The following is a 57,671-nucleotide window of genomic DNA, read 5'->3' on the forward strand; positions in this document are numbered from 1 at the left end:
AGCATTATAAGCCTCACGATCCACCGGTCGCACATATTCAAAATCCACATTCAGCGCCATATAGCGCTTCTGCTGCATAACGGACAGAACACTCGCAATGACTGCGCTTTGAATCGCGGCATCCGTCAGCACGGCATGGGCGATATCGCTGCTGAAGGTGCCGTTCTCAAAATTGGTTAACACCATCATCGGTGCTACTTTCTCTTGAAAGGCCGCTTCAATAATAGCGCTGTCGTCGATCGGCACCAGCGTACCGTCCAACTGAATACGGTAGCTGAACGGGCTGAGATAAGTAAGGTTCGCCCCAATTTCATGCACGAGCGCTACGCCGCTCGCGTCGAATTTTTCCGTATAGCCGTTCACCTCAATGATAGGCTTCTCCGGCTGGGGTATGATGAGCACTTGGCCAGCCTTAATGAGGGCAGGGTTTTTGAGCTCGTTGGCGCGCATGAGCTGTTCGATTGTCACGCCGTATTTCAGGCCGATCGACCATAGGCTCTCCCCCGGAAGCACCTTGTGATTGCCAGTCTCCGAAGGAATAATGATTGCCTGGCCAATGACGAGTGGAGCATCAGCAGATATGCCATTTGCCAAAGCGATAGCATCTGTGCTGACGCCGAAGCGCTGTCCTAGCTGCCATAGCGTATCGCCTTTTTTAACCGTATGGATATGCATGTCGCGATAATACCTCCCCCAAGCAAAAGTTCTTTATCTACTTATATTCGACCGTTCTATGAAAAAAGACTTCGGCTTCACTTTTCCTTCTTTGTGTGTGGGTTTGCTTCTGTTCTTCAGCTCTTTTGCTCTTCTGCTCTTCACCTGTTTTAAAAAAAGGCCCCCAAATAAAAATGGGGGCCTAGAGCGGCATTGTAGCTTTTATAATTTGGTTTGTTTTAAAAGTGTGGTGAAGGGGGCGGAGTGGAATGAAAAGCTTGAACTGGAGAAGCGTCAGCGTTCGTTTAAAGCTTTCCGTAGGAAAGCAGCTTCGGAAGCATATGCTTTTACCGTTGGATTTCCCCATTAAATAGGGTAGTTATAGAAATTCAAGGGTAATGACGATCGGAAGTCAAGCTTTTCATGCAGCGCAGCCATCTCTCACCATGGCTTTTACTACGATAACCGAATCGAAAAGCGGTTATCGACTGGGGACAATAAATTAACGACCACGCTTTGACAGCCAGCCGGGTGGCTATCGTCGCGAACGGAGGGCATCCAGTGCTCGAATACGCCAGAAGTCAGCTCGATTGCCGAGCCATCCGACATTTCATAGCGGCAGGAGCCCTGCTTCAAGAAATAGTTGCTGCTGCCGGCAATCGCTTCGAGACCTTCACCGCTTAGCTTGCCATCCTTGGCAAAAACGAACGTCAGCTGTGTCATCACATCTTCTTGCAGCTTATCGGAATACAGGTGAATGTCCCAGCCGTCTGCCGTTTGTGTCAGCTCCGCTTCGATGAATTGCTCTTGCAAATGGGTCGCTTTCCGTTCTCCATGTGGAAGGAGATACCAGGGGACGCCAGCAGTGACACCGTCTGCTGCAAGCGGCGGAAGCAGCTCGTTTGGAATCGGGCCGTTGTAGCCTTTATACATGCGTTTGCCGAGCTTATATCGACCGTCTTCTGCTTGTTGAAACTGATCGAAGCTGACCACGCCAGGGGTAAAGGCAGTTGACGCTTTAACTGCAAGCAGGCTCGCCGAGCCATGGCGGAGCGAGAAGAAGGATGGCGCATTCGTCATAACCGTTGCGCTTGTCTGTCCATCGCGGACACGAACGAGCGGCGCGCCGAAGGCGGTATGCGCAGAGCTGTGCGTAATGTGGAGCTGATGCCCCAGCTTCTTCATCTGCTGCAAATCTTCATGAATCGGGTGCTGAGCGTTGATGATTTTTACATATTGATCTGACAGCGCCGCCCGCTTTATATGGCTGATGTCCATTTGCTCCGGATAGAGCAGGTAGCCAATGAGCGGATGGTCGGTCACCGAGTAGAACTGTTTAAAGAAAGGGCCCGCATAATCAGAAAGGGTTGCAAATAGCGGATCACGGTCATGCGATGCCATCAAGCGGTAGGGGAGGAAATAACCGGACATATCCGAAGGCTGTCCATAATCCTGCCTGCCGGAGTAGTCGGTTACAACCTCACCGGAAGGATGGACCAAATATTGCATCATGCGCAGATTGCTGCGTACGCTTTCCAGCAACTCAGGGCGATTAAGCGATATCGCTGCATGGTAGAGGGCAATATCGCTAACGGCATTGTAGATGCCGTTGCTGCGCTCAGTCCATTCGCCATCTGCCGTTATATCAATGCCTTCTGCAAGCCAAGCATTCGCGCGAGCCACAAGCGCCGGATCAGGGAACAACTTGTTCAGCAGACCGAGGGCCGCTGTCAAAATCCAGCGATGGTTGGGCGTATGGCAGCCGCCTTCAAGCATGGCTGGCGTTGCCCGCTTCAGAAACAACGCAAGCAGGGAAACGGTCTTTTCAAAAGCGGGATATTCCACACTTTGCTGCGCCAATAGCTCATAAAGCTGCGCAAAGCCAATGACGACAAAGCCGGTATCTGGCGGTGAGTGGTAGTTAGTTGAGCCAAGCGTAATCGTTCCGTCGTTATGCTGGCGGTTCAGCATATATTGCAGTGCAAGCTCGAGTCTTTCAAGCAGCTGCTCGTCGCGGTAGAAGGCTGATTCAGGGCTGCACAACGAGGCAGTCCACTTTGCAATAACAGCTCCTGTGCCGACATGGCTCGGATGAGGCAGACCGGTAAAGGAGTCGATGATCCCTCCGACATTGCGGCTTTCGGAGTCTTTTATTTGTAGGCCAAGAGATTGGGTGACAAGCTCATCGTTTAATTGCACCAAGCGCTGATAAATAGGGTCCATATGGTTGCTCCTTTTTAGTTTGGTATATGTATCCTTATTACAATCAGAAAACCTTTGTTTCGGATTTTGATAAAGCGCTTTACCTAACACGGCGAATTTATAAATCCTTCGGATTTGCTTCTCGTACAGTTTACCATATTTCTTGCTTGTTAGTCGTAGTCTCTCTGTCCAAAAGCCTGCAACACAGAAACATCTTAATATATGAGCTAATCCTATATTACAGATGGGAATGTAAAAGAGACGTGTTTACACCAAAGTTTTGGAATATGTGGTTTATAACTGATACAGATAGTAAACTCCATGTTACTGGAATGTCGAAATAGAGGGAGAAATATGAATAAAAACATAATTTTAATATTAGGTTAATTTACCCATTTTTAATGATTGTTAGCAGTCATTTGAATCGGGAAGTCGTTAAATAGGACTAATTACTCTCACCCTGAGCTTCCGATTATTTATTCACAAAAATAAATGTCGGTATAACGCCTTAATTAAAGTAATTTAAAGTAAATAAAATTTTCGATTAATTTCTATTTAAAACGAGCGTTTTACAAATTAATTTCATTAGTACAGGTAGTAATTTAATGTATTGAAATTTTCAAAGAATTGGGTGTATAATAATAACGAAAATTATGTTGGAAATTATCGAAAAATGAAATCGTCTAAAAGAGGGTTTAATGAGAATAAGTGTTTTTAATTTTGATTTTAGAAATGATAAATAATCAAGTTATTTCATAAAAAATATTTTATTATCATTAAATAATTTTGATTTATATATTTTCCCTTATTAAAAAATCTGATAAATGGTGGTAAATAATATGGATATAAAAAACGAAAATGACACGCAAATTCAAAGGACACCTAGAATTATGCCTTATTACCCAGAAGGTGAACTAGTACTTCAGGACCCTGCAAAACCACTAGGCAAGCCAACATTTGCTTGGCTTACGATTTTAGTTCCTCCGCTAGCCATGCTTGTTGTTGCTATATTTATGTCAACTCTTACTAAATCACATATTATGTTAATTTCTACAATAGGAATGACGACCGTAACGGTAGTTGTATCTATACTAAATTACAGATCAACCGTTAAGAAGCATGAAGAGCAGACGAAAAAGCAGGAGAAAAAGTACCTCGATTACCTATTCAATATCCGTTATGAATTGTTGGAAGCATCTAATCAGCAACGGGAAGCACTCCGCGTTATATCTCCCTCGATAGATGAATGTATCTCCATTGTTAGACAAAGACAGAAGCAATTGTGGGAACGAACGGCAATGGAGACGGACTTTTTAACGATAAGAATAGGGAATGGCATGCAGCCCTTAGCTCTTAATCCTACATACACCTCCAATACAAAAGCGGTAGATGAAGATAACCCATTAGAAAAAATAGCGAGCACGATCTGTGAAGAATTGGCCTTTGTTCAGGATGTGCCCGTGCAGATTCCTTTACAGTCGATTAACACATTGGGGCTCTTCGGGAAAAGGGCAGAGGTTAGCGAGTTTTTGAATGCTATGCTTGTACACTTGACTACTCATCATGGTTTCGATGATGTGAAAATTGTAGGTCTTTTTGATCAGACCGAGATGGAAATGTGGGGATGGACAAAGTGGCTGCCGCACACTTGGAATAAAGATCGTGATATTCGTTTTTTAGCTAGCAATGAGTATGAAGCATCTATCCTTGCAGACGTTCTATTGCCGGAAATGAAGAGGCGGGAAGAGGACAAGCCCTCCTATGGAACAAAGACGGTCAAGCTTCCACACTACGTTTTTCTCATGCTTGCTCCCGAATTATGGGAAGAGTCCGATCTAATGAAATATATTGTTTCAAACAATGATTCGTTGGGAATAACGAGCATCTTTATTTCGGAGAGAATTGATGTAGCGCTTCCGTTGAATTCCCAGGTCATTCTTGAAGTGAAGAACGGCCAAGGCATGACTAGGAAGGATTTAAATCATTGTATGGGGCAAAGCACCTATCATTTTTTATCTGATAGCGTAAGCAGCAAAAATGCAGAGATTTTTGCGAGAATGCTGGCTCCTTTAACGATTAAAGAGACGAAAAACAATAGCTTTATTCCTCCAATGGTTACTTTCCTAGATAGCTTTAATGTCAAGCTTGTCGAGGAATTGAACGTTACTAATCGGTGGAGCACAAATCAGGCTAATCGAACGCTGTCGGTACCACTTGGACAGGCTAGTGCAGGCAAAACCTTGCTATTTGACATGCATGAGAAAAATTATGGACCCCATGGTCTAGTAGCAGGGACGACGGGCTCGGGGAAAAGTGAGCTGTTGCAATCCTTATTGCTGGCTTTAGCCGTTAATTATCATCCGCATGAGATTGCATTTGTACTCATTGATTATAAAGGCGGTGGAATGGCTAATGCCTTTGCTGGTTTGCCTCATCTAGTTGGGACGATTACGAATTTAGGCGGCAACCAAATAAATAGAGCGCTGGCCTCGATCAAAAGCGAGCTTTTGCGTAGACAGCGTTTGTTTGGGGAAGCGGGAGTAACAAGCATTGACGATTACATTGTGTTGTATCGCGAGCAAAAGGTTCAATTGCCGTTGCCTCATTTAATAATCGTTGTGGACGAATTTGCAGAGCTTAAATCTGATCAGCCAGAGTTTATGAAGGAGCTTGTAAGTGCGGCTAGGGTTGGCCGAAGCTTGGGCATTCATCTTATTTTAGCAACTCAAAAGCCTTCTGGTGTCGTTGATGATCAAATATGGAGTAACTCCAGATTTAAATTATGCTTGAAGGTTCAGACGCCATCAGATAGCCAGGAGATGTTAAAGCGTCCTGATGCCGCTGAGATCAAGGAAAAAGGCAGAGGTTATTTGCAGGTGGGCAATAATGAAGTATTTACCTTGTTCCAATCCTCATGGAGTGGTGCCCCTTATAATAACACGGATAGTGAGCAAGAAATTGAAATTAAAGCCAACGCTCTTGGCTTCAATGGTGAGCGTAAGCGCCTTTTGCCAAAAGTCAGCAATAATAATGAGTCTAAACGCTTAAATCAGCTGGAATCCGTAGTGAAATATATTAATCAAGTATCTGAGGAGAGGAATATTCGGGAGGCCTTCCAATTATGGCTGCCGCCACTGCCGGAATTATTGAGCCTTCAGGAACTATTGGTCGATGAGGAAGGCTGGGATGGGCAGCAATGGACGGACCCGAGTGATTATCTAGTAGCTCCTGTTGGATTAATTGATAACCCATCACAGCAAGCGCAATACCAGCTCAAAATTGATTTTGGAAGAGATGGACATCTGCTTATCTATGGTGCGCCGAGCAGTGGGAAAACAACGATGTTAAAAACCATTTTGATGTCGCTTGCGCTGAAATATAATCCTGACTATGTGCACTTTTATATTTTGGATTTTGGTACGAGAACGTTAGGTGTTTTTAATGATATTCCTCATCTCGGCGACGTTATTTATCCAGAAGATGAGCAGAAGGTAGATAAATTACTGCAACTGCTATTAAACGAATTGGAAGATCGCAAGCGGAAGTTTTCTAAGCTGGGGATAAGCAATCTGGTGGCTTACCGTTCTTATACAAAAGAAGAGATCCCTTCTATCGTTGTAGCACTAGATAACTATACGGGGTTCGCGGAAAGCTATGTGGAACAAGTGCTGGAGTTAGGGAAGCTAGTAAGGGAAGGTGGAAATTATGGTATTTATTTTGTTTTTACAGGCAATGCCATCAATACTTTCCCTTACCGAATTGCTCAAAATATAAAGCAATCCATTGTATTTCAAATGGTGGATTCCTCCGATTACTCAAGTATCGTTGGACGTACAGAGGGGTTGGAGCCCGCTAAGGTTGTTGGACGGGGACTTGTGAAAGATCAAATACCTTTAGAATTCCAAGGAGCTACCCCTGTTGAAGGGGGAAGCGATGACCAGATTGCTGAAGGCATTCGTGTACTATCGGGGCAAATGAAGGATAAGTGGAAAAAGAAACAGGTAAAAACAATTGCTATTATTCCGGAAGAGCTTAGCATTAAGGATTTTATTGCGAATGCCCAAATAAACGACGGTGATCGGGAAGGGAAGGGTTATGCATTTCCAATCGGGCTGGATTGGGACAATACTCTTCCGTTTGTGGTGGATGCAAGCAGCAGCAATAGTCTTCTTATTTCTTATGCTCCAACGGTAAGTGCGGAGCTTCTGTTTGCTACCTTGCTTCATTCCATGAGCGCTTTTCTGGAGGCTGAACGGGTGAAAATCAATGTTTTCGATAGTTCGAGCGTTCTTAAATCAAGTGAAGTTGCCCATATGGAAAATGTTCATTATATGCGAACGGAAAGCGAGTTTTCATTGTTAACCCACTCTGTTATAGAGCAATTGCAAATTCGTAAAAATGATTCCCGTGAATATGTTGCGAATATGGATGATCCTGATCAGTTTAACGAAAGCGACTATATCCTCAGTAAATATCCGCTGTTCATTATTTGCCTTCCAGATCTTAAGGCTTCGATCGAGCTCATGGATGGTGACTCCTTGCAGCATTTGGAGCGGATCGCTCGTTTTGGCGGTGGCTTGGGGGTTCACTTATTAATTGGCGGGCTTGCCGATGATATAGATCAATTGCAGTTGGTGACGTCACTGGTGCCTTTGCTGGCTGAAGGGGAGTCCAAGATGCTGGTTGGAGGCAAGCCGTTCGAGCATACAACGCTTATTGGAGACAGCTATAAAGGAGACTTCCAAGAATTAAATCGCAAGATGCAAGATGGCGAAGCAAGGCTCATATTGAAAAATGAAATTAGAAGATTGAAAATGCCGACCGCATTGTAGAAGCAGAATTGCTGAGTGGGGCCAATTGATTTTATAGGTGGAGAATCATGGATATTATTAGAGAGACTTTTCAATTAAGTGAGTATGAACTTGTTTATCTTACCTCTTTAATCGGGGGAGCGGGCATTCCCGGTGTCAGCCTGAAGCTTGACTTTGCCTCTGATGGAGATATACGCAATGCGATGAACGCCCAACAGCGCTCCTTGGAAAATAAGCAGCTTATCGAAATTGATTTTGATGGCGTTGCTAAAATTAATGCTGCCTTGCATGAATTCATAGAGCTGGCGACCTCTTCAGTGAAATATTACAGCCAGTCTGTCGAGCTTGATAAGCGGACTGAACGAGAAGTGTTATATTTTGCAGCGGAGCCTTCTGTTTTCGGTATGCATTATGATGAGGAAAGCCAAAGTTATATCATTAGAAAGTTTTATAGTTTGCAAGAGATACAAGTGGAAATAACCGAGCGCTTCTCACTGGATGAGGGAGAAGTGCTCACGAATGAAGCGAAGACCTCTGAAGAAATACAGGAGTGGCTTGTCGATGCGATGGAAAAAGATGCGTTTTTAACAAAGCTCTGCTTATTCGAGGTTTCAGGTGAAAAGAGCGAGCTTGTAAGCTGGTTCGCTATTTTAAAAGAGGGAAAACAATTATGGAAAATGGAGAAGGATGAGCTTGGAATTTATAATCGTTCATTATTGAGCTTGCCAGAAGCCATTAATGAAATTTATTCCTGGTTCTAACAGCTTAAAGTTGAAACCGTTAGGTGGTAAAACATATGCAAAGTGCAATCATCACTTTTATTATTAATTCGGGTCAAGCCGAAACCGTGCAAGATTTAGAGGTTTCGCTTGGCATAACGCTAAAGAAATTGCTCGTCATTTTACAATCTGCTTATTTGTTGCCGGATCAGCATCAGTTTAAATGTGAATTTAGCTCTACGGGTGAACAATGGAATAGCCTTGAAGAGGATGAACGACTGTCCAACGTTATTTTCGGAGATGGATCGCTTATTCGTATTATTTTAATTTAAATATATTTTGTAGTGGAAGGAGGGCTTCTTATTAAAAAGATACATTTAGTCTGCGCTCCTGAGCTGACCATGCTGCTCTCACGAACGCTAGAAAATGAAGGGTTCGTTATTTCTGGCAATCATGATAGCTTGAGTCAACTTATTCAGGGGTTGCGCTCAAAGGAAGTAGATTCATCGGCTACCATCATTATTCAGGGAGGAGCAGGGCTGAGAATTCCTGTTAACCCAGATGAGGTTGTAGCCTTAATGCAGGCTGTTCGAAAGCGGCTTAAATACACTAGACTTATTGTTCAATTGGATACTGCCTTGCAAAATGAGGTTGAATTTATACGAGCCATGGTTAACATGGGTGTGCATGATCTTCAATTTACAGTTGAATTTAAAAGTGATGATATTCTTAATTGGATCAAAGAGAAGAAAACAACCAGAGATTATTACAATATATTGGGGAAAAAGAAGTGGCGAATTCCCTTTATTCGTTCAGCTAATCAAGATCAAGCTGGTCAAGGAGGGGGAGGCAGTGCTAATCCGCCCCCAGATAACGGCACTTTACAATCTTTAACAAGGCCGCAGCCTTCAAGTGCGCCTGGAGGGAGAGTGAATCCGTCTCCGTCTCCGTCACCAACTCCGACAGGCGGCATAAGAAATGAACAGAGCAGAGCGAATTCACATATAAGGCCTAGAACAGAAAGCCCTTTGCCACAGCCAGAGGTGGAGCAAGATGAAGATATAGATGCTGCTCCTATATCCTCCGCAGAAAGGATAATGACGGGGAGTCACTTACCTCTCATTATCGGGGTGTGTGGAGTCGGTGGTGAAGAGGATGTTGGTGCGGCGGCCTTTCTAATGGCATCAAGTTTGGCGAAGCTGGGCTGGAAGCCTTTAGTTTGTGGGGATGATCGGCCTGAAATAAGCTCGCTAGAGGAAGTAGCCTTTGATGGTGAGAAGGAGGATTCCTCTTCAAATATGTTTGAGTATGAAGGAGTTACCTTCTATAGAAGAGGCTACATTTGGGATATATCGGAGCTAATGACTAGTGGCTTCACTCATATTATTTTGTGGGTGGATATTCATAAGGAACGTAGAGGCATAAGCGCTCTAGAGTTATGGTGGAATTCCCAAATCCCTATTATGGTGGGAAATGGCGCGATGTGGAAATATGAGCTTCTGAAGGAAAAGCTCAATACGCTGACACCGCATGAACGCAAAAGATGCCGATTGCTTTTGGAAAAGGGGCATCAGGATGTACTGCGAAAGCTGAAGAAGGATTTTGTAGAAATTCAAGCGACGTTGCTTCCCGATCATGACGATCCCCTTTACCCAAGTGAACAAGCAGTGGAATGGGCAAGCGGATTGCTAGGCAGTCAAAAGAAGCTGTTCCGTAAGCCGGTTATTAATTGGATTATTATCGGATCTGTTATTTTTGTAACCTTACTTCTAGTGTTTATGGGAATAGCCATTGTGCCTGAAAGTCAATAAAAGCTGCATTGCATTCATTCATTTATTTCTAAAATAAGAGGGAGGATAATCAATGGTTACTTCGATGCAGGTTAGTGGCTATAGTACCCAATGTACGGAGCTAATAAGAAGCGCTCAAGCATGCAGCAGTGAGATGAGCCAATCTATTAAAGGCATGACCTCCTACTGGAACGAAATGGGCCAGGCTCAATTCGCAGCGGAATGCCAAGGCTGGATTAAAGCTATGAATGAGGTTCAGCGGCAGCTTTCGCAAGTGCAAACAAGCCTTAATCAGTACGCCAGCCAATTAAAGCAAGAGGAGCTTGCTAAAGAACGTGAGGCAGCAAGGCAGCGAGAGCAAGAAGCTGCTGCCAAAAATGCTGCCAAAACGACAACAACGGTAAGGACTAAGTAATTCATCACATTCATGAGTAGTGGACAGATTATATAGATGGAGGTTGTAAATTGGCTGTACGTAGAAATAAGAAGATGATGAAAAATATCATCATTTCCGGAGGGCTAGCTGCTCTATTAACATCAGGCGTGTGGTTTATGAGCTCTCGTTATTACAATGCGAAGCTAATTGATGAAAGGTTTGCTTATGAACAACAGCTTGCTGAGCAAAATGAAGTTTTGGACAGGTATCGCGATCCCTCGAACAAGGCTTTTATTTTAGCTACTATGAAATATGCCGGCGAGGTCATCGAGGAAGATGATTTTATAGAGGATTTTCTTCCCGGGTTTGCTACACCAAGTAATTTAATTGTGAAAAAAGAGGATATTATTGGTAAGCATTTAAAAATAGACGCGGAATATGGGACGGCTGTTACGTCGGAAATGGTAAGAGATGCGGCGGAGCTCGATCCTTCAGAGCGTAAAGAGGAGACTCAATATATTAAGCTTCCTCTAAAGGCGAAGAAACATGATGTTGTGGATATCCGAATTGTGTTTCCGAACGGTGAGGATTATATCATTGTAGCGAAAAAGAGGCTGGAAGAAATTGATTTGAACAAGCAATATGCTTTCTTTAATGACACGGAAGAAGAAGCGGTTATGCTGCAAGCTGCACTTGTTGACGCTTATATTAATGATGCTGAATTATATATGAAGCAATATGTAGAGCCAGAGCTACAACCAAAACCGACTGCTACTTATATTCCGAATATTGACGTAATTCAGTTAATTAGAACGAATCCAATGATAGTAGATCAAGCAAAATGGGATCTAACCGAAAGCATTCGAGTGGCTTTGGAGAAACGACTGGCACTCATCAAGCCGGACGACCGATTTAGAATCGGGGCTAACGCGCCAATCGGAAGTGGTGTGACTTCGCGAATTGTTCAAGAGGGGGCCGTTGAGGCGCAGGTTGATGACTCACAATCCGTTAAGGGCATTGTTGAAAGAGTTGAAACAGGCAATGGACAGACGGAATCGTTCGAAAATGGCAGCTCTATCGATCCAAGTGTCGGGAAACCTAATCTAGATGATCAAACTTCTACAGGGATAGACTCAGATGTATTAGGAGGACAATAAAAAGAATGAACGTTGTTGTGACTGGCGATTGTCTTAAGCATGACTTTATTCTAGCTGCCGCTGTGATGCTAAAGCTGCATACGGAGAAGCAAGTTGCAATCATTACGGATAACTCCAGAAACTATGATTATTTTGAGGGTGAAGTATCTGGAGTAATGATTGGAACGTTGGGGCAGCAGGTGCAGGCGGATATTATTTTATATGATTGGCATATGGATATCCCGTCAGGTGTTTCGGATGCGACGATTATCTTCGCTACTACTTACGAACGGAAGTCTATTGAGCATGTGGAGATGCTTCTGAGTAAGCAAGTAATCCCTAGCGCATTGCTCGTTATAGAAGAGGAAAGCGTCTTAGATGTGAGATTTATTGAAAAGTCCTTTCCGATGATCATGTCCATTATTAGTTATATGGCAAGCTCCAAGCGAAAGATTGATTGGGTGCATGACGGACATATTACGATGAAGGTGGACTCGGATTTTGCGGAGGCTATTAACGAGTTTTTAATTGAATTTTGTAACGTTCCAAAAGAAGACGTGAAGAAGCTTTGGAAGTTTGCACGGAAGTGGGGGAAATAAATGCTTGTAGCTTTCTGGGGGCCTGTCCATGGACAGGTTCGAACGACCTCTAACATGATTGCTGCTGCTACCACTATAGCGCTTGATCATCATTTAAGAATTTTAATGACACATACCCACTTTGAGCGTTCAACCTTGGAGAAGGCGTATAGCAATTTGCGGCAAACGAGCACCTCCTCCATATCCGCTGTAGGAATGGGGGCTATTGAGCGGCTCGTACAGTGTGGGATGCTGACCGCTGAAGGAGTTAGAGACAATTCGGAGTCTATTTTGAAGGACAGGCTGGATTTAATAGCGGGTCCCTCTAATCAGGATGAGGATGCCTTGCGGCAGGTGCTTCCCCATATTTTTGAAACCTATAAACAGTTTTATGAATTGTTGTTTATGGATGTATCCTCGGGCACACGCAATGAAATGTCAACGTTAGTGATGCAGCATGCCGACCTAATTGTTATTAACTTGAGTCAAAATCGCTCCGTGCTGGATTCCTTTTTTGGAAAAGAGGACTGGCCCTCTGTATTGAATGAAAAACCGGTCGTGTATTGTATTGGCTCCTACGAGCGAAGCTCCAAAATGACAATAGACCGCATAGCAAGAGAGTATGGTATTAACAAGAAGCAGATCGGTTACGTGCCACATAATGTGCGTTATATGGATGCACAAAACGATCAAAATATTATTAACTATTTGTTGAAGGCAAGGCTGGCTAAAAAACGGTTTCTTGAGTTTAATGAGGATGCTTATTTCACCAGTTCTATACGTCATGTAGGGAAGCAGATTCTTGGCGCTTTAAATATGTACGCAACTGTGGGGGATGACGGCAATGATTAATTTTATTCTGATTGTCATTGTGGTTATAGCTATTATCGGATTTCTATATTTCTGGATGACGAAGCGGAACTCAAAGGAAGAATCCGCTAACTATTTGAAATACGACATGAATGAAATTGTTGTGTTTATTAGAAAAGCTTTCGAAGAAATTATCGCTTCCTCTTTATATGAGGGCAGTCCAGGCGTGGAAGAATACAATCGTAGGAAGGCGCGCAGGAGGGAATTGCAGAAGGCGCTGCGTTCCTGTATGCACGGTGACCTGTCAGCCAAGAAGTTTGTAAAGCTTTATATGCGAGACTTATTATTGAATACTTATGGATTAAATGAGACTAATGTGAATACCGTTATTAGATTCGATAATATGGATAAGCTCAGCTCTCAGGATTGTTTTGAAATCTTATTGCATGTTTTTCAGAAAGATCATCGCCAAGAGGCTTTTAACAAGCTCATTGATAAATATGATTTAGACCAGCTCGTAAAGCTGGAGGATGGCTCAAAAGGCTATCGTATAACGGAAGAACAAATTCGCAGCATTTATCTGGCGGAAAAGCCGAGGCTTACCTTTCAGGATAAGGTCGACATTATTGTACAAAGAGCCTATCAAATATATAAAGGCTTAGGTGCTATTGATGAGCTCCGTGATCAGAATATAGACGGAATTAATGGCGGAACAAGCGGTATGCCTCCAGATGTCGTGCAAAATATTGATATTAATAACTATGTAAATCAACAAAGATTTATTGCGAGGTCCTATGATGCCATATGGATATTTTATCGGGGAAAATCCTTGCAGCTGGAGTTTCTGAGCTTCGGCTCCGAGCAAGAATTAAAGCGTGTTTGCCAAAATATTTATGGGTTTGGCAATCCGGGACAGCTCAATGAGGCTAGAGGCTACATTATTAACGATATGGCGGATGGCAGCCGGGTCGTTGTCGTCAGACCGAAAATGGCGGAAAGCTGGGCCTTCTTCGTTCGAAAATTTAATGATTCGCTTACTGATTTGGAAGAGCAGATTAAGGATGAAGGATCTGAGCTCGTTATTAATATGCTCATTTATCTTATTTTGGGGCATCAGGTTACAGCTATAACCGGTCGTCAGGGCTCGGGTAAAACAACACTGCTTAAGGCTTTAATCAAATATATTTATGCCAAAAACATACGGATTCAGGAGACGTCGTTTGAAATTTGGGCGCGAAAAATGTATCCTCACAAAAATATTCTCTCCTTTAGAGAAACGCCAACCGTTAGTGGGCAAGACGGGCTGGATGTTCAGAAGAAGACGGACGGTGCGGTTAACATTGTCGGTGAGGCGGCTACGCATTCTGTTGTTAGTTATGTCATTCAGGCAGCGCAGGTTGCTTCGGAGTATACCTTATTCACGCATCATGGCAAAACATTAGCCAATTTGATTAATGCCCTCCGTAACAGCTTGATTGCTTCGGGCGCTTTTTCCAATGAGAAAATAGCCGAAAGTCAGGTTGTTGAGGCATTGGGCTTTAATGTTCATTTGGTTCTTCGCTCGGGGAAACGGTTCGTTGAGCGCATCACGGAAATCATTCCTGTTGATACCCAATATGAATATCCAAAAACGTATAAAGAGGCTGAAAATGTAACCGATAAGCTGGATGCTTTTATGGATACGATGACCGAATATTTTGGCCGCGTAACGGATCGACAGTCCTATCAATATAGAGACGTAATTGTTTGGGAAAATGATAAATACGTGGTGAAGGATAGAATAACAGCGCGTAAAGCGGAAGAAATGCTCAAAAATATGGATCATGATGATGCCGAAAGCTTTAAAGCCTTTTTATTGGCCCATTGGGGGGAAGCGGCATGAGTTTGCAATCCATACTGCTGATTATCATTTTGATTTCAGTTGGTTTGCTTTTAGCCTTATTAGCTGTTTACGTATGGGTTCAAAACAAGCTGAAGGGCTCGCAATATAAGGAACAGAGAAGATTAAAAGCGTTGCTCCCTTCTAAGCCCAAAGAACGCAAATGGCTGGAGCTTGCGCTGACTGCTTATCCTATATTGGATGAAATTCCTTTTGTGCGTAATGTGCTTCATCGCATGAGAGTGAGATTGACCGTTATTCATGCAGGCAATGACACGGTTATACGAAGCCAAGCGGCGGCTCTGACTATAGGCATAATGGCTTGTGTGCTTTTGCTTAGTATTGTTTCTTTCTTATGGACCTCCTCTTGGTTCAGCAGAATGTCGATTGTGCTAGTCTCCGTTTATTTAAGCGGTGTGCTGAGTGATATTTTTATCGGTCGCTTAAGCAAGCAAATTTTATATGATCAGTCATCCATGATTTTGGATATCAGACATCAGTATCATCAAACCCACATGGTGCTGGTTAGTTTGGAAAATGCTGCAGAGCGCTCAAAACCGCTTGTTGCGGAGCATGCGAGGAAAATCGCCAACATATTAGGTGCTGTAGACCCGCAAGACGAGCTGCAAAAATATTATGATACGGCACCAAATCGCTACATGAAGCAACTGGCAGGTGTCAGCTACAAAATTGGTGAGTATGGCGATGTAGATATTCATAAAGGCGAAAAATCCATTTATTTAGCGATGCTCGGCAATATTCGTGAAGAAATTCATCTGGATATTAATCGCAGAGAGCGAATTGATCGCTTATTGGCTGGTATTGTCTTTGTAGCTGTTTCTCCTATTTTTATGCTTGATCCCATCCGCAATTGGGCCGAAAGCATGTTTCCGATTGTATCGGATTATTATAATTCCGCCTGGGGCTTGTATTCGCTAATTCTGCTCTACATTGTTTTTGCAACCTCCTTTATTGCCTTGCGAATTTTGAAAGGGGTAGATGGAGATGCGCAGGCGGTTAAAGATGAGGGGAAATGGCTGAATCGTTTGCTCAAGATTAAAGGGATAAAACAGCTGGTTGGGCGGATTACGCCCGCTGAGCATGATGCTCTCCATTTAAAAGCATTGAATAGACTGAAAGAAGCAAACTCATCGCTTACGATTCACGCCTATTATTTGCAAAAAATAATTGTCTCTGTAGTCGCGTTTTTGGTCATTATCGTATTTCAGGTTTCCATTCATCAGACGATCAAGCATAACGTGCTGGAGCCCAATATAGCGATTACTACGGGAGGAAACCAGCCTGAATCGCAAAGATTGCTAAGCGAGGAACGTTATCGGTTTGAAAATTCACTTGTTGGCGAGCTGGTAGCTAAAGATATTCCTCCAGATGAAGCATCAGCCTATATTTATAAAAATCTTCAAAATAAAAACTACTTGCCGGAGGGCTTGGATGAAGCTAAATACGCCGCTGGCCTTATGGAGCGGGTAGAGGCATACAAGAGTGAATATTATAAATGGTATGAATTAATAATTGCCTTTTGCATAGCGTTGGCCTTTTTCTACTCTCCTGACGTCTACATGGTTATACAGAAGCAAATTAGAAAATGGGAAATGCAAAATGAAGTAGATGGATTTAATACGCTGTCTATGATGTTATCCAACTTTCCGAATATTAGCGTATACGAAATCATTGAGTGGCTTCATCGCTATAGTTACATTTTCGAAAGGCAATTGCTGCGCTGTATGCTGGATTATGAGGCTGGAGCATGGGGAGCGATAGAGCAGTTGAAGGACGATGCGCGCTTTGTGCCGTTGGAACGGCTGGCAGATCGTTTGCAGGTTGCTGCTGACTTGATTCCTGTGAAAGAAGCCTTCGATGATATGGAGGCGGAAAGAGCCTTTGCTATGGATCAGCGCAAGGAACACTATGAGAAGACGATTAGCACGAAGAGCACACTGGGAAAAATGTTTGGCTTTCTGCCTATTCAGGCAACATTTGCTTTATATTTATTGCTTCCTTTTGCTTATATGGCATTCCAACAGCTTAGTGATTTAACGATACTAACAAGCAAGATGTAGAGGAGGGAATTCGATGGAAAATATATCGGTATTCCTGAAAACAACGATATCCATCCTTATTACGCTGGCGATTATTACCTCCGGCATGTTTTTATGGAGCGCTTCGCAGCCGGTGCTGCAGCTTGCCAATGGACAAGCTGCTGCTCAGGCGAGAGAGCTAACGGAGCAGCAATATTCAGCGTATGACAATCAGCTCGTCAGCGGTTCGCAAATTGTAACCGCCTATCGACGTTATGCGACGCATGAGGGATTCGTTCTGTATGTTCAGTTTTATAAAAATGGGACCTACACCAATTTCGGGATGAGGCCAGACGAAATATCGAGTGCTTGCAAAAATTTTAATTATTCGTCCGGGCGTATAGAGGAAGGTATTTCTTATAATTGTTATGCCGATGAGGATGATTTGACGAGCAGTTATAGCTCGTATTATATCGCTCCCCAGTCCCGGTTCCGAGCGACGCTAATTAAGGATGCAAACAACACGATTCAAGCTATTTATTTTCGATCGCAATAGTATGCAAGACCAATATATTTATAAAGGATGAGTAAAATGGAAAATATTTCAACAGGGTTAAAGTGGGTTATTGGGGTTATCGTTACGATTCTCATCATAGCCGCAGCAGTGAGTATTTATCTCGTCATTAATGGATATTTCAACCGGGCGCAAGAGCAGACGCTCGCCCAGACGAAGCTGATTAATCAGGCAGAATTCAGTGGCTATGACAATAAAGACGTCTCGGGGCAGGATGTTATTAATGCGTCCACTCGTTATAGTGGTCGTCCTCAGTTTTCTATTTTTATTAAAACGGGGGAAAACACAACAGGATTTTATGCTAAAAATAACTATAGTATTTGTTATGAGGCTCCATATAGTACGAGCACTACTAATTTCTTTGTAAATGTATCTGAATATGAATGTCAAACGGGGCAACAAATTGATGTTTCTACTATGCAGGATCAAACGAAAAGCACAAATTATATTAATACAACTGCGGTGTTCACCTCACGAACCTTTAAGGACAAAAACGGAGAAGTCAGGCTAATTTATTTTGATCAAAAGAAGTAGGTTAATCCATGAACACAACACGACAATTTTTATTCACCTTGTTCGCATGGTTTCTCTTTATGATGGGCGGCTTTGTCTTTTTGAAAAATGAGAGCAACCAGTTGGAGCAACTGCCTATCCTTGACTCGACAACACCTTATGTATCTACAGCTTTATATAAAGGTACAGGGAACCTGAATCAAATTAACGGAGATCAGGTCATAGGCATGGTACCTTTTGCTCTGAATGGCGAGTACACTTTATCAATTGATGGCATTCGGGTGGATGCTGACACGGATATTGAGGACATCGATCTTCGAGGGGTGTCAGGATTAAGCTATACCTTATCAGTAACGAGAACGAATGGCAAAATTACAGCAGTTCGCGCCAGTCACTGATGGAAAGGAGGGACAAGTGTGGCTGACGCATTAAAGGGAATCGTGGTCGTCATTTTACTTGTATTTGCTTTCATTATATATCCTGCCTATCGTCAGTCGGAAAACGTTGAAGAGGAAATAAAGCAGCGTGCGAATGCGGCAACCATTGAATTTGTGGATACGGTGCGCTCGAAGGGCTATGTGGACTTGTATGATTATAAAATATTTCTCTCTTCACTGGACGCATCCTATGGCGTATTTGAGGTTCAGCTTGAATATTACAAAAAAAATCTACAGCCAAACTACACGGACCCTAATGACTTTTCAACGTTTCAGAACAGCTTTAATGTTCGCTACGACGGATATTACACAAAAGAAATATTGAATCGGTTGTATGGCAACAGCGCTTTGGCAGAGGACGATCCGAATCGCCGCTTTAATATGTTCGTCGGAGATTTATTTAATGTGCGCCTTTCCCTTAAAGGGACGACGCTGGCATCAAATTTTCGAACCTTCTTATTTAAGAGTCAGAATGTACCCATCAACATCAAGTACGGGGGGATGGTAAGAAATGAGGCCCCTTAGCGTGCTGCTTCTATTTCTTGTGCTTGCCATTCCTCTCGTTGTATTAAATGATGCCAAGCAGGATTTAGAGAGCTTTAACAAGGAAATGCATAGGCGATATACGAGCGATTTTCAAGCTGCGGTTGATGATACGGGTGCTTATTTATCTCGTCTGGAATCACAGCAAACGACGGTATCGGTTAGATATCAGCAGGAAAAGCAATTAGATTTGGATCAAGAGATGATCAATGTTTTTTATGAAAATTTGGCATTAAAGTTTGGCATTGAAAATAATGCCGTAGCTATTCAAAACCTAAAGCTGCATATCCCTGCCCTAGTCATGATTCGTTATAACGGATATGTCATGGTGACGCTGGATGATACGGCTAGCTATGAAGGGGGGCAGGAGCTTACTTCGGTTTTCTGGCCTGCACGCTCCTTTCTGTATCAGCTGCGAAATGGCAATACCATTTATTTCACTATGGATAACAACGCGCTAGTCTATGACAAGGGACAAAATCGTTTTTATCAGGGCGACTATGAATCTCTTAGTACGCAGACGAATTTGGCGCCGCTTCTTACCCTTGAACAGTTTAAAGAGATTAGGCAAAGCACGATTACATCCTTGATTGAGCGAGATATGGCAACGGCGATTAACAGGCATATGGAGATTGCTAAGCGGTTAGGGCTTTCTGTGCAGTTTACTTTGCCTAAAGGCATTGATCAGCAGTCGATCAAAGATATGGGTTTTATGGCATTTATTCAGGGTTATCCTTTGCCTGGTGGGGAACGCTTGGATGCCTATTCCTTCGCAGGCAGTGCCGTCGTTCAACGTAAGGCATGGGTGGGCACAATTGCTTCAAGCGGCAGACACAATGCGTATCCTGAGCAATGCGTACCGTCATCTGGAATAACGGTAATTGAAACGATTTACGATACAGAAGAAGCGGTTAGAAAGGGTTATTTTTTGAATGAATGCTAAAACATAAAGAAAATATTTGAATTAAATTAATAAAAGTGTGGATAAAAATTTGTTTATGTATTATAATACAAAAGAAGTAAAATAAGTAATTATATGAAAAGGAAGTGTTTATAATGGCAGAGGTTAGACTGAGTTATGACGGTTTGAAAGGTCAAGGCCAAAAGGTACATGGTCAAAAAGAGCAATTCGATGCTCTTCTGGCAAATGTTATGAGCACGATTGATCAACTGGAATCCGTATGGAGCGATAAAGCGGCTAAAGACTTTATACAACAGGTTCGCGGAATGAAGCCAACGTTTCAAAAGTTTGGTGACGCTCTTGAAGGACTATCGAAGCATATGATTAACGTATCGGCGAAATACGAAGAGCTTTCCAATAACGTTATCAGCTCTCAAAAATTCTAAATACTAGATTTAAAAAATAGTATTTAGACAACTCATGCAGATTATATAAAAATAGCTATGCAAAATTTGCATAGCTATTTTTATACTTAATTTGCTGTAAGGAGGGGGAAGATGGCGGGAAAGCAGGTCGTATTTAAACCGGATGAAGTGAGGCGCCTGCAGCAGCAGATGGTGCGAATCGGAGCGGACACGGATGAGCTGCGACGGCGGGTGAGCGGGAAGATCGCGAGCTGGGACCGCTCTCTGCCGATGCTGAGCAGCCTGGAGCAGATTCAGAGGCAGCTGACGGGCTTGACGCAGGAAGCCGAGCAGATGACGGAGGTGATCAGCAAAGCGCTGAAGGGCATCGAGCGGGTGCAGGCGGAAGCAGCACAGGAAGCGAAGCAGCTGGCGAAGGGGCTGAGCGGACTGGAGCGTTTTGACCTATTGAAGCGGGTAGGGACGACAGGCGGCGGCAGCTATACGCCCGTGCCCGTCACCTTCCGTCCGATGGTGACGAATCTAATCGACCGAATCTTGCCGCAAGCCAGCCGAGACCGCTGGTCAAGCGATCCGTTGGTGAAGGAGCTGCGGCGGGTCGCAGGCCTGCAAGGTGCGACAGCAGCAGAGAAGCTGGATGCGGAAATGAAGCTGGAGGCGATCTTCGCGGAGCGGGATCTGATTGCGAAGGCGCAGACGGCGTATGCGGTGTACAAGCAGTTCGGCAATCATCTGCTGATGGCGGAGATGCACAAGCAGGCGGAGATTAGCCGAGAGAAGCTGAAGGCGCTTGGCGTAGCAGGGAGCTATTTTGCCCCAAATGTGAATATGACGAGCTATTTCAAGCAGGTGCCGCTGCTGGCGTGTGACTATGATCCATCGTTCGCGCTGGAAGGGGATCTGACGACGCGGGTGCCGCTACCGGACAACGATCGCTATTTGTTTATGGTGATGATGGCGCAAACGCAGGGTCCGGCAGGTGAACTGGCGAGGGTGCAGCTCAAGGAAATTCATGCGTTGCAGCAGACGATTCGGGAAGCAGCAGGAGGATTAGTCACGGCTGTACAGCAGGGACAAGTCAAGGGCGGTCTAAAAGACCTGCTGACAATATTGCAAGCGAGCCAAGCTTTGAGTAAATATGGTCCCCAGCCAAAGGAGCCAGAAGTACCGAAGACAGACGGTAAGGAAGAAGGTGCTCTGGAGAAGTTCTGGAGACAAACCGTCGAGCAGACAAAGCAGGGCTTAGCAGACGGATGGAAGCAAATTCAAGCAGAAGGCAAAGAGGTATTAGACGGGTTCCAGGAAAAAACAGCTCAGTTGGAGAAGCTGCTAAGTGAAGGATTAACAAGCGGTAAGCAAATGATAATAGAAGGCTATAATCAAGCTGATGCTTGGTTAAATGATATGTATGCGGATTTGGAACCGACACTGATTCAGGGTAAGCAGGGTTTTTATAATTTCAGTGGGGGATTTATAGCGGCTGTGGATGATGCCATGTTTTTTGGTCTAGCGCAGCATGTAGTAGAGAGCAATAATGAAGGAAGTGGAATGGCTAAGGATACGGTAGGCTATCAGCTCGGGAAAGTAACGGGCGATACCGTGATGCTAGTGGGCGGTCTCATCGCGATGGCAGGAGGTATTGGTGGCGAAATAGGGGGAACGGCTCTGTATGCAACAGGATTCGGTGCTTTGGCTGGAGCTCCCATCCAAGTAGCAAGCTGGGGGCTCTTGGTCGGCGGAGGCACGGTAGTCGTTCAAAGCGGAAAAAACATCCCCGGTGACGTCGGCGATTTGTTCTCTAATATATGGAAGTCGGATAGCGGCCCGAAAAGCAAAGGGGATATTGATGTTCCTAAGGTTGATACTGGGGGGACGGGTAAAGGAAGTAAGCCTAATCTATATGATGAAGCAGGAAACTATACTGGGGGTAGAACTCAAGCAGAGTTGGAGGATTTAGCAAGAGATCCCTCCCATGCTCTAAGAATAGAAGAACAAGGATTGAAAGAAAGAGAGATAGGTCTTAATTTAGAAGATAGAGGCATTCTCGGTAAAATTGTTCGTGACCTACAAGAATCTAAAGGAGCGGAATTTATTGATACAACTACAGGAATCAAGTGGGATATAAAAAGCTTTGAATCATATCCTTTGGGCCATAACGGGATACCTATCACTAAGGTACGCGATGGTGCTTTTAAAGTTGAAAAAGGTATGCAAAAAATATATACAGAATTTGAAAGGGGTCATAATGTAATTATTGATACAAGAAAATTGACACCTGAACATGTTGAACAACTGAAGAAAGCAATTGAGGAAGCGGGAGTATTGGAAAGAATAATATGGTACCCTTAAGGAGGTAAGTGAAAAAATGATGCAAAATATTACTAGGAAATTTGAATTGCATAGAAAATGGGTTGAGACAAGCGGTAAAGAAGGAGATAAATTAAGGCTGCAGGAAGTGGATTTTAGAAATTTTGATTTATCTGATAGATTTTTGGAACAAGCAAATATAATAAATTGTATTTTTAATAATCTTAATTTAAAAAATAAGGATTTTCATGCATCGGTTCTATGCTCATCAACTTATGAAAGTGCTAATATAGATACCTGTGACTTCTATAAAACAGATTTATCATATACTAATTTTTCTAGTGCAACTTTAACTAGCGTTAGGTTTGCTAGAAGTGATTGTTGGGAAGCAACGTTTAAAAATGCCAGTTTAATGGATTGTAATTTGTCGGCTATTAGTTTTACGTTAACAGACTTTAGCAATGCGAGATTAAATAATGTAGATATAAGTGAATCAAGGTTTGAAAATGTGTCATTTAATGGAGTGATATTAGAAAATATTAAAGGAATTGATGAGGCGAATTTTCATAGCATTAATATCGGTACTCCAGAAAATCCAATAATTCTATTAGGTCAAGAAGCTGCAAGATGGGTAAAAGATAACAGTTTGAATAATCAGTAGAATTTAAGGAATACACTTAGATAAGCTAATTCTTTACATCAATAGGGTATAGATCGAACAATACTATTAGCATACATGTAGAATGCTACAATGCGAGATAGCTTGCGTATTGTGGCATTTTTTCATGGTACAGCTAATCAAAAAATTATCGTATTTAAAGGAAGAAGGTGCTCTGGAGAAGTTCTGGAGACAAACCGTCGAGCAGACAAAGCAGGGCTTAGCAGACGGATGGAAGCAAATTCAAGCAGAAGGCAAAGAGGTATTAGACGGGTTCCAGGAAAAAACAGCTCAGTTGGAGAAGCTGCTAAGTGAAGGATTAACAAGCGGTAAGCAAATGATAATAGAAGGCTATAATCAAGCTGATGCTTGGTTAAATGACATGTATGCCGATTTGGGACCGGCACTGAATCAGGGCAAGCAGGGTTTTTATAATTTCAGCGGGGGATTTATAGCGGCGGTGGATGATGCCATGTTTTTTGGTCTAGCGCAGCATGTAGTAGAGAGCAATAATGAAGGAAGCGGGATGGCTAAGGATACGGTAGGCTATCAGCTCGGGAAAGTAACGGGCGATACCGTGATGTTAGTGGGCGGCCTCATCGCGATGGCAGGAGGTATTGGTGGCGAAATAGGGGGAACGGCTCTGTATGCAACAGGAGTAGGTGCTTTGGCTGTAGCTCCCATCCAAGTAGCAAGCTGGGGGCTCTTGATAGGCGGAGGCACGGTAGTCGTTCGAATCGGAAAAAACATCCCCGGTGACGTCAGCGATTTGTTCTCTAATATATGGAAGTCGGATAGCGGCCCGAAAAGCAAAGGGGATATTGATGTTCCTAAGGTTGAGGGGCCCCATGTGAAATCAGAGGGGTTAGGTAACTTTAATTTGAGTAGTGGTAACATTAAGTATTTTTGGAATGGTCATACTTTTGAATCTTTCAGCAAGCAAATCACATATATGCTGAAAGTTAAATCAAGAGAGGCTGTTAAGAAACAATTATTAGATGTAAGCTTTTTAATAAAAATTTAACTAAAGATCAAATTGTTTCTTCAGTTGAAAAAGCGGCAAATGAAGCAATAAGTAAAGGAATAACTCATGGACAATATTCAACAAAAATAGACGGAGAATTAATAACGGTTGCATTTGACAATGGCATTTTTCAAACTGCGTGGGGCTCTCATAAGTATAAGTTATCAGACTTCCGATACTAGGAGGAATAATAATGTTTAGAGTACAATTTAGAATTGTTGAAGATGACATACAAATATTATCGAAAATAAATAGTGAACAATTTGATGAAACATATGGAGATATAACTGGTCAAATTGAATTGACTTTAGGAAAGATGAAGATATATTAACAGTCGGCTTAATAAATAATCCAGGTGTATTAGGTATACATCGATTTATTTCAGAAGAACCATTCTCGATCATTGAAACTAGAGAGTGGAGCAATGTGGTAATAAGTTACGAAGAATTCCAAATGAGAATACATGATAGCACAACGGAATTATTCCAACAAATAGAAGAGTTAAATGTTGGCTTGCTCAATACATTAACATTAACTAGAATAAGAAAATTTCTTGAAAGCTTTGGACAAGAATGACGGTATAGGCTCATTTTTTTGTATTGGTCCATATCATTAGAACCCAAAAGGAGATTACATAACAATGAATAAATACAAATTAAACATAACAGCAGGACTGCTAGCAGTAGGGGTGCTTGTATCAAGTGGAGGCGTCCAAGCTAAAGCACAAGCAAGTAGTGAATCAAGCCAGGTAGGTTTAAGACAAACGTATGCAAGTACGTCTGTCACTCCTGCTTTTACAGATATAAAGGGACATTGGGCAGAAGCGACGATTAAGCAGGCGGTAGCAGATGGCTACTTAAAAGGGTATGCAAATGGAAAGTTCAAGCCTAACGGGCTGATTACAAGAGCAGAACTAGCTAGCGTATTGGTTCGCATAACGAACAATAAAAATGACGGCGGGAAGGTTAATTTTACGGATGTGCCAAGCAGCTACTGGGCAGCAAGTGCGATTAATAGTGCAGTTGGAGCGGGTTTTATTAAGGCCGGCGATGCAACGGGCGGGAAATTTAATCCGAACCAAGCGATGACTAGATATGATATGGCGAAGTGGTTCACGCAAGGTCTAGTTCGCAGTGAGGAAAGCTTTGCAACGGCACTAAAGGAAGTGGAAGGAACGCTTTTGCCATTTACGGAAACGTATAAAGTTGGGATTAGCAAGACTCAAGTGCCTTACATAGCGATAGCACGCGGGACGGGTCTGATGAAAGGAAAACCGGATGATAGCTTTGGGCTAAATGATACGACCACACGTGCAGAAGTCGCTGTAATGATCTATCGTTATTTAAAAATAGAGGGAAGCAAGGCCGAGAGTTATAAAGGTTTAAATGAATTAAGAGAAGTCGGCGTGTACGGGACGAACGCGGTTAGTTTGGGTAAAGCGACAGGCGGGATATCGCTAAGTAAGAAGCCAGCTACCATCTATGATGTAATGGGGAAAGATTTGGCCTTGAAATATAACAGAGGCACGATGGTTATGAACCGTTTTATCGTTGTAGATAACTTGCAACCGCTAGGCAGTGAGGATCGGAGTATTTTTGCAGATATGTTTACGCGTGTTCAAGGAACCTCATTCAGTATTTACACCGAGGTTACGGTAACGGCAAAAGTAGAGTTTGCTGATCCTACCTCCTATTCGAATTCATTTGACTGGATAGCAGGCTCCCGAATTCATAGTAAGGAGGATTTGTTTGATGTGTATGGCTATACAACAGTGCCAAATCGATTCGGACCTTTACAGAAGCATCAAACGTTTGCAGATTTTTTACCAATAGGTGAGCCTGTGAGATTTTGGCAAAAATCGAGATATCCCGACGCAGCTATTGATATTAAGGCGGCAGACGGAACATGGGGCATTGTGGAATTGCACAGGTAGGTGAAGAATGAAAACGATAGTTTTAAAAAAAGGCTTACAGGCTTTAGGCGTAATAAGTCTCCTTGTCACCATGGGGTGGCTTCTGAAGGAGTGGGGTGCCGCTGCTGCAGGAGCCCAAATTACTGCTAGCCCAGCAGTTCCAACAGCAGCACCTCCTACGGTAAGCCCGGCTGGTCCTGCTCGAAAACAAACGAAGACCTACCCTGTCATCAATATTCAAGACGTCCATCCTAAAGTGATATGGTATCAACTAGATAATGGATTTTTTAGGGCAGGATCTATAGAGGCGGGCAATGCTGGTTATGATACCTATGTGGATGCTAGAAATATTGGGACAATCAATAACCCTTATCCTGCTATTACCAGCCGTACAGGTGTAACGGATATGGAGCCTTATGCTCCTACTATCTTTAAGGATGCTAATAATGTACAGCATGCAAAAGATGAATTAGTGGAATGGTATATTTCTACGAATACAAGTGAGCATAGCTTTGTAGATGATGAAATTGATGACGCCTATGAAGGAGAAATGATTGCTCCTAATGGAGACCTGAGCAAGAAGCTAGTATTTAAAGTCAAAACGGGAGGTCCTAATTATACGAGACAGATTCCTTTTTCGGTAACCACGCCAGGCACACCAACTAAATATACCGTCGAATACGAATTTAGAGCAAAAATAACATGGCGAGGCAAGGACAGGCAAACGAAAGAAATACGAATCGTAGGGGATGAAATCACCCAAGTCGGTGAAAGTACCTTGCTGCGAGGAGAAGTGCTGACGCAAGGCTTCGAGGGTTCAGATACATGGTATGCCGTTAATCCCCCTGCGGCGGTGTGGAGTTCAGATCGTTCCGCTGTTGTCAGTGTAACACCGAGCGGAACGATCGAAGCGCATCGGGAGGGCACAGCCAAAATAACCGTACGCTGGCAAAAGGATGGATATGATCTCATTGCCAGTCGCGTCGTTAGAGTGGGCTGTGCTGGAGGTAGCTGCGAGGCCTCCGATATGTGCGTTCCGCAGCCAGGCCTAAGCCGTAGCCAAACCTCCATTACGCCGGATGCCCGAGGCGAGATTCGGGCAGATGCGCGAGGAGCAGAGCAGTTCGACGTGAGCAAGGGAATTCCGAGCAGTGACGCGCTGTATGCGAATGTATTCGGCAAAGCCTATCTCTTTGACTATACATTTGATCAAGAAATAGGTACGTGTACGTTTAAAATTCCGGTGTCCAAAACGTACACGTTAAAGTGGGAAACCGAGGAATCGGATGGTGAGGATGCGGATGGCAACCCGAGAACGAGAACGGTTCGCCATCAGGAAACCGAAACAGTGACGAATATATATGACGTGGAACGACCGTTTGCCTACTGGGAAATCACGACGTTCGATGCGTGGGGACTGAAGCAAGCAACGCTGAATCAATATGCACTGCCTTATGGAGCGATTACGCTGCTGCCAAACGGCTATACCGCACCTGATGTGCAAGGGGGCGTGACGGCTGAGCATATGGAGAAGCCGTCATATAGTGCGAAGGTGTTGGCGGGCGAAACGCTTGATGGCGGCAGCGAGCGTCCGAGTGTACCGTCGGAGGACTGGACCGAAGAAGCGGAAGGACAGGTTGGGCGCATCAAGGTATGGAATGACCGACTGGATTTCGACGGCTCCGTCATTATGGATGACGTGCAGCAGGACGATGAAACGCCAGAGCCGATTGATATCGTAGAAGCCGAGGAGATTGGGGAGGATGTACTTTACGAGAGCGGCTTGATCATACCCGGTACGCGGGCGAACAGCCGGGATGAGCCGAGTGATGGCATCCTGTCGTACGAGAGCCTGCTGAGCATCAATGGCGAGGGGGATGTTCAAACGTTCCCGATTGAAGGGCTCAATACGGTGACCGTCCACACCCCGGTGGTCAATGATTCCGAAGCACCGGATGAAAATCGCGGCTTTGATCAGAGCGTCATCCCGAATATGGCGCGAACGGTGCTTGTGCTGGGACGGGAGTTTTCCGTCGACTTTGATGAGACGGCGCCGCATTTGAATCAGCTCGGATACGGCAACCGGGACTATGCGAGATATACGCGAAACAAACGAATTGTATTCCCGTTTGATGTGTACCACGGAAGTACCTTCTATCCCGCGCAAACGTGGATTGATTATCCTGTCGGAGCAGCGAAGCAAACGTACCGCATTCCGGTCTGGGTACCGGAAGGGAACTACGATGCGGTGACGCAGGCGTGGGCGATTAATACACCGGATGGCTCGTCGGCGTATCAGACGGATTTCAATGGTGATCTCGCGAACTATGGAGCGAGCCGCACGCTGCTCTTTACGGTGCAAGGCCGCATTTCAGATTTCACGATCACGGACATCGGCGATCTGCGCTATGAATCGGTGTTTCGCACGGCGAAAGGCTCGAAGCAGCATTCAGGTTATGTCTATGAATCGGGTGGACGGACGAAGGATCGAGAAGAGACGAATCTAGCGAGCCAGCCTTCACGGCTATTGCCGATTCGGCCAGGCTCGCATCCAAGGGAAGCGGCTACGGTGCCGCATAATGGCTATCCCATCTCGTTCTACTTTGAAACCATCGGGAGCTATAGCGGCAAGGACGCAGGTATTCAAATCCAGCCAAGCTTCTGGTTTGTGAGCAAGCAGGGAGGAAGCGCGCAGGAGGTGGACTTGTACTACGACGTATCCGGTCCACGGAATAAGCTGATTAAAGTGGGCTCAGCGCGGGATCAGGAGCTGTACAGCCGAACGTATCAGCTGGCGGATCTGCTGCGCGGGGTGACGACGACCTCGCTGAGCCAAGCAGCGAGCTATGAATATGATTATCTGTTATCGCCAGCGAATCGGTTTGGCGCTTCGTGGGAGAAGTTCTGGAAGCACTACATTACGCGGAAAACGGTTATTAGTGCAGGCTACAGCCTAGAGGAGCTGTCGTATGCGTCCCGTACACTAGTGGGGCCAAGCGGTGCACAGGTGCCGGCTAGTGTGAATGCGGTGCAAGCGCTGCGGAGCGTGCAGCGATGGTACGGGGAGTATAGCCTGCCAATCGCACCGTATGTGCTGCCGAAGGGCACGAATATTTTAGAGGTGGCCAGGCAAAACGGCGGGGCGCTCAATGGCAGTGAGGGCGCGTTTTTGAAAAATGGCTATCTGATGGTTCATTTTGATCTAAGCGCCTACCAGCAGGAGCGCAAGGCAAATCCGGAAATTCGGTATGACGCGCCGATGGCGAATATGTGGGAAATTGAAGGGCAGCCGCTTGGCAGCGTGAGCTATAGCGGTCAGACGTACTGCTTTCAATATGGAGATATTGCAATGTTTGAATCGAGCTTCTCGGTGCGTAACGACTTCCAAGGCACGGGGAGATAGAACGGGTAAGCGAGGAGGTGTACAATGGCTGGCAAGCAGGTCGTATTTAAACCGGATGAAGTGAGGCGCCTGCAGCAGCTACTGGTGCGAATCGGAGCAGACACGGATGAGCTGCGGCGGCGTGTGACTATGATCCATCATTTGCGCTGGAAGGAGACCTGACGACACGGGTGCCGCTGCCGGACAACGCACGTTATCTCTTTATGGTGATGATGGCGCAAACGCCGGGACCAACGGGCGAACTGGCGAGGGTGCAGCTCAAGGAAATTCATGCGTTGCAGCAAACGATACGAGACGCTGCGGGCGGATTAGTAACGGATGTCCAGCAGGGGCAAGTAAAAAGCGGACTGCTGAACGTGCTGACGATTTTGCAGAGCATGCAGGCATTAAGTAAGTACGATCCCCCACCAAAGGAAGTTATCGTCGAGGAAAAGCCGGGCATGCTGGAGAAGTTTGGGCAGAATGCGATGCGAAGCCTTGAGATCTACGGGAGCGTGATAAAAAACCAAGCGTCAGTGGAATGGGCTGCGATTAAGCAAACCGGAAATAGCATAGCTGAGATTGCAACGGATTTATACAATGCTCACGTTGATCGAGCGAACAAAAGCAACGACCCCGTCTATGATTTTTTTAACAATGCGACGATGGGCTTAATCAGTGTACCAGGTGAGTTTTGGAAGGCACATGAGAATCGAACGGCGAATCGAAATGAGTCGGTGTCTGCCTATTTTGATTATTTGAGCTTGGGTTTAACGGGGTTGGTGCAGGGAGCATTTGCCCCTGAAGATCCGAATTCAAAGGAACATTTGTTAAATATGTTGGGTGTTCTTAGTCTCATAACTCCATTTAAGGGTAAACCAATAGCTGGAATTAAACCAAATGCATCAAAGATTTCTGAGATTTTACCAGAGGTGAAGGTTAAGACTGGTATTGGGGCAACTGGAGAAGGCATTCCGATTGAAAAGGTACATCCAAAAGTACTTAACGACATTTATTCTGATCCTTCAGGTGCATATGGATATTTACCTAAGGAAGGGACAGCTTATTCAAACATTGATTTTACAGATGTTAATAAAGCCAAAAATAATCAGATAATTAGAAAAGAGTATTTAGAGCAAACGAAAAAAATAGAGGCTAAACTAGCCGATATGAAGGCTAGTGGTGCTTCAGCAGAGGAAATAGCAAAAACGGCTGTGGATATGAGAAATCAGGATAAGGTTACAGCTAGATCAGCTATGTCAGCAGAAGAAGTGGTTGAACTTGAAAAGAGAAATATTAAAAAATATGGCAATCCAATTGGTCCTGATGCAGATTGGTTGTTCCAAAACAGTAAGATGAAGATGGAAAAAATAAATCCTGATGTTTCTGATTAAAGCAGTGTGGGAAGCGGTTATTGAAGGTGCGATGAGGAAGGATGAAGTTATTAATACACTGTTAGGAATTGAACATTGATTTTTAAATTACATTAATAGCTAACTCCGTTTAGTGATTTCAAAGCTAAAGTTATTACAGCTAAATTTAAAAGGAGTGGTTCCATGAATAAGATGGTCATTTTACGAAATTATTCGGAGTACAAAAAATACACAATTTGGAATGGAGAGAACTATGAAATTGTAGAAAAAGAAACAGTTAATAGACAAGAGCAGGGAATTTCAGGATTTACGGAAGATGAAACTATGGTGGGTGTGTTTGTGCAAGATAAGGATGCATTTTTTCTGATAAATAATAAAGAATATCAAATTTGTAAAAGTAATTTCGAATGTTCAAATAACTATATTGATAAAAAAACGAGAGTGTTTAAGTTTATAAACCAAAGTGATGTAATTTGTAAAATTACATATGAGCCGTATATTGATCCCGGAATGGTGATGTATGATTCTGATCCGGAGGAGTTTGATTTTCTGCTATTTTTAAGTAACAATATTTTGCAAAGCGAAGAGTCCCTTGCTAATTTCATTACTGCAAGAAACAAATGAAGATTATTTTGATCGAATTGATCTATTATTGTTTGAGGAGAAAACATCAACATACTAAGTGGTTCTTAAGTGGAGATTTAAAATTACGACAACGTGATTTTGGAGATGGAAGAGTAGGTAGTTGGATTTCGATACAAGAATTCAATATTTGTTTTACAATGGTCATGTATGATTTTATCGAATGGTGTCGGGAGTTGGATATAAATTTAGAGGTTGATATGAGTTGGAACAACCATAGGGGTTTTGTGATCGAGAGTAAGGATCAGGTGTTGGTGAGGTCAGAAATAAAAAGATTCATAGACATAAACAATTTAAAGCTTAGTGATGATGATGAGAAATTTTCTGAAGATGAGTGGTATTCATAAGAAGCATTTTCCTTGAGAAGGTTATTTGATGAGGCTGCCCAGTGCCGAAAGAATCTATTTTATAACCAATGTAAATCAAATTGAACTACTATCCCACATGTGAGTTTAACTATGAATAGTGACCCGCAAGAAGGACACCTTGAAAAAGGCTTCTCTTGTGGGTCTTTTGGATTTTATATTTAATGTGATAAATGGACTTTCGCCAATCTAACTATTCAAACTTTCCGTCATACTCCATAGATCTGGCTGTATTTTTGGCTGCCTGAGAGCCTAAAATGCGACCAACCATATGCAGTGACATCTCAATGCCCGCGGAAATGCCAGCCGAGGTAATGACGTCACCTTCATCTACAAACTTCACATTTTCCACGACAGTTATCTGCGGGAACTGCGTCTGCATGCGCTCAATGCTTGCCCAGTGTGTCGTCGCCCGCTTGCTATCGAGTAAGCCAATTTCTGCAAGCAGGAATGCTCCCGTACAGACGGAGGTCATCCACGTTACCTGCTCGCTCTGTTGTTTGATCCATGCAAGCAGCGCCTGATTATGAATTTCGTGCCGTGTGCCCATGCCGCCGGGAATAACGAGCACATCAAAGACAGGAGCATTGGCGAAGCTGTAATCTGGAGTTACCTTAAGGCCATTTTTAGCCGTGATGAGCGCTCCATTTTCAGAAATCGTCGATACTTGAAACGGGTGATAGGCATCCTCCTGTCCCCAGTTCAGCACTGTTACTGCAAATACCTCAAAAGGTCCGGCAAAATCAAGCACCTCCACATCATTAAACAAAAGAATGCCTACTTTGTAGTTTTCCATAGCTCTATTTCCTCCGTTTCCTTGTTCATAAATTAATGAAATTTACATTCGTACTGTGTTATTCTGCGGAGGCCTTGGAAACCCTCTCGACCAATAAGCAGGGCGCTGCGAAAATTTCTCCTATAAATTCACTTCACTTATAGCTGTCTGCGCGTAATCCCGAGTAGATTCCTGTCATATTATGATATTTTACCTGCCAAAAACGAACTTTAATAAAAGCTACTCTTTTTAACGTTCGTATTTTGTTGACAGCCCCGTGGGGATTAGATAAACTGGAAGAGGTCAGTAGCGGAGCAATCCGTTTATTATAGTGTTCGTCTCGTATAATCTCGGGGATTGGCCCGAAAGTTTCTACCCGAAAACCACAATTTTCGGACTACGAGCAAGCTTGAAGCTGGTATGCTTGAGTTGCCTTTTTTGAAGAAGAAGCAATAAGTTTTAAACTTATATTCGGCTTCTGGTTCTCTGCGATACGAAGCTTGCCGTTCAAGGACGGCTTCTTCGGTTTCAGCTTAGGGCAGCCTTGTGCTACTTTGTACCTTGTATTTTGCGAGGTTGCAGAAGCGGCAGCTTACTTCAGGCATAAAGAGCGCCAAGCGGTTCCCGAAGGATGGGAGGCTGCGCTGCGCGTTCGGCTCGGGTCCCGCAGCATACGTATGATTAAGACTCTTACGGTAGCTGTCGGGATTTTTCTGTTGAAATCGGGCAGTTTAGAAGGTAAGGAAAGCACCAAGCTACGGTTTTATATGGTTTACCTATTATATAGATGAAAGAAGGTTTGAACGCATGTCTGCGAAGGTAGGCGTCATCATGGGCAGCAAGTCGGATTGGGATACAATGAAACTGGCTTGCGATGTACTGGAAGAGCTTCAAATTCCTTATGAGAAAAAGGTTGTATCGGCGCACAGAACGCCCGATTTAATGTTTGAATATGCGGAAACGGCAGCGGAGCGCGGACTTAAGGTCATTATCGCGGGGGCTGGCGGAGCTGCACATCTTCCCGGCATGGTCGCCGCCAAAACGGTGCTGCCGGTTATTGGCGTTCCTGTCAAATCGTCAAATCTCAGCGGTCTCGACTCGCTGCTCTCCATCGTGCAAATGCCAGGCGGCATTCCAGTAGCGACTGTTGCAATCGGCAATGCTGGCGGCACGAATGCCGGACTGCTTGCGGCACAAATGCTGGGCGCGTTCGATCCAGATATTCAGGCACGCGTGGTCGCAAGACGCGAGCGCGTCAAGCAGGAAGTGCTGGAAAGCAGTGAAACGCTATGATGGCTGAGGCGGACAAGCAGCGACCGGATAACATCCGCACGCTGCTGCCAGGCAGCACGATCGGCGTGCTCGGCGGCGGACAATTAGGCCGGATGATGGCACTCGCAGGCAGCGCCATGGGCTATAAATTTGTGGCGCTTGATCCAGCCGAGGATTCCCCTTGCGGACAAGTGGCAGATCAAGTGGTCGGCGCTTATGACAATCACGAGGCAGCGCGCGAGTTAGCGCAGCGTTCAGACGTCATTACGTATGAATTCGAGAATGTAAATGCGGAAGTTGCCGCCATGCTGATGAAGGAATCTTACGTGCCGCAAGGCAGCAGGCTGCTTTATACGACGCAGCATCGGCTGCGGGAGAAGCGGGCGATTGAAGCAGCGGGCGTGAAGGTTGCCCCTTACAGCGAAATTCGCAGCAGCGCAGAGCTTCATATAGAAGCCGAACGCTTAGGCCTGCCATGCGTATTAAAAACAGCGACCGGCGGCTACGATGGCAAAGGGCAATGGGTTATTCGCAGCGCGGAGGAGATCGACGAGGCGTACGAAACGCTGAGCCGAGCTGGAACCGAGCTGGTGCTGGAGAAATTCATTTCCTTTGACAAAGAGCTGTCGGTCATTGCGGCGCGCAGCCCGCAGGGTGAGGTCAGAGCATTCCCGGCGGCGGAAAATATCCATATCGACAATATTCTGCATCTGTCGATTGTACCGGCCCGGATCGACGAGGGCATACAGCGCAGAGCAGAGCAGCTAGCGATGCAAATTGCCGAAGGGCTGGGCGCAGTAGGGTTAATCGCCGTTGAGCTGTTTTTGACGGCTGACGGTGAGCTGTATGTGAATGAGCTGGCACCACGGCCGCACAACAGCGGGCATTATACGATGGAAGCGGCGCATACGTCGCAGTTCGAGCAGCATGTGCGGGCGGTGTGCAATTTGCCGCTGGGACGTACGGATTTGCTGACGCCAGTCGTTATGGTGAATGTGCTCGGCCAGCATGTAGAGCCGGTCATTCAGCGCTTTGGTACTCGCGATGAAGCAGCCGCACGCCTTGGCGTAACGCCGAAGCTGCATCTGTATGGCAAGAAGGACGCTGTTCACAAAAGAAAAATGGGCCACATTAACGTGCTTGCTCCCGATGTGGAAGCAGCGCTGCAATGGATAGATGAAACAACAATTTGGAAGGTGGAATAGCTAAATGTTAGAGCGTTACAGCAGACCGGAAATGAGAGCGATTTGGACCGAGGAGAATAAGTTCCAAGCATGGCTGGAGGTTGAGCTTTGCGCATGCGAGGCTTGGTCGGAACTGGGCATTATTCCGAAGGAAGACGTGGAAGAGCTTCGCAAAAACGCCAGCTTCAACATCGATCGCATTTACGAAATCGAGCAAGATACGCGTCATGACGTTATCGCCTTTACACGCGCTGTATCGGAAACGGTTGGTCCTGAGCGCAAATGGGTGCACTATGGTCTGACATCGACGGATGTTGTAGATACGGCAATGGGCTATCTGCTGCTGCAAGCCAATGCCATTTTGCAAAAGGATATTGAACGTTTTATTTCGATTTTGCGCGACAAAGCGATTCAGTACAAAGATACGCCGATGATGGGACGTACGCATGGCGTTCATGCTGAGCCAACGACCTTTGGCCTCAAAATGGCACTGTGGCACGAAGAGATGAAGCGTAACCTGGAGCGTTTCCTGCATGCGGCTGACGGCGTGCAATACGGCAAAATTTCCGGTGCTGTCGGCACATACGCGAACATTGATCCATTCGTAGAAGAATTTGTCTGCAAGAAGCTCGGCACGAAGGCGGCCCCAATCTCTACGCAAACGCTGCAGCGTGACCGCCATGCGGAATACATGGGCACACTGGCACTCGTTGCTTCTTCGCTGGACAAGTTCGCTACGGAAATCCGCGCTTTGCAGAAGAGCGAATTCCGCGAGGTGGAGGAGCCTTTCGCCAAAGGTCAAAAAGGCTCATCGGCTATGCCGCACAAGCGCAACCCAATCGGCTGCGAGAACATTTCCGGTTTGTCCAGAGTCATTCGCGGACATATGCTGACGGCTTACGAGAACATTCCGCTGTGGCATGAGCGTGATATTAGCCATTCGTCCGCAGAGCGCGTTATTTTGCCAGATGCAACCATGCTGCTCAACTACATGCTGAACCGTCTGGGCAACATTATCAACAATCTGCAAGTATTCCCGGAAAATATGAAGCGCAATATGCAGCGTACGTTTGGCGTACCGTTCTCCGGCCGCGTCATGACGAAGCTGATTGATAAAGGCTTTAGCCGCGAGCAGGCTTACGACACCGTTCAGCCGCGCGCAATGCAAGCTTGGGAAGAGCAGCGCCAATTCCGCGACATTATTGAATCGACGAAGGAAATTACCGAGCTGCTGTCGGCGGAAGAGATCGACGATTGCTTTAACCCAACATGGCATCTGAAGCATGTGGACACGATTTTCACCCGTCTTGGATTGAACTAAGGAGGCTTACTGGCGAATGACTGCATCATCTCAAAGCTTGTCTACTGCTGCTCCATATATCAAAGCGCCCCTGCTGTACAAGGGGAAGGTTAGAGAGCTTTATGATCTGGGCGAGCATTTTCTAATCGTTGTAACGGACCGCATTTCGGCGTTCGACTATGTGCTTGATCCGGCTGTGCCGGAGAAGGGCAATGTGCTTAACCGCCTGTCGGCATTCTGGTTTGAGCAGACGGCTTCGATTCAGACGAACCATGTCGTGCATACGGATGTGGATAAGCTGGGCGAGCTCGTTACCGAGCCTGAGCTGCTGCGCAACCGGATTATGGTGACGCGCAAAGCAGAGCGTATCGACATTGAATGCGTCGTGCGCGGCTATATCACAGGCGGCGGCTGGAGACAATATCAGCAAACGTCTGCGATCAATGGCATTGAGCTGCCGGCAGGCCTGCGCAAAAATGAACGTTTTCCACAGCCGATCTTTACGCCAGCTGCGAAAAACGACGTCGGCCACGACGAGGATATTCCGTTCGAGCGGATGCAGGAGCTGGTTGGTGCAGAGCTGTCCGTGGAGCTGCGCGACCGCAGCATCAAGCTTTACGAGTTCGCTCACGCATATTGCGCCGAGCGCGGCATCATTCTTGCCGATTGCAAATTCGAATTTGGACTGATTGACGGCAAGGTTATTCTCATTGATGAGATTTTCACGCCCGATTCCTCACGCTTCTGGGCTGAGAGCAATTTCGCCTATGACATTGAGATCGACAGCATGGACAAGGAGCCGGTAAGAACTTATTTGCTCGGCTCGGATTGGGACAAGAACAGCAAGCCGGACCCGTTGCCGGAAGCGGTTGTCGCAGAGACGACGAAGCGGTACCAGGATATTTACCGCCGCTTGACCGGCTCGGAAAGCTACTAGCATACAAGGTGAAACGGCCGAAAGTCGTCCTTTGGCGGCGCGTTTCAGTCCGAGAAATATAGAGAAAGCATGGCGAAAGCATATACTTTCCTATATTTCAAGCAAAGCGATTTTGCTGGAGGGAGCCTGTGGGGTGCTCGCCTAAAGCAGAAGAAAAGCGAAGCAGCGTTAACGCTACAATATTATTTTCATTATCAGGAGGCCAACAATGAAAGCAACCGTCTACGTAACAATCAAGGAAAATGTACTTGATCCGCAAGGAACAGCTGTACAAGGAGCTTTGCACTCGATGGGCTTTGCCGAAGTGGGAAAAGTTCGGATCGGCAAATATTTGGAGCTTGAGCTGGGCGATATTGACCGCAGCGAGGCAGAGCAGCGCATTAAGGAAATGTGCGAGAAGCTGCTTGCGAACACGGTCGTAGAAGATTACCGTTTTGAGCTGGAGGGATAGGCGATGAAGTTTGCGGTTCTGGTTTTTCCAGGTTCCAACTGTGATATTGATTGTTACAAGGCGGTAGAGGAAGCGATTGGCCAAAAGGTAGAGTATGTATGGCATACCTCGACGGATCTTTCCGGCTATGACGCGATTTTGGTGCCAGGAGGCTTCTCCTACGGCGATTACCTGCGTTGCGGCGCGATATCCCGCTTCGCTCCTGTTATGAACGAAGTGAAGAAAGCGGCGGAGGAAGGCAAGTTTATCCTCGGCATTTGCAACGGGTTCCAAATTCTTACGGAAGCGGGTCTGCTGCCGGGAGCTTTGATCCGCAACAATGGCCTCAAGTTCCGCTGCCATCAAACGCCGCTTGAGGTTGTGAACAACGGCAATCCGTTTACGAATCAATATGCAGAGGGCGATATTATCAACATTCCAATCGCTCACGGCGAAGGCAACTATTATTGCGACGACGCGACGCTGGCACAGCTGGAGGCGAATAAGCAAATTATTTTCCGCTACGCAGGCGATACGAATCCGAATGGTTCGGTATCCAATATCGCGGGCGTGAGCAATGAGCGCGGCAACGTAGTTGGCATGATGCCGCATCCAGAGCGTGCGATCAACCAATTGTTTGGCTCAGAGGACGGCAAAAAAATGTTTACATCGATTTTGAATGCATGGAGGGAACAGCATGGCGCAGCAGTTAACAGCTAAGGAACCGACAGCGGAGCAAATTGCGGATCAGCGGATTTATACGCAGTTCGGCGTAACGGATTATGAATATGAGCTGATTTGCGGATTTCTTGGCCGCCAGCCAAACTATACGGAGATTGGCGTATTCAGCGTCATGTGGTCGGAGCATTGCTCCTACAAAAACTCCAAGCCGATTTTGAAAAAATTCCCGATCACTGGACCTAAAGTTTTGATGGGACCAGGCGAAGGCGCGGGTATCGTGGATATCGGCGACAACCAAGCGGTTGTATTCAAGATCGAATCGCATAACCATCCATCTGCGGTTGAGCCTTATCAAGGCGCAGCTACAGGTGTAGGCGGCATTATCCGCGATATTTTCTCGATGGGCGCACGTCCTGTTGCATTGATGAACAGCTTGCGTTTTGGCCGTCTTGAGAATGATCGCGTTAAATATTTGTTCGAAAATGTTGTCAGCGGCATCGCTGGCTACGGCAACTGCATCGGCATTCCGACTGTCGGCGGTGAAGTGATGTTCGATGAGAGCTACGAGGGCAATCCGCTCGTCAACGCAATGTGCGTAGGTCTCATTGATCATGATAAAATTCAACGCGGCGTCGCTAAAGGTGTAGGCAACCCGGTGTTTTACGTTGGCCCGGCAACTGGCCGCGACGGCATCCACGGCGCTACCTTCGCTTCAGTCGAGCTGTCCGAGGAGTCCGAAGAGAAGCGTACAGCCGTTCAAGTTGGCGATCCATTCATGGAGAAGCTGGTTATGGAAGCGACGCTTGAGCTAATTGATTCCGGCATCGTGCTTGGTATTCAAGATATGGGCGCAGCGGGTCTTACTTGCTCCAGCGCAGAGATGGCTTCGAAAGCCGGCAACGGCCTTGAGCTGTATCTCGATGAAGTGCCGCAGCGTGAAACAGGCATGACGCCTTACGAGATGATGCTGTCTGAATCGCAAGAGCGCATGCTCTTCGTTGTTGAGCCGCAGCATGAAGCGCAGGCGAAGGAGATTTTCGACCGTTGGGGCATCATTTGCGCCAAAGTCGGCAAAGTAACCGATGACGGCCGTCTCCGCTTATTCCACCAAGGCGAGCAGGTGGCGGATATGCCGGTAACAGCGCTCGTTGACGAGTGTCCGGTTTATGACAAGCCTTCGCAGGAGCCTGCTTATTACAGCGCGAATGCGGCGATCGACACAACGGCATATCCGGAAGTAACGGATTTGACGGCTGCACTTGAGAAGGTGCTTGCTTCGCCAACAGTGGCGAGCAAAGAGTGGGTTTACAATCAATATGACTATATGGTGCGTACGTCGACAGCGGTTCAGCCGGGCTCGGACGCAGCAGTTGTGACAATCAACGGCACTCGCAAGGCGCTTGCGATGACTACAGACTGCAATAGCCGTTATGTATATCTTGATCCAGAAGTGGGCGGACGCATTGCCGTAGCTGAAGCAGCGCGCAACATCGTTTGCTCCGGCGCAGAGCCGCTGGCGATTACGGACAACCTGAACTTCGGCAGCCCGGAGAAGCCAGATGTATTCTGGCAGATCGAGAAATCGGCAGACGGCATGTCCGAGGCTTGCCGTGTACTGGAAACACCAGTTATCGGCGGTAATGTCAGCTTGTACAATGAAAATGCAAAAGGCGCGATTTACCCGACTCCAGTTATCGGCATGGTAGGTCTCGTTCATGACATTGATCATATTACGACGCAAGGCTTCAAAAACGAAGGCGACGTCATCATTCTCGTCGGCGAGACGAAAGCTGAAATGGGCGGAAGCGAGCTGCAATACGTGCTGCAAGGCGTGAACGAAGGCCGTCCTCCCGTTATTGATCTAGCCGTTGAGAAGAAGACGCTCGGCGCTGTGCTTAGCGCCATTCAAGGCGGTTTGGTCGCTTCGGCGCATGACTTGTCCGAGGGCGGCATTGCAGCTGCGCTGGCAGAATCCTGCATAAGCGGCAAGCTTGGTGCAGAAGTTAATATCAACACAGAGCTGCGCGCTGACCATGCATTGTTCAGTGAATCGCAATCGCGTATTTTGCTGTCGGCAAAGCCAGAGCAAGCAGCAGCGCTGCAAGCCTTGCTGACTGAGCAAGGCGTTGCCCATGCGGCAATTGGTTCGGTTAAAGGAGCTGCTCTTTCGATCAGCATCAATGGTAAATCCGGCATTCAGGCGTCGGTACAACAACTGGAGAAGGTCTGGAAGGATGCGATTCCATGTCTGATGAAATAAAGCAGCCTAAGCTTTGGTCAGGCGATTATTATAATCAAGGCGGCGGTCGGGAGGATTTCTTCGACAAGCTGCGCGAGGAATGCGGCGTGTTCGGTGTCTTCAATCATGCCGACGCAGCCTCGCTTTCCTACTATGGGCTTCATGCGTTGCAGCATCGCGGCGAGGAATCTGCGGGCATTTGCACCGTCGACACGACGGACCGCAATCGGTTCAGCTATCACCGCGGCATGGGACTCGTCAAGGAGGTGTTCGACAAGGAGCGCCTGACGGGGCTCCCTGGCGACCGCTCGATCGGTCACGTGCGCTATTCGACAGCGGGAGAGAGCAAGCTGGCGAATGCACAGCCGCTCATTTTCCGCTATCGGGATGGGGATCTTGCTGTAGCGACGAACGGCAATATCGTAAATGCGCCCGAAATTCGCAAGGAGCTGGAGAGCATGGGCTCTATTTTCCAGACGACGAGCGATACGGAGGTTATTGCGCATTTGATTGCCCGTTCGCCGAAGGATTTTGTGACGGCAGCGAAAGAAGCGCTTCAGCGTATCGTTGGAGGCTTCGCTTTCCTGATTATGACGAATGACAAGCTGCTGGTCGCTTCTGATCCGAACGGACTGCGTCCGCTCGTCATGGGACGCATCGGCGAGGGGTATGTATTCTCTTCCGAGTCATGTGCGTTCGAATCCATTGGCGCCGAATATTTGCGCGACGTTCAGCCAGGCGAGCTGCTTATTTTTGATCAGGATGGCATGACAGAGGATCGTTATGCGGAAGTAACGCGCCGGGCAACCTGCGCGATGGAATACATTTATTTTGCCCGTCCCGACAGCGACATTCATGAGATCAACATTCATTCCGCACGTAAGCGGATGGGTAAGCAGCTTGCGATGGAATCGTTCGTCGATGCTGATATCGTAACGGGTGTGCCGGATTCCAGTATTTCTGCGGCTATCGGTTATGCGGAGCAGACAGGCATTCCTTATGAGCTTGGACTTATCAAAAATAAATACACGGGCCGCACCTTCATCCAGCCCTCGCAGGAGCTGCGTGAGCAGGGCGTGAAGATGAAGCTGTCCGCCGTTCGCAAAGTCGTAGAAGGCAAACGCGTCGTCATGATTGATGACTCGATCGTTCGCGGCACAACCTCGCGCCGGATCGTTAACATGCTGCGTGAAGCAGGAGCGACGGAGGTGCATGTGCGGATTACATCGCCGCCCTTCAAAAACCCTTGCTACTACGGCATTGATACGCCGAGCCGCGATGAGCTTATCGCATCTTCTCGCACGGTGCAGGAAATTTGCGAGCTGATCAATGCGGATTCGCTGACCTTCCTTAGCGACAGCGGCTTTATTGATTCGGTTGGCGGCAATGACGGTGCTTATAACCGGGGCATGTGCCTCGGCTGCTTTGATAATGATTACCCGACGCCTGTTGATGAGGAATCGGACAAAAGCTGCAGCTGCTAGACTTAGCAGCATGGCTAAGCATGATGCTGTAATCGTGAAATTTAGAAATAATAGTGCTGCCTGCCACTTGCGCGCCTGAATCAGGCGCGCAAGCTTGGCGGCTACAATAAAGGGGTTGAACGGTGTGGCAGAAGCGTATAAAAAAGCTGGCGTCGATATAGCGGCTGGCAACGAAGCGGTCGAAAGAATGAAGAAGCATGTCAAGAAGACGTTCCGTCCTGAGGTGCTGACCGATCTTGGCGGCTTTGGCGGCCTGTTCGGCCTAAACAAGGACAAATATGACGAGCCGGTGCTCGTATCGGGTACAGACGGCGTTGGCACGAAGCTGAAGCTGGCTTTTGCAATGGACAAGCATGACACGATCGGTATTGATGCGGTTGCTATGTGCGTCAACGACATCATTGTGCAAGGCGCTGAGCCATTGTTCTTCCTCGATTACCTCGCTTGCGGCAAAGTTGTGCCTGAGAAAATCGAAGCGGTCGTTAAAGGCATCGCAGACGGCTGCGTTCAAGCTGGCTGTGCACTAATTGGCGGCGAGACAGCGGAAATGCCAGGCATGTACCAAGGCGACGAATACGATATCGCGGGCTTTACGGTCGGCGTTGTCGATAAGAAGAAAATCATCGACGGCACGACCATTACGCCCGGAGACGCAGTAATTGGACTTGCGTCAAGCGGCATTCACAGCAATGGCTATTCGCTCGTTCGCAGATTGCTTCTCGAAGAAAGCGGCTATGCGCTGGATCAGGAGCTGGCAGAGCTTGATGGTGCGAAGCTTGGCGATGTATTGATCGAGCCAACTCGCATTTATGTGAAATCAGCGCTGAAGCTGATTGAGCAAGTTAAGGTGAAGGGCATGGCGCATATTACAGGCGGCGGCTTCATCGAGAACATTCCACGCGTATTGCCGGAAGGCGTTAATGTGAATGTGGAATACGGCTCTTGGCCGATCCACAGCATTTTTGGCCTCATGCAGGAAAAAGGTTCAATTACGAATCGTGATATGTTCACGACGTTCAATATGGGGATTGGCCTCGTTGTTGTCGTACCGGCTGATGAAGCGGAAGAAGCACTTCGCGTAGCAAATGAGCTTGGCGAGAAGGCTTACCGCATTGGAACCGTAACGGAAGGCAGCCGCATCGTCACGTTTACAGGAGCGACGGTGTAATGGCAGCGAAGCGTATAGCCGTATTTGCATCGGGTCAAGGCACAAATTTTCAAGCCTTGGCCGATGCGGCATGGCAAGGGGAGCTCGATGCAACTATCGAGCTTCTTGTTTGTGATAAGCCTTCTGCTCCTGTTATCGAGCGGGCGCGCAAGGCTGGCGTAGAGATGTTTATTTTCAAGCCTAAGGATTATCCGTCCCGGGAAGCGCATGACAGCGTTATTTTGGCGGAGCTTGAGCGTCGTGGCATTGAGCTGATTGTGCTGGCGGGCTATATGCGCATCATTACACCAGTGCTGGTGGAGCCTTTCTACGGGCGAATGATCAATATCCATCCTTCCTTGCTGCCAGCGTTTCCAGGCATGAATGCTATTGGGCAGGCGCTGGATTACGGCGTGAAGCTGACGGGTGTCACCGTGCATTATGTGGACGGCGGTCTCGATAGCGGCCCTATTATTGCCCAGCAAGCGGTTGGAGTTGCCGACGGCGAGACGGAAGACGAGCTTGCAGTGCGCATTCATGCGGCCGAGCAGCAGCTGCTTCCGCAGGTTGTGCGGCAAATCGCTGGCGGTCGGGTCCATTTGGACGGACGCTTGGTGCGAATTGATGTGAGTAAGCAAGCCGAGTAAGCGGGCATGAATAACGATAAAGCACTTATAGTAAGACAAGGGTTAACATAAAAGAGGAGGGCTTTGTGGAATGGCTATTCGTAGAGCATTAATCAGCGTATCCGACAAGACGGGGATTGTAGAGTTTTCGCGTGAGCTGGCAAGCCAAGGCGTAGAAATTATTTCGACAGGCGGAACGTTCAGCTTGCTGGAAAAAGAGGGCATTCCGGTCATCGGCATTTCCGATGTAACGGGATTCCCGGAAATTTTGGATGGACGCGTCAAAACGCTGCACCCTGCTGTACATAGCGGCTTGCTCGCTGTTCGCGACGATGCGGAGCACCAGAAGGTAATGGAAGAACTGGGCCTTAGCTACATCGACCTCGTTGTCGTAAACCTTTACCCGTTCAAGCAGACGATTGCGAAGCCTGATGTGGAGTATGCGGATGCGATTGAGAACATTGATATCGGCGGCCCGACCATGCTGCGCTCGGCTGCGAAAAACCATGCCTTCGTTACCGTTGTCGTAGATGCTGCGGATTACGCGGCTGTGCTGGAGGAAGTCAAAGCAGGCGGCGACACGACACTTGAAACGCGCAAGCGCTTGACGGCGAAAGTATTCCGTCACACAGCAGCTTACGATACGCTGATTGCTGAATATTTGTCCAAGCAGACAGGCGAAGAGCTTCCAGAAAGCTACACCGTTACTTATGAAAAAGTACAGGATCTCCGCTACGGCGAGAACCCGCACCAGAAGGCTGCTTTCTACAGCAAGCCGCTGGCTTCAGCAGGCAACATTACGACAGCTGAGCAATTGCACGGCAAAGAGCTGTCCTATAATAACATTAATGATGCAAACGCAGCGCTTGCGATTGTTAAGGAATTTGATGAGCCAGCGGTCGTTGCCGTTAAGCATATGAATCCTTGCGGCGTAGGTACGGGCACTGACATTCACGAAGCGTATCAAAAAGCGTATGCAGCTGATCCGACTTCAATCTTTGGCGGCATCGTAGCAGCTAACCGCGTTATTGGTGCAGACACAGCTGAGCTGCTGGGTCAAATTTTCCTTGAAATTATTATTGCGCCGGACTTTACGCCGGAAGCACTTGATATTTTGACCAAAAAGAAAAACATTCGCCTGATGAAGCTTGGGGAGCTTTCCGTTGCTGCGGCTGACCGCAAGCCTGAGCTGCTCGTAACGACGGTTGACGGCGGCATGCTCGTACAGGAAAGCGACGTTCGCAGCCTGACAGAAGCCGACCTGCAATTCGTAACCGACCGCAAGCCGACGGAGGAAGAGCTGAAGCAATTGCTGTTCGGCTGGAAAGTCGTGAAGCATGTGAAATCGAATGCGATTTTGCTGGCGAAAAATAATATGACGATTGGCGTAGGCGCAGGCCAAATGAACCGTGTAGGCGCTGCTCGCATTGCAATTGAGCAGGCTGGCGCTGAATCTGCTGGCGCTGTACTGGCATCAGATGCCTTTTTCCCAATGGGTGATACGGTTGAGCTGGCTGCTAAAGCGGGCATTACGGCGATTATCCAGACGGGAGGCTCGATTAAGGATGCCGAGTCGATTGCCGCTGCAAATGCCAACAACATTGCGATGGTACTGACTGGCGTTCGTCATTTCAAGCATTAAGAGGGAGCTGACAAGATGCGAATTTTAGTAGTAGGCGGCGGCGGCCGCGAGCATGCGATCGTATGGGCGCTGAAAAAAAGTGAAAAGGTCCGCAGCATCTATTGCGCACCGGGAAATGCAGGCATTGCGCAGCTGGCAGAATGCGTTCCGCTCGCTGTCAATCAATTTGACGAGCTAGTCGAGTTTGCCAAGGATGCGGCTATTGACCTCGTATTTATCGGCCCGGATGATCCGCTGGCGGACGGCATCGTCGATGCGTTCGAGGCGCATCAAATTCCGGTATACGGACCAAATAAAGCGGCGGCGGAAATTGAAGGCAGCAAAATTTTTATGAAAAATTTGCTCAAGAAATACAATATTCCGACGGCTAAATATGAGACGTTCACTGAATTCGAGGCGGCTTCCGCTTATTTGCAGGCACAGCAGACGCCAATCGTCATTAAGGCGGACGGACTTGCGGCAGGCAAGGGCGTGACGGTGGCCTTTACGATGGAGGAAGCACAGCAGGCGCTGAAGGAAGCGATGCTGGATAAGGTGTTCGGCGATGCGGGCAACCAAATCGTCATCGAGGAGTTTCTGGAAGGACAGGAAATGTCCATCCTCGCGTTCGTAGATGGCGAGACGGTGCGGGCGATGGTGCCGGCACAGGATCATAAGCCGATTTTTGATGGCGATAAAGGCCCGAATACGGGCGGTATGGGCACCTACACGCCGCTGCCGCATATTGATCAGGCGATTATTGACGAGTCGATTGCGAATATTATTATTCCAACGGCAAAAGCAATGGTAAGCGAAGGTCGCCCGTTCCGCGGCGTATTGTTCGCGGGTCTAATGATTACGAAGGATGGCCCCAAAACGATTGAGTTCAATGCACGTATGGGCGACCCAGAAACACAGGTTGTGCTTCCGCGTCTGGAAACTGATCTTGTCGACATCGTTTTGGCCTCGCTGAACGGCAGGCTGGAGCAGCTCGATATTACTTGGAGTGATGAAGCGGCTGTCTGCGTCATTATGGCCTCCGAGGGATATCCGGCCTCTTATCCGAAAGGCCGCGTCATTGAAGGACTGGCGAAAGCCGAAGCGCAAGGCGCGCTTGTGTTCCATGCGGGAACGGCGGAGAAGGATGGCCAATTTGTAACAAGTGGCGGACGCGTGCTAGGTGTTGTCGGCCGCGGCCGTGACATCGCAGAAGCGCGTGCTCGCGCTTATGATGCTGTAGGCGTCATCCATTTCGAAGGTATGCAGAGCCGTTCGGATATTGCGGCGAAGGCGCTGGTATAAGAAGTATCTTTTAGCTAGAAAGCGATCTTTATACGATCAGAGTATGCAAAAAAACAGATATGATTTCTCTTTAATAGCGAGAGATCATACCTGTTAGTCTATCAAGTGTATGGATAAACGCAGTAAAGCCGCCAATGTGCGGCTTTATTACGTTTATCCACTTTATGGCTCTACTTGTACGATTGGAGTTTCAGACTCACTGTCTAATACACGAATAGTGCTGTTTGTTGTCAGCTCCAGCGTTCCAAAAGGCTTGAAGGTGAAATCTCCAATACCATAAATGTAATCATATACAAACTTCCCTTGATTCACAAACACAATTCTGCGTCTTACTTCCGTTTCTAATCTGTCTAAATGGGTTTCAGCCCCGACAATTTTATCAATGGCTTCACCATCGTAGTATGGATCCTCAAGTATATAAGCCCTATCCCAAGCAAATGGAATAACATCAGAAAATGGAGTAGAACGATTTTCACCCTTCAACTTCAATATATTCTGATTTATAATTTTAGTATTTTCCGGAATTCCTTCAAACCTGATGAGGAATATTACCGTAGCTGCTATAGCGATTAGTAAGATTGATAGTAGTACTGCAATTGTTTTTTTTTTCATATGCGCCTCCAGTTCGGAATCTAGTAATTAAGTATAGCATATGATTTTAAAAACTATGGATAGACTATATGTTTGTAAATTGGATGTTACAATGAAGCTATCAGTAATTATTTAACTAGAATGATCATTTCGTTATTATTTATTTTCGTTTGAACTCTATTTGCTAAGTCTGTATTTGATACGAAAAAAGGAACATCGTACCAGTTCACCGTGTCTCTCCCCTTCTGATTGTTATGCAAATCCATCGCTCTATGCTGTATTCCGTTAAAACCATTCCAATTGAGCTGACTTAGTTCGGCATCGGTAGCATCGACTTTTTCATGAGCCGTACCAAACGATTCTGCTAATACTCTTCCAATATTTAATGTCATTATTGCATTCCATAGAGCGTGTCTAAATGCATTCCCCTTATCTCCATCTTTCCAACCTGGATAACGTGCAATTGTAATCGCATCAGTATTATTTTTCGCGGCATTCACAATTAAAGCTTCGGCAGGATAAAGGGCAACTAACCATTTTTCAGCAGTTGTTAACGCGCTCCAGCCAGTATTAGATTCACTTGATGCCTGTAATTGTATTCCACTAAAAGTTTGAGCTTTACTTTGCATAGGGAATACAATTTCAACAATTTCCTCAGGGCTAAGCTGGGAGTTTTCTTTTTTCAACTCGATTATGCTGTAAATAAACTCAATATCACCTTGTTCTAAGTACTTGCTTAATTCTTCAAAATTATCAGAGGATCCGCTTCTATTTGCTTCTAGTTGAGCTTTAATCTCGCTTTTCATTACTTCTAAATCAGTTTCAGAAGCTTCTTCAATAATGCTAGCATAAACAGCATCAGTGGTTAAAACGTCCCCGTTAATTTCAGAAGTATTAGCATATGAGTTTCCTGGTAGCAGTAAAGAAGATGACAGAACAGAAAGTACTATAGCCTTTGTCAGCAACTTTTTTCTCAATTTCATCCCTCCAATTCCAAATTATGACACTATTAAAAACTACCATATCGTTCGATGGAATTCAATAGTTTTATTTAAAATTATCAAAAATGGTAAATTAATATATTAATGTGTTAGTGAAACAGATTTTTAGTTTAAGTGATACAGTCTTGTTATCGAAAAATGTGGAAATGGACTGTTATTTAATAAATAGTGATGATTAGTCGCCATTTTTTCGCTGTCAAATGCGGGCGAATGGTGTAACTAATTTGTAACGTACTCCGTCTATGATTGCGATAAGATAAATCTATCAGCAGGGAATAGAAGGGTGAATCGGATGAAGTATAACACACGAACTAGAGCTAGCAGCATGAAGACGCGCAAAAGAACAAAACGAAATCTAGCAGTAGCAAGCTTTCTACTTGTGGCACTAGCCTTATGGCTTGGCGGCTGCGGGACTAAGGCTTCTTCGAGCCTAGAGGTGCTTATGCCAGGCAAAGAGGAAAGCGCAAACGTCCAGCAGGGAGCTTCATCCGAGGATACTATCCATATTAACCATCCGACGTTGTCGGAAGGGACTAACAGCGTCACGGACACGGCAAGTCACCCAGCGAGCCCCGATGCTTCCCATTCTCCTCAGAAAGGAACGGTTGCTGCATCTGGTTCGACAAATGGTTCCACTGCCTCCGGTGCAACTGGTACAAACGGAGGAACTGGCGGAAAATCACAAGGCGGAGGCTCCACGACAGGAACGAGCGTAACGAACAGCACTTATACAAATAAACCGTCAAGCACACCTGCAAGCTCGCCAGCTCCAGCAAGCAAGCCGGATAAGGAGCAGAAGCTTGTTGCGTTAACCTTCGATGATGGACCAGATGGCCGTTATACACCAGCGATTTTGGATATCCTGAAAAAGAAGGGCGTTAAGGCGACATTTTTCGTAGTTGGCGTTCAGGTGAAGAAGGACCCTGAGGTGCTTCAGCGCATCGTGGACGAAGGTCATGAGATTGGCAATCATACGACCCATCATAAGGATTTGACGAAGCTGACCAAGAGCCAAATTTGGGAAGAAATCACCACAACGGATAAGCTGATTCAAGATGTAGTCGGTTTCGCTCCAAACCGGGTGCGTGCACCCTATGGAGCTGTGAACAGCACAGTTAAACAGCTCATGAAGGAAAAGGGAAGAGAATTGGTAAGCTGGAATGTGGATACCCGTGATTGGGCGGGAACGTCTGTAGCGGTAATGAAACGGAACATTAGCGAGCATACGAAGCCGGGTGGTATAATATTGATGCATTCTTTTGGAGGCAAAGGTATTAAAAACACGGTAGATATGCTGCCAGACGTCATTGATAGCTTGCATAAGAAGGGCTATACGTTCGTCACTATTGACGAAATGCCTTGATTCCGGTCTGCTTTTGAACCGTAAGCTAAGGGGGCTTAAGCGATTGTTTATATCAAAAATAAGCGGGGCGCTGCTTGCAGCCGCCTTGCTTTGTTTATTAGCAACCGGTTGCCGCTATACAGCGGCTCCTGCGGATTTGCTTGAAAAGCCTACTATCGCCTCGGACAAGCAGGCGCTCGTTCAGGCTGTGCAGAAAGCGTTGCCGCCTCATGCGCAGCTGTCGCTTCCGATGCGCGATGACAAGCTTGGCGCCGTGCGTCTGCTCGATGTTGACGGCGACGGCGTAGACGAGGCGCTCGTTTCTTTTAACAATGAATACAGCTCTCCTGAGCTGATGCTGCTTCGGTATCGGGGCAACACCTGGAAGCCCTATTATACGATTCAGCAGCCCTTATCCATGCGAATGGACTGGATGAAGATAAGTGACTTTGACAAGGATGGCAAGCTGGATCTGGCAGTCGGCTGGATTGGCTCCTATGATGGCTCCAATATGGTCGAGCTGTATTCGCTTGGCAAAACGCCAGTGCGCAATGAGGAAGGAAAGCTTGTGCTTGAGCCGGAGGATTCCCTTCCTTATTTGTATGCGGAAGCAGGCGATCTGAACGGAGATGGCAAGCTGGAGCTGGCGGTCGTTACGGGGGATTGGGCGAATCAGGAGGTACAGCTGCCGAACTATAAGCTGACGATTTATGAATGGACGAAGGGCAAATTTCATGCGCTGCAGCAGCTTGATCTTAGCAATGATGTAATTAACTATGACCGGCTGTTGATTGGCAAAGTTTCCGAGCGGCAGACAGGTGTCGTATTGGAGGCGGCGGTAGGCGCCCATTCGATGTATACGTTTATGTATGTGTGGGAGAAAGGCAAGCTGCGGCCAGTTGCATTATCCGAGCAGCGCGAGGATGGCTATGCGCTCGTATCGGGAACGCCGACGCAAAATGAGGATATTAACGGCGATGGCATAATCGAGTTATCTCGGCCCAAAGAGCCCGCAGGCTATCCAGATCTGCCTTATGCCGGAATGCTCTGGGTAAATGAGTGGTTGCAGTGGGATGGCGATAAGGCGTTCAGACTCGTCAAGGAAGAGTATTCGAATTATAGCTATCAAATCAGCTTTACGATTCCAGAGCAGTGGAAGGGCCGCTATACGCTGAGAAGCCCGGACGTCCATAAGGAATATGGCATCGTCACCTTTGAATATTGGAATGAAGCAACTGGCTACAAGTCTGAGCTGGGTACGTTATATGCTGTTCCAGCAACCAAGTGGGGCAGTGTTCAGGAAGAGTGGAAGGAGTCAGACCGCACTTACAATGCCGTGCTCAACAATGCGGGCTTGGTGTACATTTATGCGCAGCAGCTTGCGCCTCCAGAGACGATGGAGATCAGTGATCGCCAGCCGTTTTATGCGATGCACCTGAACAGGGAGCAACTGCTGGAATTGCTGGTGCCGAGGCCGGACTAATGGAAAAAAGAGGTGGACCTATGCGTATTTTGCTGCTGGAAGATGAAGAGGCGATTCGCGGCTTTGTCCGCATTAATTTAAAACGCAACGAGATGGAAGTGACGGAAGCGGGCGACGGTGAAACGGCGCTTGCTCTGGCTGATTCGGAGGGGCCGTTCGATATAGCGCTGCTTGATGTCATGCTGCCAACCATTAGCGGCTTTGAAGTATGCGAGCAGCTGCGCAGCAAATTTCCGAGTATGGGCATTATTATGCTGACTGCGAAGTCGCAGGAAGAGGATAAAATTCACGGGCTGGAGCTTGGTGCCGACGATTATGTGCAGAAGCCGTTCAGCCCCGGCGAGCTGATTGCTCGAATCAAGTCGCTTTACCGGAGAATGCAGCCAAGTGCTGCGCTGCTTCAGGCGGCGGCAGCCCAAGAGGCAACGGCTGGCCTCATGACGCAGTCTGCACAAGCAATGCAAGCCGCACAAGCCGCACAAGCGGATGATGAGCTGCGAATTGGACCATTCCGACTGTCGGTATCAGCGCGTAAGCTCTGGAAAAACGATGAGGAAATTATTTTGACCCCAACCGAATGGACGCTGGTGCGGCTTTTAATGGAGCGGGAAGGCAAAAGTGTCAGCCGCGATGATATTTTAAGCGAGGTTTGGGGCCGTTATTATGTGGGCGACCTTAAGGTTGTTGACGTTAACATTAGGCGGGTGCGCCAAAAAATCGAAGACAATTCCTCTGAGCCAACTTTCATCGAGACGGTATGGGGCTTTGGCTACCGCTGGAGAAGGGGCAGCAGCGGATGAACAGTCTCAAGACGAGAATCGTGTGGAGCTATTTGCTCCTGATTGCGCTCGTTGTCGTCGTGCTTGGTGGACTTTTTGCTACGCTGATTACCAACTATTATTATGGCAGCGCACAAAGCTCGGTTAAGCAGCGGGCTGTGTCAGCCCTTGCCACGCATAGTCGGACGATGGCCTCCCTGAAAATGCATGATCAAGCGGATTATATGCTGCAATATATGGTGGAGGGCGATACGCGGCTCCAGCTGCTTGATGTAAATGGAAAGGTTCGCATGGACTCGGACGGGCTGGTTGAAAATATACAGTACAACACGCTAGACGTGCAGGCTGCGATGAATGGACAGACGGACATTTGGCAGGGCAATGATCCTTATTACAAGGAGCGGGTCACGTCGATTACGATTCCGGTCTGGAATGATACGCATGTGGTATCTCTGCTGCGTTATTCGGCCTCCATCAGTGCCGTAGATGATATGGTAAGCCAACTGCTGCGCATGTCAGCATTTGTGGGGCTGGCGGTCATTTTGCTGTTCCTTGGGTTAAGCCTATGGCTGGCCCAGCGCATTGTGCGCCCCATTCGCGAGCTGACGCGTGCAGCGAGGTACATGGCGGATGGAGATTGGACAAGGCGGGCGACGAAGCGAAGCAATGATGAAATTGGGCAGCTGGCGGAAACGTTCAATACGATGGTCGTAGAGCTGAATCATCGCGAGAAGCTCAAAAATGATTTTATCTCCTCCATTTCCCATGAGCTGCGAACGCCGCTTACGTCGATCAGAGGCTGGAGCGAGACGCTGAAGGAAGGCGATCCGGCCGACAATGAGGAAATGAAGCTGGGCTTGCAAATTATTAGCCAGGAAACGCTGCGTTTGTCGGGGCTTGTAGAGGATTTGCTCGACTTCTCCAAGCTGTCGGCAGGAAGCATGGAGCTGCATGCCGAGCTGCTGGATCTCAACAGCCCGGTGAAAGAGACAGCTGCCCAGCTTGGCGTCAGGCAAAATCAGAAAGGCGTAAAGCTGCTTGTGACGCTAGGCAAGTCGCCCGTCATGGTGTATGCGGATGCGAACCGCTTGAAGCAGGTCATCATTAATTTAATTGACAATGCGTTCAAGTTCACGCCAGCAGGCGGCACGATTCGAGTGTCAATCTCCACTACGTCTGACGAGGACTATGCACTGCTAACGGTTGCCGATACCGGCTGCGGCATCGAACCTGAGGACATCCCCCATGTGACGGAAAAGTTCTATAAGGGGAATACAGGGCAGGGAGGGAGCGGACTTGGGCTCGCGATCTGCAAGGAAATTACCGAGCTGCATGCCGGCGAGATGAAAATAGACAGCGAGCGTGGAGCAGGAACGGTAATTACGATCAAGCTGCCGATCAGTCATCAGAATAAACCCGCATCCTAGCCAATATGTATTCATTACGGGACAAAACGGCTTGATATCGTGCAACGACAAGTAAGGCGGAGGCGTGTACGGTACTTGAATGCACGTCATATCGCAAATGTGAATGCATAGGCATATGCATAAAGGTACGCAATTAGCCGCCCAGCCGCCCAAGAGGGCGGCTAATTTTTGTTGAACAGCTGATTGCGGTTGAACAATACCCAGACGACAGCAACGACGACGCCGAACGTAAGCATAACGGAAAGCCAGTGCTCGGTAAGCCATTCAATCCATGCAGGCATATAAGCAACACTCCTTTCTTGGCGGTATCATAAGCAGCCTAATGAGGCTGAATGTGGATTTACGGCTTTTATTAATATGTCCGAAGTATTCTCAGGCCATCAAAAAAAAGCTTTTCCTAATTGTGGTATACTAATAAGTGATGGTCATTTTATACTGGGAGGGATTTATAATGTCTTTCACTGTTCAGATTGGTCAGCAAGCACCTGATTTCACGCTTCCGGCGACGGATGGCAAGAGCTATTCCTTGCAGGATTTTGCCGAAGCGGATACACTGGTCGTATTTTTCACCTGTAATCATTGTCCTTATGTCGTTGGATCGGACGAGCTCACGCGCAAAACGGCCATCCAGTTCAAGGAGAAGGGGGTAGCCTTCGTCGGCATTAATGCGAATAGCGTGACGACGAAGCCGGACGATTCCTTTGAGCACATGGTAGAGCGAATGAATGAGCTGAAGTTCCCTTGGACGTATTTGCGCGATGATACGCAGGAGGTAGCCAAAGCTTATGGGGCGCTGCGTACGCCGCATTTTTATGTGTTTGATAAGGAGCGCAAGCTAGTATATACGGGTCGGGGCGTGGATCAGCCGAGGGATGCGAGCAAGGTGACGGTTTATGATTTGGAGCGCGCGCTGACTGAGCATACGCTGGGCAAGGAGGTTTCGGTGCCTTATACGAACCCGATTGGCTGCAACGTGAAGTGGGATGGACAGGATGAGCACTGGATGCCAGTTGAAGCTTGCGATCTTGTATAAAATAACGGATTGACAGCGGCATCTGCGGGTGCTATTATTGCTTTAATAAATTCAAAGTATTCAGGTAGGAATTAATATATATAAGACGCTGTATGGAAACGGCAGGAGGTTTTGGACATGGAGAAGCATCTGGTATTGCGCCATGAAGGCTTGGAGCTTGCAGCTACGCTGCATTATCCGACGGATGAGAAGAAGAACGACGACTGCAAGCGGCAGGCGATCATTATTTGCCACGGATTTGTTGGCAGCCGCATCGGGGTAGATCGCTTGTTTGTGAAAACAGCGCGTGCCCTTGCTGCTCAAGGCTCCTATGTGCTGCGCTTCGATTATGGCGGCTGCGGCGAGAGCAATGGCGATTATGGCTCGCTCGGCTTCGACAGCATGGTCGATCAGACGCGCACAGCGCTGGACTACATCACGAGCATGGAATGTGTAGATCCGCGCAAGATTGTATTGCTTGGACATAGTCTGGGCGGAGCGGTCTCGATTATGACAGCCGTTAAGGATAAACGGGTCAAGCGTCTTCTTCTATGGTCGCCAGTTGCGTATCCCTTCAATGACATTGTCCGAATTGTCGGCAGGAAGGGCTATGATGAAGCGGTTCAATCCGGCAGTATGGATTATACCGGCTTTACGTTGAAGCCCGTCTTCTTCGACTCCCTGCTTGAGCATCAACCGTTCCAGGCAGCAACGCGCTTCACTGGCGATGTACTGCTCGTCCATGGCACAAGCGATGAGCTTATACCGGTCGATTACAGCTTCCTCTATCAGAAGGTGTTCTGGACCCGCAGCGAGGGGCTGTGCGACAAGGAAATTATTTTTCAAGCGTCGCATACGTATTCCAACCGCCAGCATCAGGAGGAAGCGATTCGCATTAGCTCGGAATGGCTTGAGGGGCTGGATAAGAAGCAGCAAGAATGGCATCACTGGAGTATTTAAATTGGAAAAAAGGGAGATGTCGCTTGCAGCGGCATCCCGCTTTATGGCAGGACCTGTTACGCGGGACTCACGCGTGAGCAGGTCCTTTTTTGCTTAATCTGTTACTCCTTCTATCATCCTGTGGTATAGTAGAATGGTGGAAAAGGAGTTAAAGCTGGTTTTGCGAGACTTTTACAGCGTAAATTGTCATGTTATCTATCATGCTAGCGGATGGATTAGAAATTATACAAATAGAGTCATTTATAGGTTTGAACTTATAAATGCTTATATTTCTCGGATTGAAACGCGCCGCGGCTCTAAAGGAGGGCCACAGCCGGTTTACCTTGAAATATAAGAAGGTATATGTTTTCGTTATTCTTTCTCTATATTTCTAAGGGCAAAGCTCTTCGCTCGTCCCAGAAGGACGAAGAAGTCATTTTTGCTTGGATCATACGGATAAAGGCGGGTATCATTCATGAAATTGGGAAAAAGAATCGGATTATCGTCCAGTATTTTGCTGCTGCTTGTCCTGCTTGCAGCTTGTGCGGGAGGCAGCAAAGGGGAAGCGGTCCCAACCGCTTCGCCAGAGCCAAGCGCTTTGCCAAGCCCTAGCGTGTCACCGGGGGCACTGCCCTATCAAGCGCCGCTAACGGGAATTGGACGGCAGACAGAGGCTTTAGAGCGGCCGATTGCTGTCATGATCAACAACCTGAAGCCGGCTCGCCCGCAATCGGGCTTGTCGAATGCTGATGTCGTGTGGGAGGTGCTCGCGGAAGGCGGTATTACAAGGCTTGTTGCCATATTCCAAAGCACGGACGCCTTAACCGATTCGATTGGCCCGATTCGCAGCATTCGGCCTTATCTAATTAATATTGGCGAAAGCTACGGTGCTGTGCTTGCCCATGCGGGCGGCAGCAATGATGCATATGCAATTTTGCAGCAGCAGAAGAAGCCGTATTTGGATGAAATTTCGAATGCAGGCGCCTACTTCTGGCGGAGCAAGGAGCGCAAAGCGCCGCATAATTTGTATTCCGATCTGGAGAAGCTTCGTTCCGGAGCGGAGAAGAAAAATTACAAGCAGGATACAGCGGTGCCAGCCTATGTGTTCGCGGAGAACGGCGCCGCGGAGAAGGCGGCGCCTGCGACGGCGGTCACGATTCATTTTACGCTAAAGGATTACAAGGTTTCTTATGCCTATGATGAGGCGAGCAAGCTATATAAGCGTTCCATCAATGATGAAGCGCATATTGACCTCAACAATAATGAGCAGCTTGCGGCAGCTAATCTGGTTGTTCTCGCTGCAAGCCATAAGACACTGGACAATGAGGGGCGGCTCTCGGTCGATTTGCAATCGGGTGGAGATGCGATGCTGTTTCAGCAGGGCCGGATGACAGAGGCTTCATGGGTACGGGCGCCGGACAATATGATTCGGATCGTGAAGGATGGCAAGGAGCTGGCTCTGGTGCCGGGCAAAACCTTTTTCCACATTGTTCCGAACGCGAAATCCATTGCTGATCATGTGATGTATGGGTAAAATAAGCGCGGCTTGGAAACACTTTTAGCAGGTGAAGAGTGCTTTCCGCGTCCGCAATAATAGCTAGCTATGACGCTGTCTCTTTAGGAGGCAGCGTTTTGTTTGGAAAGCGGAGGAAATGAATGCGAGATCGGCGTTGAGTGAAAAAAAGAAATTTTTTTCATGAACGTTAATATTCCGTTAACAATTTTCAAGTAAACTGTGTTAAGATATTCTGGGCTTATCCACCAAAGGTCAACAATGGTCGACAAAATGCCCAAACAAAACATCCAGCCGGGTAAAGGGGATTACGATGTTCAAGAAAAAAGATATTTTCTTTAAAACGTTTGAAGAAATGGCCGATGCGCTCGTAGTTGCTGTTGAATATTTCTCAAACGGATTGTCGGATTTGTCCGATGTCTCTACTTTTGCCAAGACGATGAAGGAATACGAAAGCCAGTGCGACCAGTATGTTCACACGATACTGAAGGAATTGAACAAAACGTTCATCACTCCGATTGAACGAGAAGATATTA

51 protein-coding genes and 1 riboswitch (2 of these 52 only partly in view) are annotated in these 57,671 nt (G+C 46.8%); of the genes, 46 read left to right on the forward strand and 5 right to left on the reverse strand.

Annotation, left to right across the window (positions count from 1 at the left end; genetic code table 11):
* Positions 1-675, reverse strand: the 5' portion of a protein-coding gene (locus tag V5J77_RS04290; RefSeq protein WP_338554560.1) for a LysM peptidoglycan-binding domain-containing protein. 603 nt of this gene lie to the left of the window's left edge; 675 of the gene's 1,278 nt are visible here — the first part of the coding sequence; its start codon is at positions 673-675; the stop codon falls past the left edge of the window.
* Between the two features lie 435 nt (positions 676-1,110).
* Positions 1,111-2,877 carry a hypothetical protein gene (locus V5J77_RS04295; RefSeq protein ID WP_338554561.1) on the reverse strand — a complete coding sequence of 589 codons (1,767 nt, stop codon included), beginning with the start codon at positions 2,875-2,877 and terminating at the stop codon, positions 1,111-1,113.
* A gap of 818 nt (positions 2,878-3,695) precedes the next feature.
* Here V5J77_RS04295 and essC point away from each other — a divergent pair.
* The 26 genes from essC to V5J77_RS04425 all read left to right on the forward strand — a co-directional run bounded on the left by essC (position 3,696) and on the right by V5J77_RS04425 (position 32,032).
* Positions 3,696-7,688 (forward strand): type VII secretion protein EssC, encoded by a 3,993-nt coding sequence (gene essC, locus V5J77_RS04300; RefSeq protein WP_338554562.1) that lies wholly within the window; start codon positions 3,696-3,698, stop codon positions 7,686-7,688.
* 47 nt (positions 7,689-7,735) lie between these two features.
* Positions 7,736-8,428 carry a hypothetical protein gene (locus tag V5J77_RS04305; RefSeq protein ID WP_338554563.1) on the forward strand — a complete coding sequence of 231 codons (693 nt, stop codon included), beginning with the start codon at positions 7,736-7,738 and terminating at the stop codon, positions 8,426-8,428.
* A 35-nt stretch (positions 8,429-8,463) separates the two neighbouring features.
* Positions 8,464-8,718 carry a hypothetical protein gene (locus V5J77_RS04310; RefSeq protein WP_338554564.1) on the forward strand — a complete coding sequence of 85 codons (255 nt, stop codon included), beginning with the start codon at positions 8,464-8,466 and terminating at the stop codon, positions 8,716-8,718.
* A gap of 12 nt (positions 8,719-8,730) precedes the next feature.
* Entirely contained in the window at positions 8,731-10,197 is a 1,467-nt protein-coding gene (locus tag V5J77_RS04315) for a hypothetical protein (RefSeq protein ID WP_338554565.1), read from the forward strand.
* A gap of 52 nt (positions 10,198-10,249) precedes the next feature.
* On the forward strand, positions 10,250-10,591 hold the full coding sequence (locus V5J77_RS04320) for a WXG100 family type VII secretion target (protein WP_338554566.1): 342 nt from the start codon (positions 10,250-10,252) through the stop codon (positions 10,589-10,591).
* A 50-nt stretch (positions 10,592-10,641) separates the two neighbouring features.
* Positions 10,642-11,709: a hypothetical protein gene (locus tag V5J77_RS04325; protein WP_338554567.1), complete on the forward strand. Its 1,068-nt coding sequence runs from the start codon at positions 10,642-10,644 to the stop codon at positions 11,707-11,709.
* Between the two features lie 5 nt (positions 11,710-11,714).
* Positions 11,715-12,287, forward strand: a complete 573-nt coding sequence (locus V5J77_RS04330; protein ID WP_338554568.1) for a hypothetical protein — start codon at positions 11,715-11,717, stop codon at positions 12,285-12,287.
* Positions 12,288-13,118, forward strand: a complete 831-nt coding sequence (locus tag V5J77_RS04335) for a hypothetical protein (RefSeq protein ID WP_338554569.1) — start codon at positions 12,288-12,290, stop codon at positions 13,116-13,118.
* Positions 13,111-14,958, forward strand: a complete 1,848-nt coding sequence (locus V5J77_RS04340) for a pilus assembly protein CpaF (RefSeq protein ID WP_338554570.1) — start codon at positions 13,111-13,113, stop codon at positions 14,956-14,958. Before V5J77_RS04335 ends, V5J77_RS04340 begins: the two co-directional genes overlap by 8 nt.
* The gene (locus tag V5J77_RS04345; protein WP_338554571.1) at positions 14,955-17,036 is read left to right on the forward strand and encodes a hypothetical protein; all 2,082 of its coding nucleotides are present in this window, start codon (positions 14,955-14,957) and stop codon (positions 17,034-17,036) included. The genes V5J77_RS04340 and V5J77_RS04345 overlap by 4 nt, the downstream gene beginning before the upstream one ends.
* Before the next feature lie 13 nt (positions 17,037-17,049).
* Positions 17,050-17,550 carry a hypothetical protein gene (locus tag V5J77_RS04350; protein ID WP_338554572.1) on the forward strand — a complete coding sequence of 167 codons (501 nt, stop codon included), beginning with the start codon at positions 17,050-17,052 and terminating at the stop codon, positions 17,548-17,550.
* A gap of 36 nt (positions 17,551-17,586) precedes the next feature.
* The gene (locus V5J77_RS04355; RefSeq protein ID WP_338554573.1) at positions 17,587-18,102 is read left to right on the forward strand and encodes a hypothetical protein; all 516 of its coding nucleotides are present in this window, start codon (positions 17,587-17,589) and stop codon (positions 18,100-18,102) included.
* An 8-nt stretch (positions 18,103-18,110) separates the two neighbouring features.
* Positions 18,111-18,479 (forward strand): hypothetical protein, encoded by a 369-nt coding sequence (locus V5J77_RS04360; protein WP_338554574.1) that lies wholly within the window; start codon positions 18,111-18,113, stop codon positions 18,477-18,479.
* Positions 18,480-18,497: 18 nt separating this feature from the next.
* Complete coding sequence (locus V5J77_RS04365) at positions 18,498-19,043, forward strand: hypothetical protein (RefSeq protein WP_338554575.1); 546 nt, start codon at positions 18,498-18,500, stop codon at positions 19,041-19,043.
* Positions 19,030-20,004, forward strand: coding sequence for a hypothetical protein (locus V5J77_RS04370; protein WP_338554576.1), 975 nt, complete (start codon positions 19,030-19,032; stop codon positions 20,002-20,004). The genes V5J77_RS04365 and V5J77_RS04370 overlap by 14 nt, the downstream gene beginning before the upstream one ends.
* A 113-nt stretch (positions 20,005-20,117) precedes the next feature.
* On the forward strand, positions 20,118-20,408 hold the full coding sequence (locus V5J77_RS04375) for a WXG100 family type VII secretion target (protein ID WP_338554577.1): 291 nt from the start codon (positions 20,118-20,120) through the stop codon (positions 20,406-20,408).
* A gap of 111 nt (positions 20,409-20,519) precedes the next feature.
* A complete protein-coding gene (locus V5J77_RS04380; protein WP_338554578.1) occupies positions 20,520-22,736 on the forward strand; it encodes a hypothetical protein in 2,217 nt (738 codons plus the stop codon).
* A 16-nt stretch (positions 22,737-22,752) separates the two neighbouring features.
* Positions 22,753-23,355: a pentapeptide repeat-containing protein gene (locus tag V5J77_RS04385; protein ID WP_338554579.1), complete on the forward strand. Its 603-nt coding sequence runs from the start codon at positions 22,753-22,755 to the stop codon at positions 23,353-23,355.
* Positions 23,356-23,479: 124 nt separating this feature from the next.
* Complete coding sequence (locus V5J77_RS04390; RefSeq protein WP_338554580.1) at positions 23,480-24,376, forward strand: hypothetical protein; 897 nt, start codon at positions 23,480-23,482, stop codon at positions 24,374-24,376.
* A gap of 193 nt (positions 24,377-24,569) precedes the next feature.
* A complete protein-coding gene (locus V5J77_RS04395) occupies positions 24,570-24,707 on the forward strand; it encodes a hypothetical protein (protein ID WP_338554581.1) in 138 nt (45 codons plus the stop codon).
* Positions 24,708-25,016: 309 nt separating this feature from the next.
* A complete protein-coding gene (locus tag V5J77_RS04400) occupies positions 25,017-26,309 on the forward strand; it encodes an S-layer homology domain-containing protein (protein WP_338554582.1) in 1,293 nt (430 codons plus the stop codon).
* Positions 26,310-26,316: 7 nt separating this feature from the next.
* Positions 26,317-29,691: a DUF5704 domain-containing protein gene (locus V5J77_RS04405; RefSeq protein WP_338554583.1), complete on the forward strand. Its 3,375-nt coding sequence runs from the start codon at positions 26,317-26,319 to the stop codon at positions 29,689-29,691.
* 24 nt (positions 29,692-29,715) lie between these two features.
* Positions 29,716-29,853: a hypothetical protein gene (locus tag V5J77_RS04410; RefSeq protein WP_338554584.1), complete on the forward strand. Its 138-nt coding sequence runs from the start codon at positions 29,716-29,718 to the stop codon at positions 29,851-29,853.
* A gap of 8 nt (positions 29,854-29,861) precedes the next feature.
* A complete protein-coding gene (locus tag V5J77_RS04415; protein WP_338554585.1) occupies positions 29,862-31,064 on the forward strand; it encodes a hypothetical protein in 1,203 nt (400 codons plus the stop codon).
* 162 nt (positions 31,065-31,226) lie between these two features.
* Positions 31,227-31,667: a hypothetical protein gene (locus V5J77_RS04420; protein WP_338554586.1), complete on the forward strand. Its 441-nt coding sequence runs from the start codon at positions 31,227-31,229 to the stop codon at positions 31,665-31,667.
* Complete coding sequence (locus V5J77_RS04425) at positions 31,664-32,032, forward strand: hypothetical protein (RefSeq protein WP_338554587.1); 369 nt, start codon at positions 31,664-31,666, stop codon at positions 32,030-32,032. The genes V5J77_RS04420 and V5J77_RS04425 overlap by 4 nt, the downstream gene beginning before the upstream one ends.
* Before the next feature lie 211 nt (positions 32,033-32,243).
* Here the strand turns inward: V5J77_RS04425 and V5J77_RS04430 are convergent, their stop codons facing one another.
* Complete coding sequence (locus tag V5J77_RS04430; RefSeq protein ID WP_338554588.1) at positions 32,244-32,846, reverse strand: DJ-1/PfpI family protein; 603 nt, start codon at positions 32,844-32,846, stop codon at positions 32,244-32,246.
* Positions 32,847-33,145: 299 nt separating this feature from the next.
* A riboswitch (purine riboswitch) is annotated at positions 33,146-33,245 on the forward strand.
* A 387-nt stretch (positions 33,246-33,632) separates the two neighbouring features.
* Here V5J77_RS04430 and purE point away from each other — a divergent pair.
* From purE to purD, 12 genes are all read left to right on the forward strand, one after another.
* Positions 33,633-34,118 (forward strand): 5-(carboxyamino)imidazole ribonucleotide mutase, encoded by a 486-nt coding sequence (gene purE / locus V5J77_RS04435; protein ID WP_338554589.1) that lies wholly within the window; start codon positions 33,633-33,635, stop codon positions 34,116-34,118.
* Positions 34,118-35,302, forward strand: a complete 1,185-nt coding sequence (gene purK / locus V5J77_RS04440) for a 5-(carboxyamino)imidazole ribonucleotide synthase (protein WP_338556544.1) — start codon at positions 34,118-34,120, stop codon at positions 35,300-35,302. The genes purE and purK overlap by 1 nt, the downstream gene beginning before the upstream one ends.
* Positions 35,303-35,306: 4 nt before the next feature.
* Entirely contained in the window at positions 35,307-36,602 is a 1,296-nt protein-coding gene (purB, locus tag V5J77_RS04445) for an adenylosuccinate lyase (RefSeq protein ID WP_338554590.1), read from the forward strand.
* Positions 36,603-36,618: 16 nt separating this feature from the next.
* Entirely contained in the window at positions 36,619-37,518 is a 900-nt protein-coding gene (locus V5J77_RS04450) for a phosphoribosylaminoimidazolesuccinocarboxamide synthase (RefSeq protein ID WP_338554591.1), read from the forward strand.
* 208 nt (positions 37,519-37,726) lie between these two features.
* Positions 37,727-37,969, forward strand: a complete 243-nt coding sequence (gene purS / locus V5J77_RS04455) for a phosphoribosylformylglycinamidine synthase subunit PurS (RefSeq protein WP_338554592.1) — start codon at positions 37,727-37,729, stop codon at positions 37,967-37,969.
* Between the two features lie 3 nt (positions 37,970-37,972).
* Positions 37,973-38,668, forward strand: coding sequence for a phosphoribosylformylglycinamidine synthase subunit PurQ (purQ, locus tag V5J77_RS04460; RefSeq protein WP_338554593.1), 696 nt, complete (start codon positions 37,973-37,975; stop codon positions 38,666-38,668).
* Positions 38,646-40,889 (forward strand): phosphoribosylformylglycinamidine synthase subunit PurL, encoded by a 2,244-nt coding sequence (purL, locus tag V5J77_RS04465; protein WP_338554594.1) that lies wholly within the window; start codon positions 38,646-38,648, stop codon positions 40,887-40,889. Before purQ ends, purL begins: the two co-directional genes overlap by 23 nt.
* Positions 40,874-42,352 (forward strand): amidophosphoribosyltransferase, encoded by a 1,479-nt coding sequence (gene purF, locus V5J77_RS04470; protein ID WP_338554595.1) that lies wholly within the window; start codon positions 40,874-40,876, stop codon positions 42,350-42,352. Before purL ends, purF begins: the two co-directional genes overlap by 16 nt.
* Positions 42,353-42,476: 124 nt before the next feature.
* Complete coding sequence (purM, locus tag V5J77_RS04475) at positions 42,477-43,520, forward strand: phosphoribosylformylglycinamidine cyclo-ligase (RefSeq protein WP_338556546.1); 1,044 nt, start codon at positions 42,477-42,479, stop codon at positions 43,518-43,520.
* Entirely contained in the window at positions 43,520-44,146 is a 627-nt protein-coding gene (gene purN / locus V5J77_RS04480; RefSeq protein ID WP_338554596.1) for a phosphoribosylglycinamide formyltransferase, read from the forward strand. The genes purM and purN overlap by 1 nt, the downstream gene beginning before the upstream one ends.
* A gap of 70 nt (positions 44,147-44,216) precedes the next feature.
* On the forward strand, positions 44,217-45,767 hold the full coding sequence (gene purH / locus V5J77_RS04485) for a bifunctional phosphoribosylaminoimidazolecarboxamide formyltransferase/IMP cyclohydrolase (protein WP_338554597.1): 1,551 nt from the start codon (positions 44,217-44,219) through the stop codon (positions 45,765-45,767).
* Positions 45,768-45,782: 15 nt separating this feature from the next.
* On the forward strand, positions 45,783-47,048 hold the full coding sequence (purD, locus tag V5J77_RS04490; RefSeq protein ID WP_338554598.1) for a phosphoribosylamine--glycine ligase: 1,266 nt from the start codon (positions 45,783-45,785) through the stop codon (positions 47,046-47,048).
* Positions 47,049-47,210: 162 nt separating this feature from the next.
* On the opposite strand, the gene V5J77_RS04495 is transcribed toward purD, so the two are convergent.
* The gene (locus V5J77_RS04495) at positions 47,211-47,660 is read right to left on the reverse strand and encodes a hypothetical protein (RefSeq protein ID WP_338554599.1); all 450 of its coding nucleotides are present in this window, start codon (positions 47,658-47,660) and stop codon (positions 47,211-47,213) included.
* Positions 47,661-47,767: 107 nt separating this feature from the next.
* A complete protein-coding gene (locus V5J77_RS04500) occupies positions 47,768-48,616 on the reverse strand; it encodes a hypothetical protein (RefSeq protein ID WP_338554600.1) in 849 nt (282 codons plus the stop codon).
* A gap of 316 nt (positions 48,617-48,932) precedes the next feature.
* On the opposite strand from V5J77_RS04500, the gene V5J77_RS04505 reads away from it, so the two are divergent.
* The 8 genes from V5J77_RS04505 to V5J77_RS04540 all read left to right on the forward strand — a co-directional run.
* Entirely contained in the window at positions 48,933-50,003 is a 1,071-nt protein-coding gene (locus V5J77_RS04505; protein ID WP_338554601.1) for a polysaccharide deacetylase family protein, read from the forward strand.
* Positions 50,004-50,046: 43 nt separating this feature from the next.
* Positions 50,047-51,465 carry a VCBS repeat-containing protein gene (locus V5J77_RS04510; RefSeq protein WP_338554602.1) on the forward strand — a complete coding sequence of 473 codons (1,419 nt, stop codon included), beginning with the start codon at positions 50,047-50,049 and terminating at the stop codon, positions 51,463-51,465.
* A gap of 20 nt (positions 51,466-51,485) precedes the next feature.
* The gene (locus tag V5J77_RS04515) at positions 51,486-52,265 is read left to right on the forward strand and encodes a response regulator transcription factor (protein WP_338556548.1); all 780 of its coding nucleotides are present in this window, start codon (positions 51,486-51,488) and stop codon (positions 52,263-52,265) included.
* A complete protein-coding gene (locus tag V5J77_RS04520) occupies positions 52,262-53,671 on the forward strand; it encodes a HAMP domain-containing sensor histidine kinase (RefSeq protein ID WP_338554603.1) in 1,410 nt (469 codons plus the stop codon). The genes V5J77_RS04515 and V5J77_RS04520 overlap by 4 nt, the downstream gene beginning before the upstream one ends.
* Before the next feature lie 451 nt (positions 53,672-54,122).
* Entirely contained in the window at positions 54,123-54,704 is a 582-nt protein-coding gene (locus tag V5J77_RS04525; RefSeq protein ID WP_338554604.1) for a thioredoxin family protein, read from the forward strand.
* Between the two features lie 117 nt (positions 54,705-54,821).
* Positions 54,822-55,643, forward strand: coding sequence for an alpha/beta fold hydrolase (locus V5J77_RS04530; protein ID WP_338554605.1), 822 nt, complete (start codon positions 54,822-54,824; stop codon positions 55,641-55,643).
* A gap of 454 nt (positions 55,644-56,097) precedes the next feature.
* Positions 56,098-57,156 carry a DUF3048 domain-containing protein gene (locus tag V5J77_RS04535; protein WP_338554606.1) on the forward strand — a complete coding sequence of 353 codons (1,059 nt, stop codon included), beginning with the start codon at positions 56,098-56,100 and terminating at the stop codon, positions 57,154-57,156.
* A gap of 292 nt (positions 57,157-57,448) precedes the next feature.
* Positions 57,449-57,671, forward strand: the 5' portion of a protein-coding gene (locus V5J77_RS04540) for a DUF47 family protein (protein ID WP_338554607.1). The gene runs 389 nt beyond the window's last position; only the first 223 of its 612 coding nucleotides appear in the window; the start codon lies at positions 57,449-57,451; the stop codon falls past the right edge of the window.

This window comes from Paenibacillus sp. KS-LC4, assembly GCF_036894955.1.
Lineage (GTDB): Bacteria > Bacillota > Bacilli > Paenibacillales > Paenibacillaceae > Pristimantibacillus.

Coding starts and splice junctions, on each gene's coding strand:
- V5J77_RS04525 (WP_338554604.1), top strand. CDS start 54,123: ATGTCTTTCACTGTTCAGATTGGTCAGCAAGCACCTGATTTCACGCTT.
- V5J77_RS04335 (WP_338554569.1), top strand. CDS start 12,288: ATGCTTGTAGCTTTCTGGGGGCCTGTCCATGGACAGGTTCGAACGACC.
- purD (WP_338554598.1), top strand. CDS start 45,783: ATGCGAATTTTAGTAGTAGGCGGCGGCGGCCGCGAGCATGCGATCGTA.
- V5J77_RS04420 (WP_338554586.1), top strand. CDS start 31,227: ATGAATAAGATGGTCATTTTACGAAATTATTCGGAGTACAAAAAATAC.
- V5J77_RS04520 (WP_338554603.1), top strand. CDS start 52,262: ATGAACAGTCTCAAGACGAGAATCGTGTGGAGCTATTTGCTCCTGATT.
- V5J77_RS04380 (WP_338554578.1), top strand. CDS start 20,520: ATGGCGGGAAAGCAGGTCGTATTTAAACCGGATGAAGTGAGGCGCCTG.
- V5J77_RS04375 (WP_338554577.1), top strand. CDS start 20,118: ATGGCAGAGGTTAGACTGAGTTATGACGGTTTGAAAGGTCAAGGCCAA.
- V5J77_RS04340 (WP_338554570.1), top strand. CDS start 13,111: ATGATTAATTTTATTCTGATTGTCATTGTGGTTATAGCTATTATCGGA.
- V5J77_RS04425 (WP_338554587.1), top strand. CDS start 31,664: ATGAAGATTATTTTGATCGAATTGATCTATTATTGTTTGAGGAGAAAA.
- V5J77_RS04505 (WP_338554601.1), top strand. CDS start 48,933: ATGAAGTATAACACACGAACTAGAGCTAGCAGCATGAAGACGCGCAAA.
- purB (WP_338554590.1), top strand. CDS start 35,307: ATGTTAGAGCGTTACAGCAGACCGGAAATGAGAGCGATTTGGACCGAG.
- V5J77_RS04430 (WP_338554588.1), bottom strand. CDS start 32,846: ATGGAAAACTACAAAGTAGGCATTCTTTTGTTTAATGATGTGGAGGTG.
- V5J77_RS04530 (WP_338554605.1), top strand. CDS start 54,822: ATGGAGAAGCATCTGGTATTGCGCCATGAAGGCTTGGAGCTTGCAGCT.
- V5J77_RS04405 (WP_338554583.1), top strand. CDS start 26,317: ATGAAAACGATAGTTTTAAAAAAAGGCTTACAGGCTTTAGGCGTAATA.
- purK (WP_338556544.1), top strand. CDS start 34,118: ATGGCTGAGGCGGACAAGCAGCGACCGGATAACATCCGCACGCTGCTG.
- V5J77_RS04535 (WP_338554606.1), top strand. CDS start 56,098: ATGAAATTGGGAAAAAGAATCGGATTATCGTCCAGTATTTTGCTGCTG.
- purL (WP_338554594.1), top strand. CDS start 38,646: ATGGCGCAGCAGTTAACAGCTAAGGAACCGACAGCGGAGCAAATTGCG.
- V5J77_RS04320 (WP_338554566.1), top strand. CDS start 10,250: ATGGTTACTTCGATGCAGGTTAGTGGCTATAGTACCCAATGTACGGAG.
- purN (WP_338554596.1), top strand. CDS start 43,520: ATGGCAGCGAAGCGTATAGCCGTATTTGCATCGGGTCAAGGCACAAAT.
- V5J77_RS04515 (WP_338556548.1), top strand. CDS start 51,486: ATGCGTATTTTGCTGCTGGAAGATGAAGAGGCGATTCGCGGCTTTGTC.
- V5J77_RS04450 (WP_338554591.1), top strand. CDS start 36,619: ATGACTGCATCATCTCAAAGCTTGTCTACTGCTGCTCCATATATCAAA.
- V5J77_RS04305 (WP_338554563.1), top strand. CDS start 7,736: ATGGATATTATTAGAGAGACTTTTCAATTAAGTGAGTATGAACTTGTT.
- V5J77_RS04360 (WP_338554574.1), top strand. CDS start 18,111: ATGAACACAACACGACAATTTTTATTCACCTTGTTCGCATGGTTTCTC.
- essC (WP_338554562.1), top strand. CDS start 3,696: ATGGATATAAAAAACGAAAATGACACGCAAATTCAAAGGACACCTAGA.
- purQ (WP_338554593.1), top strand. CDS start 37,973: ATGAAGTTTGCGGTTCTGGTTTTTCCAGGTTCCAACTGTGATATTGAT.
- V5J77_RS04330 (WP_338554568.1), top strand. CDS start 11,715: ATGAACGTTGTTGTGACTGGCGATTGTCTTAAGCATGACTTTATTCTA.
- V5J77_RS04390 (WP_338554580.1), top strand. CDS start 23,480: ATGGTACAGCTAATCAAAAAATTATCGTATTTAAAGGAAGAAGGTGCT.
- purH (WP_338554597.1), top strand. CDS start 44,217: ATGGCTATTCGTAGAGCATTAATCAGCGTATCCGACAAGACGGGGATT.
- V5J77_RS04410 (WP_338554584.1), top strand. CDS start 29,716: ATGGCTGGCAAGCAGGTCGTATTTAAACCGGATGAAGTGAGGCGCCTG.
- V5J77_RS04350 (WP_338554572.1), top strand. CDS start 17,050: ATGGAAAATATATCGGTATTCCTGAAAACAACGATATCCATCCTTATT.
- V5J77_RS04385 (WP_338554579.1), top strand. CDS start 22,753: ATGATGCAAAATATTACTAGGAAATTTGAATTGCATAGAAAATGGGTT.
- V5J77_RS04355 (WP_338554573.1), top strand. CDS start 17,587: ATGGAAAATATTTCAACAGGGTTAAAGTGGGTTATTGGGGTTATCGTT.
- V5J77_RS04310 (WP_338554564.1), top strand. CDS start 8,464: ATGCAAAGTGCAATCATCACTTTTATTATTAATTCGGGTCAAGCCGAA.
- V5J77_RS04295 (WP_338554561.1), bottom strand. CDS start 2,877: ATGGACCCTATTTATCAGCGCTTGGTGCAATTAAACGATGAGCTTGTC.
- purF (WP_338554595.1), top strand. CDS start 40,874: ATGTCTGATGAAATAAAGCAGCCTAAGCTTTGGTCAGGCGATTATTAT.
- V5J77_RS04495 (WP_338554599.1), bottom strand. CDS start 47,660: ATGAAAAAAAAAACAATTGCAGTACTACTATCAATCTTACTAATCGCT.
- purS (WP_338554592.1), top strand. CDS start 37,727: ATGAAAGCAACCGTCTACGTAACAATCAAGGAAAATGTACTTGATCCG.
- V5J77_RS04400 (WP_338554582.1), top strand. CDS start 25,017: ATGAATAAATACAAATTAAACATAACAGCAGGACTGCTAGCAGTAGGG.
- V5J77_RS04370 (WP_338554576.1), top strand. CDS start 19,030: ATGAGGCCCCTTAGCGTGCTGCTTCTATTTCTTGTGCTTGCCATTCCT.
- V5J77_RS04395 (WP_338554581.1), top strand. CDS start 24,570: ATGTTTAGAGTACAATTTAGAATTGTTGAAGATGACATACAAATATTA.
- V5J77_RS04345 (WP_338554571.1), top strand. CDS start 14,955: ATGAGTTTGCAATCCATACTGCTGATTATCATTTTGATTTCAGTTGGT.
- purE (WP_338554589.1), top strand. CDS start 33,633: ATGTCTGCGAAGGTAGGCGTCATCATGGGCAGCAAGTCGGATTGGGAT.